Origin of the sequence: Hallerella succinigenes (genome assembly GCF_002797675.1) — a bacterium.
In the GTDB taxonomy this organism is placed as follows: domain Bacteria; phylum Fibrobacterota; class Fibrobacteria; order Fibrobacterales; family Fibrobacteraceae; genus Hallerella; species Hallerella succinigenes.
In genome coordinates, this window is sequence record NZ_PGEX01000001.1 from 576,715 (window position 1) to 634,385 (window position 57,671).

Genomic DNA, 57,671 nt, shown 5'->3' on the forward strand with positions numbered 1-57,671 from the left:
TAATGCCGATTCTCGGCACGATCTTCATGGCGATTCAAGCCTTTTCACAAGCAGGCGCCAGTATTGCTTCGCAGTTCATGGGAGCAAGTGCCAACAGCCATGCGCGAACAACCATTTCCATGGTGATCATCGGAAGCGCCTTGCTCGGCATAGCAATGACAATGCTCGTATTCCCATCTTCCGGTTGGATCGTAAGCGCCATGGGTCTTTCGGGCAATACAGCAAAATTCGGAATGCAGTTCATGCAGGTTGTCTGCTTTGGATTTGTTTTCCGCGCTCTGCAAACGACCTTGACTGCGATGATCGCGACACACGGCCTCACGATCTGGAACCTGATCGGAAATTCCATCACCATCGCATTCAACATTCTTTTGAACATCATCTTTTTGAACGGCATGTTTGGACTTCCCAAAATGCACGTGGAAGGCGTCGCCCTGGCAACGGCTCTCTCCTGGGCATTTTCCAGCGCTGTTCTTTGGGCAGTTTTAAAATACAAGATTCACCACAAAACAAAACGCCTCGACATAAAGCGTTCCCGCGTATTGATCGGAGACTGGATTCGAATCGGGCTCCCGGCTGCCGCAGAACCGGTGAGCTTTCAATTGTTCCAAGTGTTTATTACCGCAATGGTCGTGCACCTTGGAACCATGGCTGTTACAGCAAGAGTCTTTAGCGCAAACTTTGCGATGTTCGCCATTATTTTGGGAGTGGGCCTTGGCAATGGAAACCAGATTCTTGTCGCCCATCTTGTTGGCGCACACGATTACAAAAAAGCGAACCGTCGAACTTACCAATCATTGATCGCAAGCTGTTCCGCAGGTTTTGTCATCGCTTTGATCGTCGCCCTTTTAGGATCGCATTTGCTGAGCCTTTACACCGATAATCCCGACGTCATCGCCCTCGGCTCTGCATGCCTTTGGTGCGATGTCGTACTGCAACCGTTCAAATCGGCAAACGTGATTTTAACAGGCTCTCTCCGTGCCGCAGGCGATTCCAAATTCCCAGCGATTTTTGGAAGCTTGATGATGTGGACGCTCGGAGCGGGAACCGCCCTCTTCCTCGCATTCGTTCTGGACCTTGGATTGATCGGTCTTTGGCTCGGCATGGCGAGCGATGAATTCTACCGTTCCTGCGCAAATCTGTGGCGCTGGAAGAGCGGACGTTGGAAAGCGGCGACGGTCGTTTAACCGGGCTGATTGGACTGTAATAGTTCTTCGACGCGAGCGACGATCTTGCTGCGGTTTCCGCTCCAATCCGGAGCGATGAGAGTTTCGTTCTGCGCTTCGCCACTAAAGCGTTCAATGGCGATTTGCATTCCCACGATTTGAATGAACCGCGCCACGGCATTGCAGTAACCTTCGAACGAAAGCAGTTCAAATTCCCCACGTGCAAATTCTTCCGCCATGCGCGTTCCGCGGACAATGTGCAACGGGTGAATTTTGACAGCGCTCACGCCCGAACTTTTAATCGTCTCTGCTGTCCGTTCAAAGTCTTCCATCGTTTCGCCGGGGAGTCCAAGAATCACGTGCGACGTCACAATCAATCCCGACGCATGGGCCCGTTTGACAGCATCCAAAAAATCCGCAACCGTATGACCGCGACCGACACGTTCTAACGTGACATCGCTCGCCGTCTGAAGCCCTAGTTCAAGAATCACTTTTTTTCGCGTATTTTCATAAGCGAGAAGTTCCATCACATCAAACGGAACACAGTCCGGACGCGTCCCGATCGCTACACCGATGACTTCTTCTGAAGCAAAAGCCGGCTCGTAAATTTCACGCAACCGATCGATAGGCGCATAGGTATTCGTGTACGGCTGAAAATAGGCGAGGATTCCCGCATCTTTATACTTGCAACGAATCCGCGGCAAGAATTCCGCAATCTGCTCCTGCACATCCACACCCGCCTTATCCCAGACCGGGCTAAAAGACTTATTGTTGCAGTAACTGCAACCGCCCTTTCCTCGAGAACCGTCCAAATTTGGACAGCTCATTCCCCCGTTCAACGGCAATTTGCGTACGCGCTTCCATTCGGGAAAAGTCTTGGCGAGAAATTCTTTATATGTCGTGTAGAAGGGCATAGCTTTAAGCGTTCTGTTGTGAAGGATAAGATAATTAAAAAAACTCCGCATAACAAAAAATACATTCACAAAAACCTTTATTACACTCAAAGACAACAGCACCCTTAATTCGGAACTCGATGATGTTCTAACCCATCACCGAACTTCCTTTTTGCATCTCACAATTTCGGGGTGTTTTTTGCTGTTTAATATTTAACAACAGAATCTTTTTGACAAACCTCTCTTTTGAATTTTGCCGATATAATTTGTGAGCAAAAGGAGAGATTGGATGAATAAAATTTTATTTGGAGCAGCTCTCGCTGTTTCCGTCATCAGCGCCTTTGCAGAGCCTGATCCCAACTTTCACATTTACATCGCCTTTGGACAGTCGAATATGGAAGGCCAAGCGACCGTAATCGAATCCAATAAAATTCCGAATGAAAACTTTCAGGTTCTCGCCTCCATGACTTGTCAAAACATGGGAAGAACACTCGGCGAATGGGCTGTCGCAATTCCACCGCTTTTTCACTGCTACACGGGCCTCTCTCCCGCAGACTACTTCGGCAAGACAATGGCAGACAGCCTTCCTGGCATTAAAATCGGCGTAATTCCCGTTGCTGTCGCCGGAACAAGCATCCAACTATTTGATAAAGACCAATACGCCTCTTACCTTCCCACGACCGAAAGTTGGCTTCAAAGCAAAGCGGCCGACTACGGCGGTAATCCCTACGGTCGCATAATCGACCTCGCCAAGGAAGCTCAAAAAGTCGGCATCATCAAGGGCATTCTCTTTCACCAGGGTGAAACCGACGGCTACAACGACAGCTGGGGCAATACGGTCAAAAAAGTCTATGAAGATATGCTAACGGATCTCGGACTTTCCGCAGATACGGTGCCGTTCATCGCAGGCGAAGTTCTGCAGGGAGGTCAATGCGCAGGCGCCAACAGCCAAATCAACGCTCTGCCGAATAAAATTGCAACGGCGCACGTCGTCAGCTCCGCAGGCTGCGCTGGAGGCTCCGACAACTTGCACTTTAGCAACGAAGGTTACCAACTTTTAGGCAAGCGCTATGCGGAAAAAATGCTTACCCTTTTGCCGAGCCGTGCCCCCGTTCTGTCATCTAGCTCTGCCGAATCCTCGAGTTCTGCGGAATCCAGTTCTTCAGAAGAAACACAAGCCATCCAGCCAAGATATTCCATTCCAAAAACAGAAGAAGTTCCATTCAATATCTATGATTTAAGCGGAAAAAAGATCGGGACCTTTACAGCACAAAGCAACGATTGGAAAGCCACCTGGAACTCCATCCGCGGTAAATATCCTGAAGGTCATTACTGTATTCAAAAATTTTCTCGTTAGATTTCTCTCTTCTTAAACACTCTCACATCACCTAAAAGCTCTCGCCCTTCGGGGCGGGAGTTTTTGATAAGTCGAATTCTTGGCCTGTACATTTCCGTGGCAAAGGCAAAGGGGCTCGGATTTCACGGTTCGGCCAAATTCCCCGCTGTTTCCACCGCGATGACAAACTTACGAAAACCTGATTCTTTTGTACCACAGCTTACAAAAAAGCCCTCGATTTCTCGAGGACTTTTCTTTTGAATAGGAATTCGAAACGATTTACATTTCTTCCAAGTGCTTACCATTCGTTTCACGCACAAACTTCGCAACGAAGAAGATACTGATCGCCGCAAAGAAGGTGTAAAGCAGGTAAGTCGGTCCGACGCCGATACCGTTATCGCCGGTAAGAATCGGGAACGACCAGGAAACGAGGAAGTTCGCAAACCACTGTGCAAGACCGCAAATCGAGATGGCGACAGCGCGAATACGGTTATTGAACATTTCGCCGAGCATCACCCACATCACCGGCCCCCATGTGACAGCAAAGAATGCCACATAGAAGTTTGCCGCAACGAAAGCGACCACAGCGCCACCGCCCAAGGAACCATCCGGGTTCGCATTCAGGAAGCAGAGTGCCAAGGTTCCCAATGTAATCATCATCCCAATACTACCGACCAACAGAAGCGGCTTACGGCCAACCTTATCGATCAAGAGGATCGCCACCACGGTCATCACCATGTTGATGCTACTGTTGATCAAGCTCGAAAGGAAGGCGTCGCTTTCACCAAAGCCAACGCTCTGCCAGAGCATCGAGCCGTAGTAAAAAATCACGTTGATACCGACGAGCTGCTGCAACACGGCAAGGCCAAGGCCCACCCAAACAATCGGAGCGACACGCTTCTTTCCGTTCGAGAGAGTTTCAAGAAGATCCGAAAGAGTGTGGCGCTTTTCATTGTTGAAGGACTTCTGAATCGCTTCCACGTGTTCATCCAAACGATCCAGCTTGATCTTGGCAAAGACAGCCTTTGCTTCTTCGATATTTCCCTGGGAAATCAAATATCTCGGCGATTCCGGAAGTCGGAGAGCCGCAATGCCGTACATGAGTGCCGGGATGATTTCAATCCAGAACATTAACTGCCAGGCCTTAAATCTTCCGAAAATCGGATTGTTCGCAGAGCCGGCCACCTGAACGATCAAGTAGTTCGAGAGCAGCGCTATGAAGATACCCACCACAATCGCCATCTGCTGCATAGAGCCTAGACGTCCACGGAGATGCGCCGGAGCGGTCTCCGCAATGTAGATCGGAGCGATAATACTCGCCATACCGACACCCACACCACCGATCACGCGCCACATGATAAAGTCCGTAACTCCAAACGGAATTCCCGAACCGATTGCGCTCACAAGGAAGAGGATTGCTGCGGCGAGCATACATTTGATACGTCCGAAAGCATCCGCCAAACGACCCGCGAAGTAGGCACCGATAGCCGCACCGATTAAAGACAATGCAACGGCAAGCCCCAACTGATGATCCGTCATAGCGAAATGGACTTTGAGAGCTCCGTTCGCACCGTTAATCACGGAGGAATCGAAGCCAAAAAGGAAACCGCCGAGTGCAGCGGCTAAGGTAATTTTGATGACATGGCCGAGGTCTAGTTTTTCTGTTGATAACTTATCCATGCAATCTCCTTGGTAATTGTGGATGGTTCCTTTTTTAACACTTCAATGAAATAGCTTCCAATTTTTGCAATTGCAATAATTTTTTTTATAAAATAAAGTTTTTTTTAGACTACTTAAGAAATAAAAAAAGACCTCGTCAAAGCGAGGCCTTTCATATTCCAAATTGGAAGGGTCCGATCACTTCTTTTTCTTCACGTTGACCGTGCCGAATTCGACATTCGTCTTCTTGCCGAGCAAGAGAGCACGCGTCTTGAGCGGGAGGCCGAAGCAGTGAATGAAACCGATAGCGTCCTTCTGGTCATACATTTCGACGTTGGAGAAGCTGCCGAGGCCAAGATCATACAAGCTGTACGGGCTCTTCATGCCAGCCGGGATCACATTGCCCTTGTAGAGCTTGAGACGCACGTCACCGGTAACCACCTTCTGGGTTTCGGCGATGAAGGCATCCATAGCCTGGCGGAGCGGAGTGAACCACTGACCATTGTAAACGAGGTTTGCATAGGTCATAGCCATCTTCTGCTTTTCGAACATCGTTTCCTTATCGAGAACAAGCTGTTCCAAGCATTCGTGTGCCTTGTAAAGGAGCGTGCCACCCGGAGTTTCGTACACGCCGCGGCTCTTGAGGCCGACGAGACGGTCTTCGACGATGTCGATCAGGCCGCAAGCGTTTTCGCCTGCGATCTTGTTCAACTTTTCGAGGAGTTCCACTGCACCCATCTTTTTACCATCGAGAGCGACCGGAGTGCCCTTGTCGAAGGAAATCGTGACGTAGGAAGCCTTGTTCGGAGCCTTTTCATAGGTCTTCGTGTGCTTCAACATGTCATACTTGTGTTCCTTATCCGGTTCTTCGAGAATGCCACCTTCGTGAGAGAGGTGCCAGAGGTTACCGTCTTCGGAATAGATCTTTGTCTTAGAAATGCCGGTGTGCGGAATCTTGTGAGCGTCGAGGTAGTCGATCATGCCTTCGCGGTCGTTGAATTCCCACTTCGGGTCCTTCCACGGAGCAATCACTTCGAGGGACGGGTCGAGAGCGGCATAGGTGAGTTCGAAACGAACCTGGTCGTTGCCCTTACCGGTTGCACCGTGAGCCACAGCATAAGCGCCTTCCATCTGAGCAATCTTCACCTGATACTTGGCGATGAGCGGACGGGCAAAGGACGTGCCGAGGAGATACGTGCCTTCGTACTTCGCACCAGCGCGAACAGTCGGCCAAACGTAATCTTCGAGGAATTCCTTGCGGAGGTCGAGCACGTAGCACTTGGAAGCGCCCGTTGCAAGAGCCTTCTTTTCAAGAGCGGCTTCGCTCGGGAAGTCACCCTGGCCGAGGTCTGCAGCGAAAGCAATCACTTCGCAGTCGTAGTTATCCTTGAGCCAAGGAATAATAACGGAAGTATCAAGTCCACCGCTGTAAGCGAGGACGACCTTTTTCTTGGAATTTTTAGCAGCTTTTGCCATTTTAGTGTCCTTTTGAAGAGGAAGTTAGTCGCTCATAAATATAGAACAATTTATCCCCACCTTGTTCTATAAATCCTTTCAATTTTTTCTTCTTTTTGCATAAAATCACTCCATACGCCAAACGACTTTCCGCACTTCTTGCCGAAGCAGCACGGCGTTTCCCCCGAAGCGGCGCTCCGCGAGACGCTTACCTTTCCAATTTCTACCGAATTAACCGAGCTGAGCTTCTCGATAATCAAAGCCAAAAGCTCGGCGGGAAACGGAAAGGATCGGCGGCATCTGAATACGCTTGGCCAAGGCAATCCCCTTGTAACGGCTCCACCAACGTTTCATATCGCTCAGAATTTCTTCCTTCGACTGGAACTTGCTACGGAAGAAAGCCTCATCCACGCCGAGTTCCTTACAGTATTCCGAGATACCCTTTTCAAGAAGAGCTTCCGAATCCGCAATGGAATTGCGTTGCCAGCGTTCCATCCAGAAAGCAAAAAGACGATCGTGATACGGATAGATGATCGGATCCCCCTTGCCCTCATCCACGTTCTGCGCATCGGAAAGTTCCGCACTTGCAGGAATGTCGATCGAAGCCTGTGGAATAACCACCTTCTGGGAATTGATTTCACGGGCAAGCTCATACACTTGCGTTTTCCAAAGATCGCCCAAGGCGCACATCACGCCCGACGTATCGCCGTAAAGCGTGCAGTAGCCGACCGTGACTTCACTCTTGTTGCCGTTGCAGGTAAAGCCCGCTCCCACGACACTTGCAACCGTCGCGAGGAAGGCGGCACTGCGCAAACGCGCCTGCAAATTTTCGTAATGGATTCCTTCCACAATCATCTGCGTGTCATTACGGACAAAAGAATCCTTCGCAAGGCTTGCTCGAAGAGCATCAGCCACTTCTTCAATCGGAGCGACCATGTACGGGCAGCCGAGATTATCGGCAAGGTCCTTCGCCGCATTCCGCGTCGTGTTCGAATTGAAGCGCGTCGGCATGTTCACCAAGAACACGTTTTCGCTGCCGATCGCTTCCGCATACAAAACCGCGCTTACCGCGCTATCAATACCGCCCGAAGCGCCAATCACAATCTTACGAATGCTAAAGCGCGTAAGGTTTTTACGAATCATATAAACGAGCGCCTGATGAACTTCAGCGATTCCCGTTTTACGCGGAGCTTCCTCTTCCGAAACCGAAAGTTTTCCATTTTCAAAGTTCACCAAAGTACCGTGTTCTTCAAAAATCGGAAGCGAGAAAATGCTCTCGCCCATCGCATTATAAACGCTCGAATCGCCTTCAAACGCATAAATATTCTTGCCGTTGTTCTGCGTACCGACTGCGTTCACATAAAGGAGTGGCACGTTCGCATTCTTCGCATGTGCGCCAAAGACGCGGTCACGCGCCTTGTCCTTGCCCTGCGTATACGGCGAACAAGAAATATTGATCATCAAATCGCCCGAAGAAATCTTCTTCTGCAAAATTTCAAACGGCTTGATCTTGTAAAGAGAATCCCAACCGTCTTCGCAAACCGTAATGGCAAGCTTTACACCGTTCACTTCGACCGGGCAGAGAATTTCCGAAACCGGTATTCCGTTCGTCTGAGCGAGCTTTCTCAAATCAGAGAAATAACGCGGTTCTTCAAATTCACGGTAACTCGGAAGCAGCGTCTTCGGCAAGAATTTCTTTTGTATGCCCTGGCAGTCGACGAGAGTCTTGAAATTTCCCTTCGAAGCGTAATAAGCCGCATTATAAAGAAGGGAACGGCCATTTTCACCGTTCTCTTCTTCCTTCGCCACGCTGCCAAAAAGAATGTCCACATTCTTCGAAAGTTCGCGGACAGATTCATTCACTTGAATGCAACGTTCGACAAAGGAATTTTCTTCCCAAAGGTCCGAAAGCAAATATCCCGGAACACACATTTCCGGGAATACAATTAAATCGGCAGAGGCTTGAACGCCTTCGCCAATGAATTTTTGCATCGTGGAAAAGTTCTTCTCCGGATTTCCGGGAACCACTTCCATCTGCGCCACATAAATTCTCATATTACATCCATCCGCGGTCCGATGTTCCCGAAATACCGCGCACCTTCAGGTCAAAGTCATCCGGGTTTGTCGCAGCCGCCAGTGCTACTTCATAAGTAATCTTATTGTTGCTGTACAGATCCAAGAGGGACTGGTCAAAGGTCTGGCTGTGATATTGCATGTGACCTTCGGCGATGGCCGTTTCGATCATGCTCGTCTTATCCTTATCAATCATGTATTCGCGGATTGCGGCCGTATTGATCATGATTTCTGCAGCAGGCACTCGACTTGTTCCGTCTGCGGTCGGCAAAAGGCGAAGGCTGATGATACCCGCCAAGCATTCACCCAAAAGCAAACGTACTTCATCGTGCTGATGCGGCGGATACATGGAAAGCACACGGGCGATTGTTTCGGTTGCGTTCGTCGTATGGATCGTAGCGAACACCATGTGACCGGTATCGGCAGCCGTCAAAGCGATTTGCATCGTTTCCAAGTCACGAATTTCACCGACCAGGAGAACATCCGGGTCCTGACGCAGAGCGGAACGCAATGCATTCGCATAAGAATTCGTATCCACACCAATTTCACGCTGGGAAATGATCGACTTGCGATCTTTATGCAAGTATTCGACAGGGTCTTCCACCGTAATGATGTTATCGGCCACCGTGTCGTTCAAATGGTCAATCATCGAAGCAAGGCAAGTCGACTTACCAGAACCAGTCGTACCCGTCACGAGTACAAGTCCACGCTTGCGTTCGGCGAGTTCCAAAATCACCGGCGGAAGTTGCAATTCTTCAAACTTCGGAATCGTAGCCTTAATGTGACGGATCACCATAGCGGAAGTTCCACGTTGACGGAAAACGTTCACACGGAAACGGCCCATGTCGCGGGCGCCCACGGCAAAGTCGCATTCCTTGTTGTTTTCAAATCGCGTCATCTGATCGCGATTCATCATGTCCATTAAAAAACTATCCATCGTCATCGCATCGATCGGCGTATCGACGAGTTTGACAAGTTCACCATTAATACGGTAAATCGGAGGTACTCCAACGCGAATATGCAAGTCGGAAGCCTTCTTCTGCGCCATCAAGCGCAAAAGCTGTTCAATTTTCAATGCACCCATGAAACACTCCGTGGTAACGGAATTAATTCAAATTTTTGTTGTCACGAATCTTTTCGATTTCAGCAAGACGCTGTTTCAATTCAGCGTTGTCCGAATCCTTACGGAGCAAATCCTTGTAGATCTTGATCGCTTCGTCGTAAACGCCCTGGCCAAAATAAATTTCAGCGAGCGTACGCGTACTAGTCGTCGGATCTTCCAAGAGAGCGTCGTCCGAATCCTTACCGAAAATGCTGTCGAAGGAAGAATTCACCGAGCCTTCCACAGCCGGAACGTCCTCGTCAAGCTTCAATTCGTCCAAAGAGAGTTCGTCATCCGAATCCTTGCCGAACAAATTATCGAACGAACTTTCGACTGAAGTTTCGAGAGTCTCTTCTGCTACAGGTTCTGCGGTCGGAGCTTCTGCATCAGCCGGAGATGCTGCCTTCGGAAGTTCCTCGTCTGCTGTGGAAGACTTTTCAAAGCCTCCTTCCAGCGGAAGATCGTCGTCATCCTTGCCGAACAAAGTATCGAACGAACTTTCGACTGAGGTTTCGAGGCTCTCTTCCGTCTTGGTTGCTGAAGCGGCTTCGAGAGTCGGAAGCGCTTCGTCCAAATTCAGAACGTCGCCTGTGGCCGGATTCTCTTCTGCAGCAGGTTCTGCGGTCGGAGCTTCTGCAACAGCCGGAGATTCTGCCTTCGGAAGTTCCACGTCTGCAGAGGAAGACTTTTCAAAGCCTCCTTCCAGCGGAAGATCGTCGTCATCCTTGCCGAACAAAGTATCGAACGAACTTTCGACTGAGGTTTCGAGGCTCTCTTCCGTCTTGGTTGCTGAAGCGGCTTCGAGAGTCGGAAGCGCTTCGTCTAAATTCAGAACGTCGCCTGTGGCCGGATTCTCTTCTGCTACAGGTTCTGCGGTCGGTGCTTCTGCATCAGCCGGAGATGCTGCCTTCGAAAGTTCCACGTCTGCTGAGGAAGACTTTTCAAAGCCTCCTTCCAGCGGAAGATCGTCGTCATCCTTGCCGAACAAAGTATCGAACGAACTTTCGACTGAGGTTTCGAGGCTCTCTTCCGTCTTGGTTGCTGGAGCCGCTTCGAGAGTCGGAAGCGCTTCGTCTAAATTCAGAACGTCGTCTGTTGCCGGATTCTCTTCTGCTACAGGTTCTGCGGTCGGAGCTGCTGCAACAGCCGGAGATGCTGCCTTCGAAAGTTCCACGTCTGCTGAGGAAGACTTTTCAAAGCCTCCTTCCAGCGGAAGATCGTCGTCATCCTTGCCGAACAAAGTATCGAACGAACTTTCGACTGAGGTTTCGAGGCTCTCTTCCGTCTTGGTTGCTGAAGCGGCTTCGAGAGTCGGAAGCGCTTCGTCCAAATTCAGAACGTCGCTTGTTGTCGGATTCTCTTCTGCAGCAGGTTCTGCGGTCGGAGCTGCTGCAACAGCCGGAGATGCTTCTGCAACAGGAGCAGCTGGCTTCGATGGCACAAATTCTTCCGGAAGTTCGTCTTCCCCGAAGATATCATCAAAGGCATCGGACAAAGACTGAGCCTTTTCTTCCACCGCCGGAGCTTCTTTCACAGCAGGTGCTGTAGGAGCCGATTCTTCCATTTCAGAAGCACCAAAAATACCGGTCAAAGCAGAATTGACATCGTTGCCGTCAATTTCGTCCATCGGGAACTGATCCTTGGTCGTATCGGTCGGGGCAAAGCCCGCTATCGCATCGTCCAAGCTGTGTTCCAAATCGTCAAAGGAAACTTCTGCATCCTTTTCTTCATCTGCAGGTATCAGGCTTGCGAGAGCGGAGAACGGATCATCTTCCGAAGTTTGCGATCCTTCTGCAGCGGTTTCATCGGCAGGAGCTTCTGCAACCGGAGATTCTTCCACGGCAACTGAGACTTCATCTTCAGCCTTCGGTGCAATCGTTTCCGAAGCCTTTTCAAACAAGGATTCACCGCCCAAATCCAGGGGTTCATCCTTCAAAATTTCATCCAAAGACGGTTGTTCTGCGGTAGCGGCCGTTGCAACGCCCGCAGCACCCAGAGTCATATCCTGCGCCATCGATGCCATATCGATCTGCGGAGCATATTCTTCCTTCCAGAATGGATCCAGCGGATCTAAATCATGCAACAACTGATAATAGTAGTTTCGGTTGCCTTTATCACCTTTTGTGGCAAAGACATCGCCCAAGCGACGCAACGCAGAAAGGCAATACGGATTACGCGACAACACAGCTTCGCAAGCTTCGACTACACCATCGAGATCCTGTTTTTCTTCCAAAATCTTCGAGAGGACCAAGTGGCCTTCAACGCTTTCCGGAAAATCCTGAAGACCGGACCTTACGCACTGCAAGGCACCGTCCAAGTCACCGCTCAAGCGCATCAAATCGGCAAGCCAGGCAAAAGCCTGAGACTGCTTCTTTTTGCCAATGGCCTTGCGAAGAGAATCTACTGTTGTTGCCATATTTACCTCAATTCTTTACAGTGCGATGGCTTCATCCATCAAAAGAACCGGAATGCCATTCTTGACCGGGTAAAGCTTTTTGCCATCTTGAGAAACGAGGGCTTCTTCCAAAGCTTCAGAAACAGCAGCTCCGCCCACATTCTTGAGAGTTCCCAAAGCGATTTCCGCATTCACCTTTGAAAGGATTTCTTCGGACGCTTCCACGAGGGGTTCACGTGTATCTGGAGTGCACAAAAGAGACAGCATTTCAGAATCCATAATTCACCTTTTTATTTTTTATCAAAATAAAAATAATTTCTTTTTTTTACGCAGAACGACTCAATAGAAGTAATTCAAGTCCACAACGGCATAATCGGAGTTGTTTTCGGTGCCAATCAAGAGCTTTGGACAGACTCCCAACGATTTGACCCATTCCTGGTCAAAGGATTCCCGGAAACCGTTCGAATCCGAAAGGACGAGCAATTCCTTGCAACCGGTCCGCTTGCAAATCGACGGCAAATCCCGCAATCCGCCAAGCAAATGTTCGCGATTTTCTTCCGTCACCTTTTCCGGAGCGTTCGAAACACAGCCGAGCAGGTTCAAACCCGGTTTCAAATGGTAGCGGTCAAACCAGCAGTCGATTGCATCGGTCGATCCGCCGAGCAAAATGGAACGTTTTGCCTTTCCCGAAAAGATCTGATAAAAATAATCCAGCCAAAAAAGCAGACGTCGCCAAAAAATACAGCCAAATACCACACCGATTGCAGGCGCCACAATCGATGCCTCGGTGCCTAAAAGTAAAACGGAAACGGCACTTCCCGCCGCAGCAGAAGGGAGCAAGAATTTGAGCAAACGAAACCCGTCGAGTTTCGAAGAAACGTAATCCCCCGCAAGCGCAAGCGGAAGCCAAGTAAACAGAGCAAGTACGCCAGCTACTTTACACGAGATCGGGGCTGCAAGCGAATACAGCAGGACACAAAGCCCAACGATTGCCACATCCACAAGCATCTTCCACCACTGCGGAACGAGTCTCGAGAACACGCCGATCAGCGCCGCAAAGAAAATGCCGAGCGCAATGATAAAAGTCGGCATGTGATAATTGTGATGCTTCTTGGCGAAAATGAGCATAGCCATGTAGAAGTCCACAAACGTACGGAAGCGACGCGTTTTACTGCTCTGTCCCTTAAAATGAAGAATGCTCGTCCCTGGATAATAGTAGTTACGGTATCCAGACTTTTTAATGCGCAAGCAAATGTCCAAGTCTTCGCCGTACATGAAATAATCTTCATCGAAACCGTTCAGCTGGTTAAAGATTTCTCGCTTCACGCCAAGGAAAGATCCACTGACAGCATCCACTTCCGTCTCGACATTCGGATCCAGATAGGTCATGTTGTACGAAGCAAAAATCTTACTCTTGGGGAAAAGAGCCGAAAGGCCGATTGTTTTACAGATTGCGGCAAAAGGCGAAGGGAACGACCTGCGACAAGCCCATTGCAACGTGCCGTCCCCATTCAAAATTTTACAGCCAACGGCACCTGCGTCCGCTTTAGAAGCCATGTAAGCAAGAGTTCTCTGAAAAGTTCCCTTCGAAACCACCGTATCCGGATTGATGAAGAAAAGGATTTCCTTTGTCGCCTGCTTGGCCGCTAAATTGCAGCCTTTGCCAAAGCCCAGATTTTCCTGACTGACAATCCAATGGACATTCGGGAACGCCTTTTTTTGTTCTTCGAGAATCGGAACAAACGAACCATTGTCCACGACAAAAATTTCGGAATCGATATTTTCGAGAGCATCTGAAACCGAAGCGACACAAGCCGGAATATAATCGCGGGAATTGTACGCTACAATGATGACAGAACAAGAAAACGGAGAACTCATCGACTTCCCCTAAAATCAGGAGCGCTTAAAACGCAGTTTCAAAACCAAGAAGAATGCTTCAGAAATAATGCCACCGCTCATCTTCGAAACGCCGCGAACACGGTCGGTAAAGACAATCGGAATTTCCTTGACGCGAAGGCCCTTTTTCCAAATCTTAAAAGTCGTTTCGATCTGGAAACAGTAGCCGTCACTCTTCATGCCCGAAAGATCCAAAGCTTCGAGAGCCGAACGTCTAAAGCACTTAAAACCGCCCGTCGCATCCTTTACCGGAATGCCCGTGACGATGCGGGTATAAACGTTTGCAAAGTAACTCAGCAAAAGACGTTTCCAGTCCCAGTTGACAACGCCGATCTTTTTTCCGTTGTAACGGCTGCCCAGCACAAGGTCCGCATCTTCAGCGGCATCGAGAAAACGCGGAAGGTCATTCGGATTGTGGCTAAAGTCCGCATCCATTTCAAAGACACGTTCAAAGCCGTTTTCCAAAGCCCACTTAAAACCGGTGACGTAAGCCGTACCAAGGCCCATCTTTCCCGGACGACGCAAAAGATGAATCTTTGCATTTTCCTTGGAAAGTCCTTCCACAATGTCACCTGTTCCATCGGGCGAGCCGTCGTCCACCACCAAAACTTCCAGGCAGGGATCCTGCCTCAAGACTTCGGGAATGATGAGCGTGATATTTTCTTTCTCGTTATACGTCGGAATGATGACAAGACTCTTCGGATAACTCATACGCGCTCCTCCAAATCCGTTTCAACGGCATCACGAACAGTTTCTGCTATCGGATAACGTTGCTCCTTGTTACGGCTCATGAGTTCCGCCAAGAAACCGATCGAGAACAGCTGAATTCCCATGAGCAGCGAGAAGCCACCCACCACGATCAGCGGACGCAAATGCAGCGCTCCTGTCTTCAACCATTCAAAACCGAAGTATCCAAAGACCGCACCACCGAACAGAAAAAAGAGCAGTCCAAAAAGGCCGAAAAAGTGAAGCGGCTTTGTCGCAAACTTGTTGAGGAAAAGAAGGGTCAACAAATCCAAGAAGCCCGACACCAAGCGAGAAACGCCATACTTAGAAGATCCATGCACACGGGCGCGATGCGTCACCGGCATTTCCGTCACACGGGCGCCCTGCCACTTTGCCATCACCGGAATAAAGCGATGGAAATCCCCGTAAAGATTGATGAAGCGGACGACCGAGGCGCGGTACAGTTTAATGCCGCAGTTGAAGTCGTGCAAACGCTTGCCGCATACCGCAGAAACCGTCAAATTGAAAAGCTTGGAAGGCCAAGTCTTGTGCCACGGATCGTGGCGACGCACCTTCCAACCCGACACCAGGTCATAGCCTTCGTCGAGAATCTTCATCATCTTCGGAATTTCACGCGGATCGTCTTGCAAATCTCCATCAAGCGTAGCGATCAATTCGCCACGAGCCTTGGAGAAACCGAGCGAAAGGGCATCTGCCTTTCCACAGTTGAACTGGAAACGGAACAGTCGAAGGAAATCATACTGTTTTGCAAGTTCCAGCAAAACATTCCAAGAACGATCTCGACTTCCATCATCGATGACAATCACTTCAAACGACTTGCCCGTCGGAGTGATGGCATCCACAATTTCTTTCATCAGTTCCGGAAGATTTTCTTCTTCTTCCTTGACTGGAATTACAAGACTCAAATCCATACGTGTTTCCTAAAACCAGATTAGTTAGCCACAGCGACCGTATCGTTTGCGGAAGAGTCCGACGAAGCCGAATCCGGGACAACCGTGAGGGTTTCCCGCATCAATTCCACAGAGCGACGGTTCCCTTCGAGGCGAGCCCTGCCCTGTTCGTCGTATGCCGGCACATTTTCGAGGCCCTTGTCGAGGTATTCCGCAGCACGTTGCTTGTCACGAACAAGTTCCAGGATATAAGCCGCGGCCCAGTAGCAGCGCCATTCTTCCGGGAACTGATAAATACCCCTGTCGAGGAATCGAAGAGCGAAGTTGACCTTTTCATCGATCGTCTTTTTCTTTGAAAGCGTGAGAGGTGTACCATCGCGGAGGAGAGCTTCCACTTCTTCACGGATCTGGAAAGCGATCTGCAAATAGAGAGATGTGTAGCTCGAAAGGAGACGGGACGTTTCGCCATTGATGTAAGCCGTACCATCCCCGAGACCGCGGAACTTGTAAACGCTGTCAACGAGCTTTGCCGTACGATCCAAGTCAAAGTCCCGATTGTTAGAACGACGGTCCGTCGTATCGCCCTGCATGAAGTTGTAGATCATGCCTTCCTGAACCATGTACTTTTCAAGGCCCATAAAGTTGGACATGCCGACAGTCGTCGAGAAGTGGAGCGGACGGTCGATATTGTTCATCGCAAGGTCCATCACGAGCTTGTACTGCGTGAGCATAATGCCCGCACGAGACTTCGACTGCCATTCCTTAAAGGCGCTGTAAACCTGGTACATGACCATGTACTGTTTGAGTTTCGCCGTATCGGCATCCGCCTTGAAGTTACCTGTCGAATCCTTCATGCTTTCGATACGCGCCTGAAGTGCCGGAATCACGCGATCAGCCTTAGCGACCCAAGTCTGCACATAATGATCCGGATTGCGTTCGTTCAAATCACCGATTGCCATCGACTTTTCGATGCCTTCCTTATCATAGCTGAGCTTCATGATCGGTTCATGATCGAGCATCTGCTTGATGTACCAATCCGTGTTACCAAGAGAAAGGTTCACAACGCGCACGTCCTTACGGATACCGGCGACTTCCTGCGCAAACCAGAGCGGGAAGGTGTCATTATCGCCATTCGTAAAGAGAATTGCATTCGGACGGCAGCTCATAAGAAGGTTGTAAGCGTAATCCCACGGCACCCAAAGACCAGAACGGTCGTGTTCGTGATAGTTCGAAACGCCCGGAATCACGGAGCAAATGAGCACAAACGCCACAGCGACCGGAGCTGCAAAAGCAGCCGCATTCGCCGCGAGCATATACACGAGAATGCCGACACCGACACCGAAGATAAGGCTCATAAAAATGTAAGCCGGCGTGTAGAAGTAGTCACGTTCGCGGACTTCAATGTGAACCGCTTCCGGGAACGGAGCACGACGGCCCATCTTCGCATAGGCGGCTTCGATTTTTTTCCAGGAAATCCAAATGTTCGAATTTTCGAGATTGTTCAGCTTCTGTTCTGCCTTGGAAATTTCCGAAGCATTTGCATTACGGTAGCGGAGCGTGTTCAGTGCGAGTTTTGCATGTTCCACTTTCTGACGCATATCGATCAGATCGTTCGGATCCGGAACGCTAGGAACAAGGATGCCCGCCTGAGCAAGATCCCGCACATTCGATTCCATCGCGGACTTCCAGTACTTGTAATCGCGGGAAGAATCCATACGCATACCGTCTGCAAAGTTGATGTAGAAGAGAAGACCGATCGAGCATATTCCGTAGAGCAGCGACATGTATATGCCGAGCTTCTTATTTCTGCGGTAAGAGAACACGCAGACGGCGACAATCGCACCGTTAAAGATCAAGAACCAGATGAGCTGAGCCGGGACATTATCGCCCATCGACGCCATCTGAGTCGGGAAGAAAAAGCCGAAGCGTTCGAGCGGAACGTTTTCAGACGGATCGAACGCATACGTTCCATTTCCAAAGGAAACTCCACCGACCTTAAACGGCAAATACTGGGCAATCTGATATCCTCCGTAACCCATGTTCGGGAACGAAAGAAGCTGGTGAGCAGCCTGACCGCGACGGTGGAAAGCGCGGGAAAGCATGCCTTCGGAACCATACTGTTTACGAGCGAGGAAGTCGTTAAAAGCTGTCCAGTTTTCGGATTCAAAAAGCTTGCCGAGCTGAAGGTTACCCTGATCATCCTTAAAGTTCAATTCCGGATCGTTTTCATCAATCACCGGATTCAATTCCGAACGGATCGGAATGTAAAGATGAGAGCTGTAACCGAGCATGGCGACCACCGCAAAAGCGAGGGAAAGACGCACGCTCTTGTTGAATTCGAGATGGCTCGTCTTCACAAAAGACAAAACAGCAAGGACGATCGCCGTCACCAAGGAGATGGCGATAAAGCCCGCCACATAGTAGATCACCGAGCAAAGCAGAACACCCGTCACCCAAACCGGGATACGCGGCAAAATCTTTTTCGGTTCCACGATTAGCATCAAAACGAACACAGCCGGAATCGTGAGGAGCGTGTAAAGGTGCGCACCCACGCCGAGGAATGCGATGTAGCAGATAAAGACGAGTATGCGATTTCCCCAGGCATCATCCCTGTGGTCCACCCACTTGAGAGCGAGGTAAGAAATGAGCATCACGATGAACATCGCAAAGCCGTAAACTTCCGCTTCGACAGCGCTGAACCAGAAGGTATCGCTGAAGGTCAAAAGCAAGCCGGCGCAGAGGCCAGCGGAAGCCAGCGAAAGTTTGCGAAGACCTGCAGAGACCTTGCTTGCAAGCTTGTCCGCAGAGAGAATCTTCGCCAAAAAGTCCCAAGCGAAAAGCGACGTGATGAAAACAGCAAGAGCGGAACTTACCACCGAGATGTAGTTCAAGCGCTTTGCGATTTCTTCCACAAATGGAAGAAGGACTATCATCACGCGGGAAAGCATCACAAAGAACGGAGTTCCAGGAGGATGCGGAATACCGAGGATGTTTGCACAGGCGACGAATTCACCGCAGTCCCAGAAGCTCACCGTTGGAGCCATCGTCGAAACGTAGACGATAAGCGCCACAATAAAAGCAACACCTGCGGTCAAGTACTTCAACAGATTTTCAGAGATATTCTTCACTGGTTCTCCTCCGCACGTTCGTTCTTGGCAAGCATACCCTTGTCACGTGCATACTGGTTCAATATACCGTTGATGAAACGAGACGAATCTTCCGTGCTAAACTTATTCGCAATCTGCACAGCTTCTTCGAAGACCACCTTCACCGGAACGTCCGGCTGGTACTGAAGTTCCGTGAGTGCGATGCTCAGAATAATCTTGTCGATAGTCGCCATGCGGTCGAGATCCCAACCTTGAGCCTTTCCCGCGATAATCGTGTCGAGTTCTGCACGGTGTTCCTGGATCAAGTCCACAAGAGACATTCCATAGCATTTCATTTCTGCCGGAAGTTCCTTCTTCAGAGCTTCCTTCATGCTCATCAAAACGCCTTCAACGCAATTGCCAACCGGCTGTTTCGTGATTTCCATGGAATAAAGAAGTTCCATGGCGAACACACGAGCCGATCTTCTATTTATAGACTTCATGCGAGTTCCTTGTAAAGATTCACCATTTCCACAGCACTTTCGGCACAGTCAGCGCCCTTGTTACCGCCCTTGAGACCGGAGCGGGACATCGCCTGATCGACCGTATCCGTCGTCAGAACGCCAAAGATCACCGGAATCTGTCCGTTCGCAGCGAGAGCCGCCGTTCCATTCGTCGCCGCATTCACCACACAGTCGAAATGCGGAGTTTCGCCACGGATCACGGCTCCAAGCACGATCACCGCGTCAAACTTCTTCGAATCCACAAAGCGCTTTGCTACGCCCGTGAGTTCAAAAGCTCCCGGCACATGAGCAACGGAAATATCCTTCGCATTCACACCCAGAGCTTCGAGCTTCGAAACAGCTCCGGAAAGAAGACCTGCGGTCACCGTCGTATTGAAATCGGCAACTGCGATTGCGATGCGCATGCCCTCACCGTTCAGGCTTGTCTTGTAAGTATGGACTTCTGTCATCATGGAATCGTTCCTTATTTATCCAAATTGTTCAAGATGTGACCCATCTTCTTTTTCTTCGTCTGCAAGTAAAAACGATCTTCCGGGGTCGGAGGAATTTCGATAGGGACGCGTTCCACGATTTCGAGGCCGTAGCCTTCGATACCCGTCACCTTGGCAGGATTGTTCGTAAGAAGACGCATCTGGCGAACGCCGAGATCTTTCAAGATCTGAGCGCCAATGCCGTATTCGCGCAAATCCGGTTTAAACCCAAGGCGCTGGTTCGCTTCGACCGTGTCGAGGCCCTGTTCCTGGAGTTCATAAGCACGGAGCTTATTACAAAGACCTATACCGCGGCCTTCCTGATTTCTCATGTAAAGGAAGACACCGCCGTGTTCACCGATAAAACGCATTGCGCTTTCGAGCTGAGCCCCGCAATCACAACGACGGGAGCCAAAGATATCGCCGGTCAAGCATTCGCTGTGTACACGCACATAGACCGGCTTCGAGAAGTCGAGTTCACCAGTCACCCAGGCGATATGTTCCGAGCCATCTGTCTTGCTACGGAAACCGATCGCGTGGAAATCGCCAAACTTGGTCGGCACATGCGGAGCGGCAACGCGTTGCACAAAGGATTCGGTGCGAAGGCGGTAAGCGATCAAGTCTCGGATCGAAATGATTTTCAGGTTGAACTTCTTCGCGACTTCCTGCAGTTGCGGCATGCGCGCCATGGTACCGTCTTCATTCATGATTTCGATGAGAGCGGCGGCGGGGCGAAGACCTGCAAGCTTTGCAAGGTCCACGGCAGCTTCCGTGTGACCGGCGCGGCGGAGAACGCCTTCTTCCTGCGCATACAGCGGAGAGATGTGACCCGGACGGCCAAAGTCACCCGGTTTCGAATTCGGATCGGAAAGAGCGAGGATTGTCGCAGCACGATCGTGAGCCGAGACGCCCGTGGTGCAGCCTTCAATCTTATCCACCATAATCGTGAACGGTGTGCCCAGAACGGAAGTGTTTTCCACAGTCTGACGGGAAAGTCCGAGTTCCTTGCAACGGGCCATCGGCAGCGGGCAACAGAGAACTCCGCGCCCTTCATGCAACATAAAGTTCACCTTTTCCGGGGTGATCTTTTCTGCCGCAATAATGAAATCGCCTTCGTTTTCACGATCTTCATCGTCCACGACAACGAGAAACTTGCCATTCTTAAAATCTTCGATGGCTTCTTCAATCGTGTTAAGCACGGTCTCTTTCCTCTAAATAATTTTCAATGTACTTGCCGAGCATATCCACTTCCACGTTCACCACGGTACCGACTTCCCATGTACGCAGATTCGTACGGGAAAGCGTATCCGGAATGATTGCCACGCGAAGCGACTTCTCATTCTTTTCTGCAACCGTCAAGCTGATTCCATTCAACGCAATCGAACCGCGGCGAATTACATAGCGTCTTAAATTCTCCGGCAATTCAAGTTCCACTTCTCCACCCGTTTCACGCGGGATTATCGAAAGGACTTTGACCGCTGTATCCACATGGCCCATCACAAAATGGCCTCCCATGTAAGAATCCGCACGGCAAGCGAGTTCCAGATTTACCAAATCTCCAGTTTTTGCACTCGAAAAAGAAGTGTTCGCCAAAGTTTGGTGCATCATGCAAAAAGTCGCCTCATCATCCGTACGGCTTTCGATTGAAAGACATACGCCGTTATTGGCAACGCTATCACCCAGTTTACACGCCTTAAAGAATCCCGGCGAGCGAATACGCATCGTAAGCGCATCACCACGATTCTCTAAAGAAACGATTTCACCAGTTGCTTGAACAATTCCCGTAAACATACGGCGCAAAAAATAGAAAAAACGCTTTTGAACAACCTAGTAGACCGCTCGTATTCCCCCATAAACCCGTTCAAACGGCAACAAAAAAGCCTCGCTCGAACGAGCGAGACCTTGGGTTTGGTTTGGGGTACAATCAAAATATGTTTTTCAAAAAAAATGTTCAAGCGATTCCAAGCCTCATTTTTGAGAATCTTTATCGAAAATTTTCACTTGTTCCCTGGGTCGGAACTTGTCTTCCCGAATTTTCATCATTTTATTTTCACACATGAATTCCAAGCGTCCTTCCATGCGTTCCATCCGATTCGTCTGATGGTTCATACGCATTTCCACCAAAGACGAACGGGATTCCGAAGAGAGCTCGCGGACGCGATCCACAATTTCATCCTCGGAGACAGAACGATTAGCAAGTTTGTAGTCTAAAGAAGAAACCCCTTCATCCTCGCTAGCAAATACTGCCGCACACATTACAAGGATATAAAGGAGCATCTTCTTCATGCCCAACATATTGCAAATATCGTGCCAAATGTCAAAAAATATGGTTTTTTAAAAGCGGAAAGTCGCTCCAAGCCTTATTTCGCCGAGGATATACGCATAGGCGTAGATTTCTGGATGGCCGCTCGGCAAATCCAAATATCGGAGAAAATATGTCCAAACGGAAAGATAGGTTCCAAAATGTTCACCATGCCAGTTCAAGCGCAAACGTGCCGATCCCTGCAAAATTTCACGGTTCCACGTCAAATTTACCCAACCTGCCTGCCCTTCGACTTCATCGACAAAAGTCATCCACTCATCTTCAAACGGATTGTACGACCAGAAAAAGTAACCCAAAAAATCCAAAGAGAACATCTTGTTGAAACGGAAACCCATCTGCATGCGGACTTCTGGACCGATTTTTACATTCCGTCCCAAGTAATAACGTTCCTGCACCGAATCGAGAACCGGTATCGAAGAATCTGCCCCATACTCCCAGAAACCGCCGAATCCCGTATCCGTAGAATGCCAAAAGTAGGCGCTGACCGAAGTATCGCGTTCAAAACGTCCCGAAAGCGAAAGGTTTGTCCAGAATCCATACTGCGGACGGTATTCCCAATAACCACCGATCTTCGCATGCGTCCGAATACGATCATTCAAATAGCCAAAAGCACTCACACCAGCCCGGTAATCCTCCAAAACGTAAAAATCCTTTTCCACAGCCAGGTTGACTCCGAACACAGCGCCATCCCTCTCGGAAATATTCACATCACCGCCCAGGCTCGCCACAAATCGATCCCCTTGGACCGTATATTCAAGACTCGGCGTAAAGGCCCAACGGCTCGTATCAAAAACGGTACCGTCTTCCCGCATAAACTGGACCGTGGAAAAACTCGCCATGAAAAAATGGGATAAGGTTCCTCTTCGAATTTCATATTCCGCACCGATTTGCAAATAAGCTTCGCCCGAATATTCATTCGCCCCGAGCGAATCCCCATATTCATCGTACTTAATTCCGATAAATTCTACACGCGAAAGGAAATTCAACCGATTCTTCGCCGAGTCTTCCGATGCAAAAGAAACCGCAGAATCCCTTGTGGAAGAATCCTTCATCTGCAGGGCTTCATAATAAGAATCCAAAATTTCGCGGATTTCGGCATTGTACTTTCCCTGGTAGCTATTCGCCTGTTCCAAAAGGGCGATCGTCTGCACGACATCGCCTGCGCTTTCCGCGTCCAAGGCCTTTTCAAAAAGGGAATCCTGCACCGCATGCGCAAACGCCCCGTTTGTAAAAAACAGGACGCACCCCAACAGGAGAAACCACCCCCCGCGCCGCATCAATAATTAATCAGGATCGCCATACTCAGGAAGAGGCGGCGGTGGCATCTCCCGCCCCGGGCCCATCATCCGGCGGTCGTCACGCATAGGACGTTTTTCTGGACCACCTTCAAAATTGCGGGGAGACTTCATTTCATTTTTCGGGAATTCAACCCTCATTCGAGGCGTTTCACCCCGATTTTTCGAGAGCGATTCCCGTACGAAAGCCTTCTCCCGAGAGGAACTTTCACGCAGTTTGGCGAGAATTTTTTCTCGCGCAGCACGGCGTTCTGCACGTTTCTGCTCCCAAGAGGCGTTTTTCGCATCCAAAGAGGATCGGTCCGAGGATACCGACTCTTCGACAGGGCTAGAAACCTGCGATTCGGGCATGGACTGGGCATACGCAGCGACTCCTAACGCTGTGACGAGCAGAACGGATATGCAGAAATTCTTCATGACCATACCTTACATCTCGCAATAATTATGCCAATTCAAATTGCCCTCAACCAGGTTCGTCCTAAAAAATAATCAAAAAATCAGTCTTCGGATTTATTTTTCCCCGAAGGCTTCTTGTAATCTTCTTTTTTGATATCGAGACGTTCCATGATTTCACGGAGCACCTTACGGTCAATGCCCAAGATGGTCGCGGCCAAAGTCAGGTTTCCGTTCGAATCACGCAGAGCTGCGTCGATCACGGCACGGTCCGAAATTTCACGGGCTTCCTTGAGCGTTCTCGGAGATTCCTTCACGCGTTCACGAAGCACATCGAGTTCAAGATCCTTCGGCTGAATGATACGACGATCCGCCTGAGCGAGCGCCTTTTGCACCTTGTTTTCAAGTTCACGGACGTTACCCGGCCAAGAATAGGCGAGCAAAACCTTTTCCGCCGCACGGGAGAAGTGGAACTTTCCAAGTCCGTATTCCGCAGCATAGCGCTTGGCAAAATCTTCGGCGAGCAAAAGAACGTCCTGACCGCGTTCACGCAGAGGAGGAATGTCGATCGACATCACCTGAATGCGGTAATAAAGATCTTCACGGAAACGATGTTCCTTCATCGCTTCTTCGAGGTTCACATGCGTGGCCGAAATAATGCGCACATTCACCGGAATTTCACGGTTATCGCCGACGCGTGTAATGTGATGTTCCTGCAGCACTCGCAAAAGCTTTACCTGCATGTTCAACGGAAGTTCACCGATTTCATCGAGGAAAAGCGTACCGCCTTCGGCTTCCTCAAAAACGCCCTTGCGCGTGTCGATTGCACCGGTAAAAGACCCCTTCACATGACCGAACAAAATGGATTCGATCAGGTTCTCTGGAATCGCTCCGCAGTTGATCGCCACAAAAGGTTTTTCCGCGCGCGGACTCTGGCTGTGCAGCCAGCGGGCAAGAACTTCTTTACCCGTACCCGTTTCACCGCGAATAATCACAGGCGCCGGGAGCGCCACAAACTTTTCTGCCTTGGAAATAATATCCGCCATCGCCTGGGACGCAAAAACGATCGAACCTTTACGGGTTACACCGCGAAGCACGTCCAAAGATTCCTTGTCGGTCTGGCGGTTGTATGCGGAGAAAGCAATCTTTTCGGAAACCGAGACGAACTTATCAAAGAGCTTCTTTTCGAAATCTCCGAACGGATCCTTGCGCGATTCGCGCTGCAAGTACAAAAAGCCCGAAACGATATCGGTCGTCGGAGTCTGGAAAGGAGCGACCATGATACTCGTGAGCTTGTTCTTCACAATCGACTTCGAAATATCGGCTATGTCGCCATCGGCCTGGTTCCAAAGAACCGCACGTTTTTCTTCACGTGCTCGGCGCACGGCGCTCGAAGAAATTGCAACCGACGTAGGATAGGCAAAACGGAATGGTTCATCTGCGAGCTCCGCCGGAATTTCAAGCACAGCTGCGTCCGCATCCAAAACCTGGCATGCGACTTTTGCAATCATCGGCAAAAGTTCTTGCGGAGTCGATTCGTCGAGTAATTGCGAAAGGGTATCCAGCAGCTCCGAGGATGCCTGCATCAATTCTTGGTTCATGCTTTCTCCTTTGACCGGTTATTGCGCATCCGTGGAAAGGCTCTCCATTTCCGTCATAATTCCCCGAACAGTGGCAACAGAATCCGGTTGCAAAGATTCTGCGTCATTTCCCAATTGATGGGCGCGAGAATTTTCAAGCATTAACTTTCCGACGTTTTCCACATCCGGGGAATAGGTCCTAAAAAAGAATATAAAAACGAGTAAAATGGTAACGAACAGGAAAACTGCACCACCGAGTAAAAACTTCCCAGCGGGATTTTTTGTTTCGGTACTTTTGGTTACAGTTTTTTCGAATTTTAAAGGTACAGAGAAGAATGCTTCTTCCGGAGACCGGTCAATTTCAGCCTCCCGTTCTCGAATGGAAAGGCGAATACCATCCTTCCAAAGCGCTTCCTTTTCTCGTTCCCCTGCAAAATAGTTCTGGGACAGCTCATTTTCGGCAATTTCAAGGCATTCGTCAAATTCTTCAAAATCTTCAAAACGTTGATCCGGGTTCCGACGAAGCATTCCGTGCCACAGATTTTGGAAGGCGCGGAGTTCTTCCGCAGCCAGTTTCCCGCGACCGTACAAGAGCATGGATGCGTCATAAGAATCCACATGGAAGACCGCCTGTTCAATGGAACTGAAAGTATCTCCTGCGAACAAAGGCTCCCCGGCAATCCAATAATACAGGAGCGCTCCGAGACTAAATATCTCGCTCTTGACCGTTGGCGCAGAGCCTTCAAAACGTTCCGGAGCGGAAAATTTCGGAGTGCCTAAGCCCTGAATTCCAAAGTCGATCAGCACCGGATTTCCATCGGCATCGACCATCACATTATCCGGTCCTAAATCCCCGTGCAAGACTCCCGCTTCCGACATCGTCGAAAGGGTCGCGCAGAGAGTCCGAATCATGTGAATCGCTCTTTTCGGAGGAATCGGGGCGAGCTCCGCACTGGACGTTCCACGGATATATTCCGAAACAAAATAAGGCTTCCCCTGCCATTTCCCGGCACCATAAAGGCGGGAAGTTCCTTCAAAAGCGTGAGAAATATAAAGCTCGACTTTTTCGGGATCGACCTTTCGTTCTTCCAAATACCACTTAAAGGCAACCGGCGTTTGCCCGTCTAGCAAAGCGCGATAGACAGTCGCTTCCCCACCGGTTCGAACCTTTCGAAAACCGGTCAAACGCCTTTCCATTTCGATCATGGATTTTTCCCTTCTGCCTCAAGGACATTCGACTTCAAGCTGTCTTCCGCAATCTTTGTCCAACGCTTTAAATGACTGTTTTTAGGAAACTGAATCGACCCCATGGACCAAATATCCCAGGCCTCTTCGATTTTTCCCTGTTCCCAATAAAGGTTTCCCAAATTGGAATAGGCCGGGGCAAAATTCGGATTTTTCGAAAGGATATCGGTAAATATTTTTTGTGCGGCTTCTTCGTCGCCCATCCCTTGCAGTACAAGCCCTTTTAGGTTCAAGCTAAAGTCGTTCGTGCTGTCGAGTTCAATCGATTCGTCCAGCATACCGAGAACTTTCGCCTGCGAATTTTCCATCACTTTGGCACGCGCCAAATAGAAGAGTGCCGTGGAATGCATCGCGCGGGCGACGGTGCTGTCTATCTTTTGCAGAATGCGGAATTCGGTCTGGGTCTTGATCCACAGATCGATTGACGGTTGGCCGATTTTTTCGGAGGCTTCCGCTTTTCCAAAGTAGGCGAGAGCGATTCCGTAGCGGGCATCCCTGTCGGCGGGATCTGCGTCGAGAACCTGGGAAAACTTTTGAATGGCCCGGTCGTAATCACCCATGCGCAGTGCTTCATTACCCTGTTTCTGTTCGGAATTACACGACACGCATAAAAACATGCAGAGTGTAAACCAAACCCAAGAAACTTTTTTAAAGCAACGAAACATCATAGCTCTTATATAATCCCATTTTTTAAAATAGTATATTTGTTTTCAAAACTTTTTCCAATGGAGTGAAAAATGTCCAAGGTTTTGATTATCGGCGCCGGTGGCGTTTCCAATGTAGTGGTCCGCAAGTGCGCCCAGAACTCGGAAGTCTATTCTGAAATTCTCCTCGCCAGCCGTACCAAGTCGAAGTGCGACGCCATCGCACAGGATATCAAGAACATTCCGGTCCATACCGCTTCCGTTGACGCAGACAAGCCAGCCGAAGTCGCCGCTTTGATTCGCGATTTCAAACCGGAACTCGTTATCAACGTGGCCCTTCCATACCAGGATCTCGCCATTATGGATGCTTGCCTCGCCGAAGGCGTGAACTACCTCGATGCGGCGAACTACGAACCGAAGGACAAGGCTCACTTCGAATACTCTTGGCAGTGGGCATACCACGACCGCTTCAAGAAGGCTGGCATTATGGCTCTCCTCGGATCGGGTTTTGATCCGGGCGTCACGAACGTCTATACCGCCTACGCCAAGAAACACTACTTTGACACAATCGACACCCTCGACATCGTCGACTGCAACGCGGGCAACCACGGCCAGGCCTTTGCAACGAACTTCAACCCGGAAATCAACATCCGCGAAGTCACGCAGAAGGGCAAATTCTACAAGGACGGCGAATACTTCGAAATTCCGCCGATGTCCGAGCACAAAAGCGTTGACTATCCGCAGGTCGGTCCGCGCGAAAGCTACCTCCTTTGGCACGAAGAAATCGAATCTCTCGTCAAGAACATTCCAATCAAGCAGGCTCGTTTCTGGATGACCTTCGGTCAGGAATACTTGACTCACCTCCGCGTTCTCGAAGACGTCGGCATGACCCGCATTGACCCAGTGGACTTCAAGGGTCAAAAGATCATCCCGCTCGAATTCCTCAAAGCTCTTCTTCCGGAACCAGGACAGCTCGGGCAGAATTACACCGGCAAGACCTGCATCGGTTGCCAGCTCACCGGAACCAAAGACGGCAAGCCGCAGACTTACTTCGTTTACAACGTCTGCGATCACGCCGAATGCTTCAAGGAAGTCAAGGCTCAGGCTGTGAGCTACACCACGGGCGTGCCAGTGATGCTCGGCGGCGCCATGATGCTCACCGGCAAGTGGAAGGGCGAAGGCGTCTTCAACATGGAACAGTTCGACCCGGATCCGTTTATGGCGGAAATCGGAAAGTGGGGCCTTCCGTGGAACGAAGTCTTTGGACAGAAGCTCGTCTAATCCACCCAATATTCAAACAGAAAACGATTGCGAAATGCGGTCGCTTTCTGTTTTCTGCGCAAAAAAACTTTTATTCCAACTTGGAAGATTCCATTTGTTTTCACAATCTTTCCCAAGACTTCTTTTTCAAACCTTTCCCTTTTTAAAAATTTGCATCATATATTATCTATGAGGAAAGTCTAGGATTGGTATGGTCCATATTTTTGAAGACAATGAAAAGCACTTGTTCGAAGCGTTATCCAACAGCTCCGACTCGGCATATTTTTTTGCAAGCGACATGAAGGCAAATATTGCCGTATGGTCAAAATCTGCGCAAAAATATTTGGGGCTTGAAAAAGAGTGCATCGAAAACATTCGTGAATTTTGGGAAAACCGCATTCACCCTGATGATAAGGAATTGTTCCACGGCTATTTCGATTCTGTTTTGTCCAGTCATGGGAATCATCACGATATTGAATACCGGATTCTCACTGCGACAGGCAAATACGAATGGTTACATTGCAGCAGCTACATCTACTACGATGAAAAGGGGAATCCGGATCACGCCGCGGGCTTTATACGCCCTCTCGGTTACCGAAACAAGATCGACCCCGTGTCGAATTTGAGAACCGTCCACGAGTTCCGCGATAATTTACAGAATCGTTTGCAGAAAAACGACCGTGGCGCGATCCTGATGTTCGACTTGATCAACTTCAAAAGGATCATCGACGATTACAGCTATTCTTTTGGCGACCGTTTTCTTTACACGATGGGAACGCTTCTCAAGCAAGCCCTCACCAAGGAAGATTCCATTTTCCGAATGCAGGGTTCAAACTTTGCCGTCATCATCAAGTCGTGCAAAAAGTCCGACATCCAAGCGGCGTTTGAAGCGATCCGTCAAGTTTTGAGCCATGTCACAGTAGACAACATCGAAATCAATCAGGATTTTGTCTGCTCAGCGACCATCTTCCCTTCCAACGGTGTCGATGTGGACCGCTTGCAGCAAAACCTTTTCTACGGCGTCGAATACGCCAAGGAGAACAACAGCCGAGAACTCGTCTATTACACGGACGACCTTTACCTGCAAAACATTCGCCAGGCACAGTTGCGCGAAGCAATCAAAAAGAGCATCCGCAACCACTTTGAAGGTTTTGAACTTTTCTACCAGCCCATCGTCCACTCGGAAGAAAAAATCTGCGAGTCCGCCGAAGCGCTTCTCCGTTTCCACACGCCGGAACTCGGCATGGTCAGTCCCATGGATTTTATTCCTATCTTGGAAACCTCAAAAGACATCATCTCCGTGGGAGCGTGGGTCATTGAAAAGGCGATGGAAACCGTTAAAGAATGGCAAACGATCAATCCGGATTTCAAACAAATTCACGTCAATGTTTCCACGATTCAATTCCACGTCCCCGGATTCAAGAAATTCGTTTTTGACACGCTCAAAAAATACAGTCTGCCCGGTTCCGCGCTTGTCCTTGAACTCACGGAATCCTGCCGTGTGAAATCGACGGAGGAATTCGCTGAGCTTTTTGAAGAATTCAAGCGCCACGGCGTGATGACAGCCTTAGATGATTTCGGAACAGGCTACGCTTCGCTGATCGTTCTTTGCGATATTCCTGTGGACATCCTAAAACTGGACCTTCAGCTGACACAGAACTTTGTGAAGCATCCACAGCACCGCGCCATTTTAAAACTCGTCGCAGACCTTTGCAAGAACGGAAAAATTCGTTTGTGCGCAGAAGGCGTCGAAACCGAAGAATCGCTTTCCTTGATGAAGAACGCCGGGGCGGATCTCATCCAAGGCTATTTCTTTTCGAAGCCTCTCCCCGAAGCGGAATTCCGAAAGAAATACATCGAAATGACTTAAAACACAAAACGCCACCCGAATGGGTGGCGTTTTGTGCGAGGAGAGAGAGGGATTCGAACCCTCGGACCCCTAGAAGGAGTCTACGGTTTTCGAGACCGTCTCGATCGACCAACTCCGACATCTCTCCGTTGGTGTCACCAAATTTATAAAAAAATTTCAAAAAACCGAGGGGCTTTCAAAAAAAGGTTCGAATTTCTATATTGCATCCCTAATATGCAAGATGAAAACAATTCTGAACTGACTATCGCTGAAAATGGTGTAACCGAAACATCCGATTTCGCAGAAAAAGCGTTAAAATTCAGCGATTTGGGACTTTCTCCTGAAGTTCTCGAAGGAGTCAAAAATGCCGGCTACGAAACTCCCTCGCCCATCCAGGAAAAGGCTATCCCCATTTTTCTTTCGGGGAAAAATCTCCTCGGCACAGCTCAAACGGGTACAGGTAAGACTGCAGCCTTTACGCTGCCGCTTCTCTCCCACCTGCAATTCAAGAAGGGCGAAACCTCCATGCTCGTCCTTTCCCCGACCCGCGAACTGGCAGTCCAGGTTGCCGAAGCGGTTCAGCATTTTGCAGTCGCCCTGCCGTATGTCCATGTTGTTCCGGTTTACGGCGGACAAGATATCGGCATTCAATTTCGCGCCTTGAAGCGTACCCCGCAGATCGTGGTGGCAACGCCGGGTCGATTGATCGACCATCTGAAGCGTGGAACGATCAGCCTTGAAAATGTCCAGGCGGTCGTCTTGGACGAAGCCGATGAAATGCTCGACATGGGCTTCATGGACGAAGTCGAAGAGATTCTTTCCAAAATTCCGCAAAGTGCACAGCGCGGTCTCTTCAGCGCCACGATGCCGTCGAACGTTCGAAAGATCATCGACCGTTACCTCGGCGAATACGAAGAAGCTTGCATCGAAGCGAAAACCGCTACGGTCGATAAGGTCCGTCAGCGTTACCTGACCGTTCGCTCCGAACAGAAGATGGAAGCCCTCACCCGCGTTCTCGAAGGGGAAACCTATGACGGTGTGATTATCTTCGTGCGCACAAAACAGCTCGCCTCCGACGTTTCCGAACGTTTGGAAGCCCGGGGCTTTAACGCAGCTCCTTTAAGCGGCGACCTCGCCCAGACTCTCCGTGAACGCACCGTGAACCGCTTGAAGGAAGGCAAGATCGACATTCTCGTCGCCACGGACGTCGCAGCCCGCGGACTCGATGTGGACCGCATATCTCACGTCATCAACTACGACGTGCCTTACGACACCGAATCTTACGTGCACCGCATTGGCCGTACTGCTCGTGCAGGCCGCGAAGGGAACGCCATCCTCTTCATCACTCCGCGCGAACGTCGCATGCTGAAGATGATCGAAAAGGCAACCCGCAAAAAGATCGACCCGATGGAAATTCCGACGGGCGAACAGATCAGCGAACGCCGCGTTTCCATGTTCAAGCAAAAGGTTCTCGACACCCTCGCCGAAGGCGCTCTCGAAGAATTCCGCAACCTGGTGGAAGCCCTTGTCGAAGAAAAGGGGATTCCGGCTCTTGAAATCGCAGCCGCTGTAACAAAGCTCGCCCAGGCTGGTCAGCCGCTCTTCCCCACGGATCTTCCGGACATCAAATCGGTTCCACTCCGCGAAGAACGTCGCAAAGCAAGCGAAGACAAGTTCGGCAACGGTCCTAAGGACCACGCTCCACGCGTCGAAAAGGACAACGGTGTCGAAGAAGGTTACGAACGTTACTACTTGGGCGTCGGACGTCGTGATCACGTTTCCCCGCGAGACATCGTCGGCGCCATCGCCGGCGAATCCGGAATTTCTTCGGGTGAAATCGGACGCATTAAACTTTTCGACCGTTTCAGTACCGTGGAACTGCCGGAAGGTCTCGCCCCGGAACTCAGGATGATCCTCGAAGAAATGACCATCCGCGGCAATCCTTCGAAGTTCCGTCTCATGACCGACGACAAGCCTTTGCCGACCGAACGCGAATCCTTTGGAGACAGAAAGCGCAACCGCGATTTCGTGAGCCGCAGAGACCGCAACCGCGGTGACCGCCGCAAGGGCAAAAAGGACTTCCGCGAACGTCCATTCCGCGAACGCGACGACAAGCCTTTCCGTAAGACGCGTCGTTTTGGTCGACACTAAAAAATTCAAATAGAAAAGCGGTCTGCATTTTAGACCGCTTTTTTATACCTTCAAGACTGAAAAGCGTTTCTTTAGAACAGCTTTCGTGCGCGCTGTTCGAGGAACAGATTCACAAGCGCGATAGCCGCCATGCTTTCCACAATCACCGGAGCGCGCAAAGCGACGCAAGGATCGTGACGTCCACGGGCAGCAAGCGTCCCGTTTTGATGATCGCGGCCAGCCGTCTCCTGTTCCTGGGCAATCGTCGCGGTCGGCTTAAAAGCAATACGGCAATGGATTGTTTCGCCGTTCGTGATACCGCCGAGAATACCGCCCGCGTGATTCGTCAGGGTGCGGTACTTGCCGTCTTCAAAACGGATAACGTCGTTGTTTTCCGAGCCGTGCAATTCTGCGGCATGGAAACCTTCACCAATTTCAAAGCCCTTCACGGCAGAAATGCTAAGAAGCGCCCCGCCGAGAACCGCCTGAGCCTTATCAAACACAGGTTCCCCGACTGCAACCGGAGGTTTGCGAATATCCAAAGCCAAAACCGCTCCGATCGAATCCTTCGCAAACTTTGCTTCTGCCACGGCCTTCGCCATTTTTTCGCTCGCTTCCGGATCTGGGCAGCGAACCGGGGACGCCTCCACGGCTTCGAGGGTCACCTTCGACGCATCCACGTTCGAGGTCACGGTTCCCACCGATTCGACCCAACTCAAAATTTCCGTTCCACAGGCGAGTTTCAAAATTTTACTTGCCACAGCACCGGCAGCTACACGGGCAAGCGTTTCACGCGCTGAAGCACGACCGCCGCCACGGTAATCGCGGAATCCGTACTTCAAATCGTAAGTCAGGTCCGCATGTCCCGGTCTGTACCAGTTCATCATCTCGGTATAATCCTTGGAATGCTGATTTTCATTCCAAACAGCGAGGCAAATCGGTGTTCCTGTCGTCTTTCCTTCGAAAACACCTGAAAGAATGTGCACTTTGTCCGCTTCTTTTCGCGGCGTCACCAGGGTATTTTGCCCCGGACGGCGACGATCCATCGCCTGCTGGATGTCTTCTTCCGAAAGGGGAAGTCCTGCAGGGCAACCGTCAATGACGGCGCCAACCGCTTCACCATGGGATTCGCCCCAGGTGGAAACCGAAAATAATTTACCGTAAATGCTAGACATATATGGCGAAATATAACAATATAAGGCCCTTCAACGTTTTTTTCTCTATTTTCATCCCTTTTTGTTCTTTACCCTTTCAAATTTTTCCATTTGTTTACTATGTTTTACTCAGTGTGGTTACTTATAGAGACACGATGAAAAAAGTAATTCTCATTGTTTGCGCCTTGTTGGCTATCCAGGTTTGGGCACAGTCTTCGACTGGCTTTGCTGGCATTAACTTTGGACTCAACAGAGAAAGCGTTATCGAAGAAATCATGAAGCTGGGATACGACCCGCTGGGTTCCGCTGATGGAGCAGACCGCGTTGTAATCCCTGTGTACATGATGGACGAACTGCCGGTGCAGGTCGATTTCCTCTTCAACAAGAACGATCACTTCTACGCCTTTGAAGTTCGCACTGGCCGTATGGAAGTCGACCGTCTCCCCAAAGTTTTCGAAGCTCTCGAATACATGTCCGACCGGTTTGTCGATCGTTACGGCAAAAAGGTTCGTACGACGGAACTTCAGGAAGCCGACATCAAGCCCAGCGTTCATAACCTGTACAAGCAGTGGACAAACCACAAGAGCTTGAATATTTACACGGCGATTATCTATAAAGACGGTCGCTATTATACGGTCGGTTCGGTCACCAACCGCAAGCTCGCCAAGGAACAGTCCAAAAGCAAGTCGAAGAAACACGATTTCTCGGACATGATGCCGAACTAAAATTTTCACAGTTTTGAATTCAAGGCGAATCACTGAAGATTCGCCTTTTTTCGTCTTTCTTCCAGAATGGAATCTTCCTTCATCGCCGCGGCAGCTTCTTCCGCAGTCCACGGATGCCGTGGCAAAGTCTGCGAAAAACCCGCGATATCAACCATTTCATCCAAAGGGATTTCGTCGTAATACGGTAACATGCCTCGAACGGAATCTCCAAAATTCATCATGTACCAGAACGTCGGAGCCTCGTCATGGGCCGTCGTTCCAATGTACCGCGGATGCCACATATCGCCCGAAAGGTTCATACGCCTTCCGTCATCACCGTGACACGGGCGGCAATTCCGCATAAAAAGCTTTTCACCCCGGACAAGATCTGCCCCTCTAATCATTCCGTTCGAATCGAGCAGATTGTAAACCAGGTGCGCCATTCGTTTATCTACAATCGTCAGCGTATCCGCCGCCGATCCCGGTTCCGGAACCTCGGGTGCGCCACCCAGACACAAGTCCACGCCTAGCGCGACTCCATAAAGGATCGGGGCCGTATAAAGGAACTTCTTCCAGGTTTTTCTTTTCATATTCCCAAAATAGATTTTATATTGCTCTCCGCATGATGGATTTTCAAAACATAATATGGGAAGGGCGCTGGGCTCTCGATTCCGAAAAGGCAAGGACCTGTGCCCCCGCCGCCAATTTTTCTTTTTCTTTTGAAGGCCAATCTCTCGATCTCGAAATGGAGGGAGAAGCCCGTTTCAAAGTCGAAATTGACGGAAACGAACTTCCGGAGCTTTTGACGCGCGAACGCAAGCTCTACCACGTCGCCGAAGGTCTCTCTTCAGGCGTTCATACAGCTCGCATTTGGAAGAAGACCGAATCGGAATACGGAAGTGTTGCGCTTTACAGCACATCCCCGGCGCCGACCGTTTCCCAATCCCAAAGCACGAGCGCTCACTCCCAAAGCGGCATTTCGCAAATCGAATTCATCGGAGATTCTTACACGGTAGGCTTTGGAAATGCAGCTCGCGATCCGATTACGGGAACCCCTTTTACGACGACGGACGCTTCCCAGAGCTACGGCGTTTTGACCGCCCAAAAACTCGGAGCGTCCTTTGCAATCAATGCTTACAGCGGACGCGGCCTTGTACAAAACTACATGCGCATGGCGCCGAACTGGACGATTCCCAAACTGTACGCATACACACTCGGTGGCGAAGCGCCCTTGGGAAGTTCTCCCTTATGGAACTTTAAACAGTTCGATCCACAGGTCGTTTGTCTGTTCGTCGGCATCAACGATTGGCAGGGAGAAGGCCCGCATCCCGAGGCAAAAGCCTTTGATAGCGCCTATGCGGATTTTTTGGACAAGCTTCGCGAGCACTATACGCGACCGCAGTTCGTGCTGATTTCGACCGAAGTCTACCCGGTGAACTATTTGCCGGAAAGGGTGGAAACCGTTCTTACCCAAGAACTTAGCCGTGGAAACCGGGACGTTTCACACCTATTTTTAGAGACTCCGCACAATGCCGGGCTCGATTTTCATCCAAACTTACAGCGTCATCAGCAGATGGCAGAATCTTTGTATCTAAAAATTAAGGATATTTCGATTCAGAAAAAATCTATTTAATGTATTTTAAATATAACTTATGAAAGTTATTTGGCTAAAATTAATGTCCATTTTCCGCTTGAACTTGATGATTGCATTCTTGCTTTCCGTCACAGTGATTGCACTTTTTTGGAATAAATATGGGATGGACGACATTTACACCATCCAGCCAGCCACCTATCCATACATTGTAGGCCAGACAGACTCGGTAGACGGCGGAGCTTCCGTTTTGGAACTCACCCGCACGGACTCTTCCATCGTCATGGATTACGAACTGCGAGAAGGTTATCCCTACCCTTACGTCAACATGCAGATTTATCTGGGTGACGGCAAGAGCCACGGCAAGGACCTTTCCCATTACGACAGCATTTACATTTGGGTGAAACCGCGTGGCGAAGGCTCAGTGCGTCTTTACCTGCGCGCCTGGGACGATTCCATTTCGAAACCCGGAGACCAGTCGACTCTGAAATTCAATGAGCTCGAATTCTTCCCGCTCGAAGAAACCTACCCCGCTGTTTTCGTTCCGATTGAATTCCGCGTTGCCGGTTGGTGGGTTTCTCAGCACAACGTGAACGCTCACCACGCCCGCGTCGATCTTTCGAATATCCCGTTAATTGAAATCCAGACGGGAACCGCCGCGCCTCTCGGTTACGGCACTCTCGAAATCATGGGCATCACATTTAAGGGGAAACTCATTTCTGCCGAAAAGTTGATGTTCGTTCTTATCGCTCTCTGGTTCTTCTCCTTCCTCTTCTACCTGATTCTTCGCCTGCGTGATTACAGCATTCAGCGCAACACGGAACGAAAACGTCGCGAAGAACTGGAACACAACCTGGTCGTCCTTGAAGTCGAAAAGTCCGACTACGAAAAAGCTTCGAAGGAAGACGCCCTTACAGGTTGCTTGAACCGCGCCGGTTTCACGAGCGTTCTGACTCGCGAACAGGAACGTTTGAACAACGGCGGAGGCGCCCTCTCGTTCATCATGCTCGACATTGACTTCTTCAAGAAGATCAACGACACTTGGGGCCACAGCGTTGGCGATGAAGTGCTCGTGAACCTTTCTAAGCTCATCCGTAGCCGCATCCGTACAACCGATGCCCTTGTGCGTTGGGGTGGTGAAGAATTCGTGATTCTCTGCAGCGACACGCCACTGCAGAACGCCCAGTTCCTCGCCGAAAAGCTCCGTGTGAACGTGGAAAATACTCAGCTGATTTCCCAACAGCAGATCACCTGCTCGTTCGGCGTTGCCGAAATGCTCCCGCATGAAGATCCGAAGATCGTTTTCGAACATTTGGACAAGGCTCTCTACAGTTCGAAGCGCGGAGGTAGAAACAGCGTAACGGCCGCAATCAAAAAGATTTGACTATGAAAAAATTTCTACTTCTCTTGACATTGGCATTCCTTTTCGGCTGCGCCAAGAAGATTCCCGAATTCATTCCGCTGTCCGTGAACTGGTACGGCTTTGAAGGCGATGTCCAGGCGGTCAATCCGTCTTACAAGCCAGCCGAAATCGATTCGACTTTGGAAGAAGCCTGCCTGATTTCGATGACCCGTACCCTAATGGAAGACAAGGTTATCCAGGAAAAGTCCAAGAACGGAAAGGAATTCAACGTTCAATATCTAGGCGTCGCTGCAAAAGAAGGTTCCGCTCTTGAATTCCGCGGGCAGTGCGCCAATCCCGAAGACAACACGGATTTCGAAAAGGCGATTCTTTTCTTTGTGCCGGAAAAGAACTGCAATTTGACAGCCCGTTGCGAAAAGGGCGGCAAGATTCAAAATCTCAAAATCTTCTAGTAAAAAAACAATTCTGCATTCTCCCGTGCGTTCTGCTCGGGATTTTTTTGTTTAGATTGAAACTATGCAGTTGAGGTCTATTTTCCACTTTAATTCGGAGCGTATTCTCCTGTTGCTCGGAGACGCGCTTCTGATTGCTCTTGCCGTAGCGCTTTCGTACGCGGTGGCGTTTATTGGCGAATCATCCCTGCTGCTTTCCATCGAAGGTTTTTACAGCGTTCTCTTGTACTGGCTTGGGACGCTTCTCGTCTTTGCTTACGGAGGCCTTTACGCCAAGCCGACGACGGATTTTTCCCGGAAAAAATTCAAATGGCTCGCCATGATGAACACGTATGTCGTCGGAGCCGTTTTTTTGACGGAATACGTCCTCGATCCTGAAATTTGGCTCTTCGCCCTCGTCTTTATGCTCGCCTCTTTCATTGTGCGCACGATCACATCCACCTGTTGTGTTCTCCAAGGGAACAAGACGGATTTGACAATGATCGCCGTAATCCCGTTCGTCATCGGGGCAATCGTCACTTTGACCCTGACCCCAAAAATTTTGCCATTTGCACCGCTTCCGGACTCCGCTTTGACGATTTCCGGGCTTGCCACCTTCCTTTACTTCCTCTACAGCACAGCTCTGCTCTCCTTGGGACGCTTTATTCTTGCTAAGTTATCTGCCCTAAAAGAAACGGTTCCGTTGTAAATCTTTACAACGTTCATCCAACTCCAAAGCCTTGAATCGTCCGTTTTTCCAATTATTTTGAGAGCATGAACCCAATTTTTGATTACACAGATTACCGAGCCTGGTTACGCGACGCTTTCGAAAATTACAAGAAGGAGCGATGCGCTGTATCCTGGCGGTATATGGCTTCAAAAATCGGGGGCGATCCGGGTAACCTTTTACGCGTTGCCCAGGGAAAAATCCAACTTTCCATCAAATATATTCAGCCGACCGCCGAATTCTTCGGATTGAACGAAAAGGAATCCGCCTACTGGACCGAACTCGTTCTTTTCGGAAGAGCGAAAAGCGACAAGGAAGCTCTCGACCATTACGAAAAAATGCTCTCCATCAAAGGCGTTTCCATTAAGCGCCTCGATGCGAAAGAACTCGAATTTTACAGACATTGGTATTCGAATGCAATCCGTTCGCTTCTCGGCATAGACGCTTTCCGCGACACCGAGGAAAGTTACAAGCGCCTCGCAGAATCCTGCACCCCAGCGATTTCTGTACGCGAAGCGAAGGATGCCGTTAAACTGTTAAAAGACCTGAAGATGATCAAGCTCGATGCTGAAGGATTCTGGTATGTCACCGAAACCTTCGTAAGCACCGGTGGGAACTGGCGTTCCGAAGCGGTCCGTCGTTTTCAGGAAGATACCATCGCACTCGCAGGCCAGTCTCTTTCGAGACACAAGCCTCCCCTGCGTGATATCAGCACGGCAACGATGACGTTCAACCGCAATATGATTGGACTTGTCCGCGAACGCATTCAAGAATTTCGCAGAGAACTTTTACGTCTGTCCAACGAAGGGACGGACGACGATGCAGTGTACCAGCTGAACGTTCAGCTGTTCCCCATTGCATTGCTCGATAAAAAGGGTGGTGAAGGATGAGAGCGAGTAAGTGGTTTTTAACAGCAGCGATTCCACTGCTCGGGCTTTGGGGCTGCGACAGTTCGCAAGCCAAAGGTCCCGGTAGCGAAACGACAAACGGTATCGTTGCCACGGTGATTTCCGATGGCATGGTTGCCTCCTATGCAGGCGTTACCCTGCACAAAGCGGACTTTATTTCGAACGATACCACGGGAACGGTCGTTGTTCCGAATTATGAAACGGATAGCCTCGGCGGCTTTACCCTCGAAGATTTGGATACGGGCAAATACCGTCTATCCATTGCGTTAGGCGGAAAACTCCATTCCGAAGAAATTTCCTATAGCGGGAACACGTTGGACCTGGGAGAAATTACCCTCGAAGCTCCGGGAACCGTTTCGGGAACCTTTGCCGATGGAAACGGTGAAACTCTTACCTCTTGGATCGGCGTCTACGGTCTTGATATTCTCGTGCGCACCGATTCCGAGGGCAACTTTACACTGTCGGGACTTCCTGCCGGCGAACTCAAGATTTTTGCCCTTTCCGAAGACCGGAAATCCGTTGTCGCCGATACGAACCTGACCGTGAAAACGTCCAAGACATGCTCCTGGATTCACACGGACCTTGCGGACAGAAGCTCTTCCAGTGCCGAAGATCCCGGAAGCTCTTCCAGCCCAGAAGAGTCCAAGTCTTCTAGCTCCGCTGAATCGTCCAGTTCAAGCGAACTTTCCAGTTCCTCTTCGAAGGAATTCGTTTCGATGGTTTTCGAAGATTTCGAGGACTCCGTCTCCTTCGCGGCTAAAAACTGGTACTTCTCGGCGGACACCGCAGCCCAGATCAATTACCCGACCCTATTGAGCAATTACTGGGATGCCGTCGTCGATAATTCCGACCGAAATGGTCATGTTTTCAGCGGATACTTTTCGACAGAGCCCGGCGGCTACGTGATCTTTGGAACCCGGATTTCCACGGAAGGCATCGATATGAGCGACTTGGATTCCGTAACCTTTTACGCCAAAGGTTCGGGAAACCTCCGTTTTGCCTTGGAGCGATGGGAAAGCACTTCCTCCGACAATCTCAAAGCCTGGACCAAAGACCTGCCTTTAACGAGTTCTTGGACGCGTTTTAGCGTGTCTCCGACCGACTTCCAGCTCCCAGAAGACGATACCCTTTCCACAGGTTGGGAAAGCGTCAAAAAGACCGTTACGCGTGTCCATTTCTTCGCGACAAGCGGCCAAGAAATTTCCCTTGACGATATCACCGTTTACGGGCTCACATTTTGATTACACTCCCTTTTCCCGAAGCCAATAATTAATATCTTTGGGAGTATGCAAAATCTTCAAAAAGAAGCGGATCTCGCCCGCGATTATCTCGAGAAAATCGCTACGCTCGCCGAAAAGAAATTCGACGAGCATCTCCCCCCTGAAACCGATATTCCTTGCAACTTGCACAAGGCAATGCGCTATTCCGTATTCGCCGGTGGCAAGCGTCTGCGTCCAGGCCTTGCCTGCGCCGCATTCGAACTTTTCGGCGGCAAGGGAGATAGCATTTGGTATGCAACCAGCGCTCTTGAATTTTTGCACACCTTCTCGCTGATTCACGACGATCTGCCGTGTATCGACAACGACGATTTGCGCCGAGGCAAGCCGACCGCCCACAAGCAGTTCGGTGAAGCGACTGCCGTCATGAGCGGCGATGCCCTTTGCGTCCTCGCCTTTGAACTGATTGCAAAGACCGGCAACCCGCAAGCCATGGAAAGCCTAGCCCACAAGCTCGGCACCTATGGCATGATCGGAGGAGAAATGACGGACATCGACAGCGAAGGAAAAGACGTTTCTCTCGAAGTCGTGGACTACATCCACTATCACAAGACCGCAGCTCTGATTGAAGCGTCCCTTGTGATTGGCGCTCAGCTCGCCGGGGCATCCGAATCCGACATTCAAAAGGTTGAAGCCTATGGCCGTTCAATCGGTCTCGCCTTCCAGATCGTTGACGATATCCTCGACATCGTTTCCACTACGGAAGAACTCGGCAAGGACGCCGGTTCCGACATCGCAAGCGGAAAGGCAACCTATCCGGCTCTTGTGGGCCTCGACAATTCCCGCAAGAAGGCTCAGGAACTTTACGAAGAATCCTTGAAGCAGCTCGAAGGTCTCCATGGAGATACTTCCGTTCTCAAGGCTATTGCCGCATTCATTATCACACGAGTTAAGTAATGCAACTGAAGGACGTTAAATCGCCAAAAGACATCAAAGGCTGCTCGATTACCGAACTGAATGATCTGGCGACGCAAATTCGCGAAAAGATCATCACTCAGGTCGCTACCCACGGTGGACATTTGGCATCGAGTCTCGGTGTCGTCGAATTGACGCTCGCCTTGCACTACGTATTCAACGCCCCAGAAGACATTCTGGTTTGGGATGTCGGCCATCAGGCTTACGTGCACAAGTTGCTCACGGGCCGTTTTGATCGCTTTGAAACTCTCCGTCAGCAGGGCGGACTTTCGGGCTTCCCGAAACGTTCCGAAAGCCCTTATGACGCGTTTGGCGTTGGACACGCATCCACATCGATTTCTGCCGCACTTGGCTTTGCCGTCGCCCGCGATAAACAGCACCAGCATAACAGCGTGGTCGCCGTGATAGGCGATGGCTCCATGACCGGCGGTATGGCTTTCGAAGCCCTGAACAACGCAGGACTTTCCAAGCAGAACATGACAATCATCTTGAACGACAACAAGATGAGTATCGCTCCGAACGTCGGCGGTTTCCCGAAGTACTTGAATCGCATCATTTCCGATCCGATGTACAACAAGGTCCGTTCCGATATCGACCGCGTCATGGCAAAGATTCCGGGCATCATCGGTCGTCACTTCCGCACTCTTATCCAAAGCGTGGAAAAGGCTGTGAAGAATGCGATCCGCCCGGGCCAGTTCTTTGAAGACTTGGGCATTCGCTACTTCGGACCGATTGACGGTCACGATTTGGGCGAACTCATTTCGATTCTCGAACGCGTAAAATCCATTCCGGGTCCATGCCTCATTCAGGTGATGACGGAAAAGGGCCGCGGCATGTCGTTCGCCGAAACGAACCCGAGCCAATGGCACGCTTCCGTTCCGTTTGATCCGAAGAGCGGCAAGCCTCTTTCTCCAAAGAGCCCGACCCCTTCTCTGACAAGCATCTTCGGCAAGACAATTCTTGAACTTGCAAAGAAGAACGAAAAGATCGTGGGTATTACAGGCGCCATGCCGAGTGGCTGCGGTCTCGATATTATGCAAAAGGAACTTCCTGATCGCGTGATCGACGTAGGCATTGCCGAAGAACACGCGGTGACCTTCGCTGCCGGCCTTGCCTGCGGCGGACTCGTCCCGGTTGTCGCCATCTATTCTTCTTTCCTCCAACGCGCCTACGACCAGATCATCCACGACGTCGCTCTGCAGAACTTGCATGTCGTCTTTGTCCTTGACCGCGCTGGCCTCGTCGGTGCCGACGGTCCTACCCACCACGGCTCCCTCGACCTTACCTATTTGCGTTCGATCCCGGGCCTTACCATTATGGCTCCGTCGGACGAAAATGAACTTCGCAATATGGTGACCGCTGCAATCGATATGCAGGGTCCGGTTGCGATCCGCTTCCCCCGCGGTTCGGCGCTTGCGTCTGAACTCAAGGCAGAAGTAGAACCCGTCGAATACGGGAAATTCCAAATCAAGCAACAAGGTAAAGACATTCTGCTTTTGGGCGTTGGCTTTATGCTGCATGAGCTTGAAAAGACGGCGAAGATTCTTGCCGAACACGGTTTCAACCCCACGCTCGTGGACGCAAAATTTGTGAAACCGCTCGACAAGGAAGGCTACCGCAACCTGTTCCAATCGCACCACACAATTGTCACGTTGGAAAACAACTCCATCGTCGGCGGATTCGGTTCTGAAATCGCAGAACTTCTCGCCGATATGGATTTCCACGACAAGAAACTGATTCGCTTCGGTTTACCGGATGCATTTGTGGAACACGGTAAAATTCCGGACTTGTATCGTATGCTTGGCATTGACGGCACGTCCATTGCAAACAAACTACTGAAAGACCTATGACAGAAGAAAACAACAAATTCCCCAAGCGCGTAGTCAAACAGACCTTCGAAGGCAAGTTCGGCATGAGCGATAATCCAGCCGACCACGGTTTTGGCCGCCGTCCGGAAACTCCGGATCCAGATGCACAGGAAACCCGCAGTGAACGCCGCGAATACGGTCGTTTTCAGGATCGCAAATCTTTTGGCGACCGAGAACGCAGACCGTTTAGCGACCGCGGACGTACCCGAAAGCCGTTTAACGGTGAACGCAACGAACGACGCTCTTTCGATGACCGCGACGACCGCAGATCCTTCAGCCGCGACGGCGAACGCCGTTCCTACGGGGATCGTGGCGAACGTCGTTCCTTCGGCGACCGCGACGACCGCAGATCCTTCAGCCGCGACGGCGAACGCCGTTCCTACGGGGATCGTGGTGAACGTCGTTCCTTCGGCGACCGCAACAGCCGCAGATCCTTCAGCCGCGACGGCGAACGCCGTCCGTTCGACGATAAAGCCAACCGTCCAATTTTCCGTCAGAAGCCGGAACGCAAGCTCTATGACGACGATGAAGTCGTCCGCGACGAAGAAGCCGTTCTTTCTTTTGCCGATGCTCCGGACATCACTCCGGAATCCGCAGGCACAAACCCGGCATGGTTCCGCCGCCTTCTCGCCCTCACCACAGAAAAAGGTCGTGAACGCGAAGGAAAGTTCCTCGCTGAAGGTGTCCGCGTCGTGGAAGAAATTCTCACGAACCACATTGACGTCATCATCGGAGTTTATGTCGCCGGCACAAAGAATCTCGACGAAAACGGAGCTCCGGTTTTGAACTCCCTCGGTGAAGAGACCTTCACCCCGCTCGAAAATCTCCAGCCGTCTGTCGACAAGGCTCGCGAACTCAAGGTGGACATTCACGTCATCAGCGAAGATCAGATCAAGCGTCTTTCTTCGACCACGACGACGCAGGGCATTCTCGCCGTTTGCCGTTCCGCAAGTACAAAGCCGAATTATGAAAAGAGCCGCAGCATCGTCACTCTCGTCGATGCCGTGCAGGATCCGGGGAACCTCGGTGCAATTTTCCGCACGAGCCTCGGTTTCAATTCCTCGGGCGTAATCGTCGGTAAGGGTTCCGTGAACCCGTTCAACCCGAAGGTCGTCCGCGGCTCCTCGGGCACGTTCCTCCGCGTTCCATTTGAAAAGGACCGCGACTTGATCGACGCTATCAACGAACTGCACAAGTTCGGCTACACGATCATCGCTACGGATTTACACGGTCGTCAGAGCCTCTCTGAAATCGAACCGCGCAAGCTCCGCAAGGTCGCATTCCTCGTCGGCAACGAAGGCGCAGGTACGGACCAGCATTTGATCGACATTTCCGATGAAACCGTGAAGATCCCGATGTCCAGCGATCTCGAATCCCTGAACGTCTCCGTCGCACACGGCATTCTCTCTTACGAAATGGCAAAGATTCAGAAGGACCTCTAATGAAATTCTCCGATTGTCTTGAAGCTCGAATCCAGGAATGCGGCAACCCGATTTGCCTCGGTATGGATCCTAAGCTTTCCTTGATGCCTGTGGAACGCAAGCATGGTGAAGTCCAGTCCGAAGAAGAAAAAATCAAATTCTTCTACATGGACATTTTGGAAGAATGCTCCAAGCGTAACGTGAAACCGGCCGTGGTAAAGCCGAACAGTGCCTATTACGAACGTATCAGCATTCAGGGCATGCAGATTCTGCACGATCTGATCGCCGCTTACAAGGGCGAAGGCATTCCTGTAGTGCTGGACGCCAAACGCGGCGACATTGGAAAAACCAGTGCCGCTTATGCGGACGCCGCCTTCAACGTTTACGGTGCAGACGCCGTGACTGTTAGCCCTTGGATGGGTAAGGATTCCGTCGGTCCCTTCCTTGAACACCCGGCAAACGGCGGCGTTTACGCCCTTCTCCGCACAAGCAACAAGGGTGCAGCGGACTTTCAGGATCTTCCTGTCGAAGGCAGCACTGCATTCTTCTCGGTGGCAAAAAAGCTGATCGAATGGGACAATGGAAATCTCGGAGCCGTCGTCGGCGCAACGCACCCGGAAGAACTGGAACGCATCACGGCATTCTTTGCCGCTGCAAACCATGAAATTCCGTTCCTTATTCCGGGCGTTTCCATTCCGGGCGTTCCGGGTGGACAGGGCGGCGATGCCAAGACCGTTTTGCAAGCTATCGCAAACGGTGGCGGCAAGCGCAAGTTCCATGTTCTCAACAGTTCGAGCGGCTTGAATTTCGCCTGGCAACGCACAGGCAAAGAAGCCGAATACGCTTCTGCTTGCGTCGATGCTATCGAATCTTTGGCCGAAGCGATCCGTTAACGCTCAGATTAAATACATTATTTGAGTATGCGTCATCTTGTGTGTATTCTTCTTTCTTGTGCAATTGTCGCTCTCGCATTCCATTATGCAGAGCCGTTGCCCAAGCTACCCCAAAAAGAAGAATTCCTGCCCAAGGCGGAATATGCGAAAGCTCTCGCCATGGGTCACAATGTGACCGCATCGGGTCTTTTCTGGATTAGCGGTATCATCGATCTCGGTGAAAGTTACCTGTACGGGACATCCTACGCATGGCTTTCCCATGTGGGCAACCTTTCTACCGAGCTGGATTCGCTTTTCCGCACGCCGTATAATGTCGTCGGCAGTATCACGAACAACGACGAACCGGACACAACCGACTTTATCGTGATGCGCCGAGCCGTGCGCGTGTACCCGGATGACTGGCGTTTGGCGGTTTACTTCGCCCTGCGTCTTGCAAACAGTCCCACGCACAATTATGCGGAAGCGGCAAAAATCATGAAGCACTTCTCGACTTCAAAAGACACGACCATTCCGCCACACATCAAATCGATTTACCGCAACTTCGAGCTGAACACCATGCAGACCGAAATGGCGCTTGAAATGCTCATCAACGACGCACTCAATCCGCAATTCAAAGACTTGATCAAGGGCTTTACCCCAAAGACTTTGCGCGCCCTGCATCGGAAGGGAGAACCGGATACAAACATCGTCAATGAAGTTTCCTTTATCATGAAGAAGCTCAGTGAACATGCGATCGATCCGAATTACGCCTACCAACGTTTGCTCTCCTTCAAAAAGGAAGAACCCGCCGACTCCGCTTCTGCAAAAGAACCTGACACGACCACAGCGAACGACACTGCGACTATCGCAAACTAACTTTCAGAAATTCAGAAAAAGATTTAACGCCCCGCAGCCTGCGAGGCTCTTTCTTTATTGCGGGAAAGTCCCATCAGTTCAAAGGCGTTCGCACTGCGTATAAAGTAATCTTTAGCGACGTCAGAACGTTTTTCATTTAGACCGCGGTAATAAAGGATCGTTGCCGACATAAAGGGGCGACCCGCATTTATCGAACTTTGCAAGGCGACATTGTAAAGCGAATCCGCTTTTGATTCTTGCAACAGGTTTGCCATTCGGGCCGCGGTAAAGGCGAGCTTGCCAGGAGCATCTCCGTCCAAAGCATCATCCGCATCTTCTAAATACTTTTGGGCATTCGCACGGTCACCTTTGCCAGCAAAGGCGATTCCTGCGACACAGAGAATGTTTCCACGAAGTGCGTCCGGAATCTCTTTCAAGAATTCCACGGACATCGAATATTTAAGTTCAATGACCTTGTCGTAATTCTCCTGTTCCAGGAAGATTTCCATCCAGGCGAGATAGTAAGCGGCAAGAGTATTCGTATCCAGTTCCGCCTTGTGAACCTGCAAAAGAAGACCCTGGGCGAACTCCAAGTCCAGGCTCTGCGCCCGCAACGTCGCCATCGAAATCAAGATGCGCCCTTCCGAAGAAATATCCGATTCTTTACGGCTCGAAAGCAAAGCGCGTTCGTACAAACCATAAGCCTTGGCGAACTTCCCCGCTCGCACTGCTTTGTCTGCGCGGAACGAAAGGTCCTTGGATTCTGACGAGGCAAAAGCGCACACGGCAACAAGCAAACTTGACATCAACATACGACGGATTACCATGTATCCTCCGCCACAAACGGAACAGAGTCACGGTTCGGCATCGAACGGCGAATAATCCACATGTTCGAAATGCCTTCCATCAAGTCATCCGCGTTTTGCAAAGTTTCTTCGCCACGGGCGACGATTCCATTCATGCTCCCCACGACCCTGCCGAGGGAATCCATCGTTCCGTTCAAACGGCCAAAGACGCCGTCTAACGAAAGGAATACGTTGTCAAGCTTCTGCGGCGTGTCTTCCATTTCAACACTCATCGCCGAAAGCTTTGTCGTGAGCGAATCCGTGCGGTAAAGGATTCTCGGCAAAGTTCCCGACAAAATATCCAGCAGCTGGATGCCTTCGTAAGAGAAGTAATCCAAGCGGTCCAACTGGCGGTTCAGCTTTTCGTAAATCGTTCTCGATCCGAGAAGGGCTCCGATGGTCGTATTCGTATCCATCGTCAAAGCGACTAGCGTATCGGCCTGATTGATCAGCACGGTCACATGTTCGAGCACCTCATTCAGCGTTTCGATCACCGTTTCAATATCCTGTGATTTGCCTGCGGTAATCGTTTCGCCGTCTTCCAGCATGCGGCCTTCACCTTTGCGAACATCCACGTTCACCACACGTTCCGAAATCACGTTCTGGTCACGAATGGCGAAGATCGTAGCGCGGTCCGTAATCCACGGTTGGAATTCTTTTCGAATCGTAAATTCCATGCGCACCATTCCCGACGTTTCGATTTTCATGTCGGAAACATGTCCAATGCTCACGCCGCTGATTTGCACATCCGTTCCGGGATGCAAACCGTGGGCTTTCTCAAAATTACTGTAGAGCTTGTATTCTTCGATACCGATAACCCCTGCAGTCATCATTCGGGCATACAATACAAACAAGAAGACCATTACGGAGAATGTGATGAAAACGCCGACCAAGAGGCCAGACAAATCCATCCAATTAATTTTCCGAACCGGTTTAAGCAACCAGCAATCTCCTTATCCAAAACGTCCACCTTAGGACTTAAAAAAAATACGCTTTTTTCGCTACGAAAAGGAGGAATCCAACTGAAAATCTCGCAAATTGCGGAACATTTCATGCGCCATCGGCGTATCGGAATCCAGCCATTCTTCAAATTTCATGCGCTTGCTCAAACGTTTATTTTCTAAAAAACAAAGATCTGCGCCAAGCTCTCTCGATATCAAAAGGTCATGTGTCACAAGAATCATCGACGTTTTGAACAACGCCTGCATGTTGTCGATCAACGGCAAAAGCGTATTGCGGTTGTAATTGTCAAGACCTGCGGTCGGTTCATCCATCAGCAGAAGACGCGGGTCCATCGCCCAGGCACGCGCAATCGCAACACGTTTCGCCACGCCAGAACTCAACATGTGCGGATATTTTTCCTGTTCATCACGTACACGCATCAAGTCCAAAGCCATGTTCACACGGCGTTCAATTTCCATTGCAGTACCACGGTGATGGTAATACAGGGGAACAAAAATGTTTTCTCGAACCGTCAAGTTCGAAATCAAAGCGCCATTCTGGAAAATCAACTCCACACCGCGGTGCGCCACTTCCAAAGCCGTATGCTGAGAAATTGGCAAGTGTTCTCCAAAATAATAGAAATCGCCCGAATTCGGTTTATCAAGCCCTGCGATCAAGCGAAGCAACAAGCTTTTTCCCTTTCCCGATGCGCCCGCAATGCAAAGTGTTTCTCCACGGCCAAGCACCAAATCCAAACCGTCCAATGTGTCCGCAGAATCTTCCGAATAACGAAAGTGCAAATTTTCAATGCGGAGAGCTTCCCCTTGCGTCAAATCCATTAGATGATCCTCGACATTTGATTGGTATAGTCAAAGATGTAAAAGAGCGAGAACAGCACATCGATCACAATCACAAACAGAAAGGAATAAATGACCGAACGGGAGGTCGCTTTCGGCACCTGGCGAATGTCACGGCGAATATTCAAACCATGATAGCAAGCATTGATAAAAATGATGATCGCAAAAGCGACCGGCTTTAAAATCGCCATCACAAAGTCGGTCGCCGTCAACGAAAGCAGAATGGACTCCGAAATATAATGCCACGAAAGATTCAGATTCAACGACTCTCGCGAAGCGAGCACGAGTATTTTCGCGACCGCAAAACCACCACAGATACCGCACGCCGAGAACAAGATATTCGCAAGGAGCATCGCAACGATACCGCCAAAAAGCGCAGGCATCACCAGGTAACGCACCGGATTCACCCCGAGAGTTGCCAAGGCGTCCACTTCCGAATTGATCGCCATCGTCCCGATCATCGTCGTGAGAGCGGAACCGCTACGCCCCGAAATGAGGAACGCCGTCAGAATCGGGCCGATTTCACGCACCATCACCACGACCAGCAAACCGCCGAACGCATCCGAAAAGCCCACACGCGGCATGACGGTCATCGCTTCGACTATCGTCACCGTTCCCGTCAAAACGGAAACGATAAACAGAACGGGAAAAACTTCGACCACCGTAAAATAAATTTGGCGAATAATATTTCGCAGGTCACCGCGCAGATTTTGCCCTTCCGCAAAAAAGGAGTACAGGGCGCTGAAAAAAAGAAGAAGCTGTTTTCCAAAAACCGTCGACAGAAAACGACGTCCGATTTTATCGAACACCGATCCGAGCAAAGTCCAGTCGTCTAGTGTACGATGAACTTTCATTACGCCTCGACCGCTACAGTAGAAAGGATTTCCTGCCAGAGTTCGCCTAGGCCGATTTTGCGGAGCGTGCTCAAGCGAAGCGGACGGACCTGATTTTCAAAAAGCTGATTCAAAGCATTACGCGTTTTCGAAAGTTCCGACTGGTTCGCCTTATCGCATTTACTCATCACTGGCAAAACCGGACAACCCAGGGCACGAATGCCTTCGATGGTTTCCACATCAATCGGCTGCGGACCGAGCTTCGAATCGATCAAATAGACGATACCCTTCAGCTCCTTGGAATGTTCCACATAAGCGCGAATGCCATTCTGCATTTCAGAGACTTTGTCGAACTTGACGCCGGCAAAGCCGACGCCCGGAAGGTCCACCAGGTAAAACGCCTGGTTGAATTTGAAAAAATTGATTTCCTTCGTCTTGCCCGGTTTGGAACTGATTTTCACCAGTTTCCTTCGACCGGTCAACGCATTCAACAAGGAAGATTTACCCACATTGGAGCGACCGAGAAAAGCCACCTGCGGAAGTCCATCCGTCGGCAGTTGCGAAACATTCGTCGCAGCGGTGGTAAATTCAGCCTCCATCGTCGGGCGAAATGCGTTCTTTTCGTTCGGTTTCATATTCCAGTCCTTGATTCAAATGCGCGAAGTACGGTAACTTCATCAATATACTCCAATTCGCTGCCCATGGGAATACCCCTGGCGAGGCTAGAGCGCTTTACAGGCACTCCGGCAAGGAGCTTATCGATGAGAAGTATCGTCGAATCCGCTTCCGGGCTCGATCCGAGAGCAAAAATTACCTCTTCGATCTTTTCCGTTTGAATTCTTTGGATCAGTTGCGGAATATGCAACGTTTCGGGGCCTACACCGTCGAGCGGGGAAAGAACTCCCCCGAGTACAAAGTACAGACCGTGATAAATCCCCGCATTTTCAAACGGGAGAATATCTGAAAATTTTTCCACCACGCAGATGGATCTAGAGCCTTCGCGAGCCTTGCAAATCGGGCAAGGGTCTTCTTCTGCAAAAGAATGGCATTGGCTGCAACGCTTGACTTTGTCACAGGCTTCGACAATTGTATTCGAAAGTGCTTCCGCACGTTCCCGCGGACGGGTGAGCACAAAGTAAGCAAGTCTCCGAGCGGTCTTTTTCCCGATTCCCGGAAGCGATGCAAATTCCTGCACCAATTTTTCAAGGCTTGGCGGCTCAACCATGATTCCATCCGTAGGCCGCGTTCAAGCTCGCCGTCAAATCCTTGTTCGAAAGGGAGAGACGCTTCATCAGCGTACCGATACGCTCTTCTCGGTCATTTTCTACCGCTTCCGCAAGCGCAAGGAGCGTTCCGAGCTTTCCCGAGCCGTGCAACAGTGCACTCGTGATTTCCTTATCGACGTCCAAGTCTTCAAGGATCGTCGGCATCGGAGCCTTCACAAGAGCATCCATGCGGCTGACAATGCCCGTGATAAATGCTTGAGCAGGCAGGCATCCGTCCGGATCCAAAACGTCAGCCAAGGCTTCCAAGAAACGGGCTCTTTGCGAAACATTCTGGAAAAGAGGTTTTCCTTGAGTCGAACCGCCCATTTCCGGTTGCGCATAAAGTAAGAGCATCAACCAGTCCTGGATGTGCGGAACGCTGAGCCAAGCGATGGCATCTTGAATCGATTCCACCGGACGGCGACGGAATGTCTTTTGCGAATTCGCATATTGCACCAAGGCTTTCGCCACGGCAGGATGTTCAAGGAAAGTCTTTTCGATATCTGCAAGCGAAGGATCCCCTCGCAAGAACTGCAACAGGCGAAGAATCGTCGCAAGCGAGCCGTCCATTCTTTTACCGCGAACGATTTCCGGCTTCGCAAAGAAAAAGCCTTGAAAAAGATCGTAGCCGTCTTCAAGACGGGCTGTAAAATCTTCTTCCGTTTCCACTTTTTCTGCAAGCAGAACCATGCCGCGTTCCTTGAAGTACGGAACCGCAGCCTTCAAAGCTTCCGCCGAGTTCTCGATCAAGTCGAGCTTCACATACTTGACGTATGGGAAGAACGGTTCGAGACGCTTCAAATTTTCTGCATCAAAAATGACGTCGTCGAGGGCAAATTCATAGCCCCGTTCGTGGTATTTTTTGACGACCGACACAACGGTATCGTCCGCATCCACCGATTCGAGGATTTCCAAAACAAAACGATCGGAATCCAGCGGACTAAAAATATTGTCCAGCAGCATTTCCCGGCTGCAATTGATGAACGCCTTGTGGTTCCCCACGAGGCGCGAAAGTCCGAAGTTATTCAACACGTTTTCCAGAACCTGGGCCGTTTCACGAACTCCATTCCGAATCAACGCCGTTTTATTATCCGGCGAATCTCGGAACAGAAGTTCATAGGCGAAAATGCCCTGATGGGAATCCAGAATCGGTTGACGGGCCAAATACGCAGGAGATTCTACGGGGCTCATCCAATTCCTTATTAAATGCGAGCGGACTTGATGCTAAAGAGGAGAATGCTACGGCAACCGATGTCCCAAAGCTTGTCCATCACTGCATTTGCATCTTCTTCCGGCACCATCGCCTTCACTGCATACCAGTCACGGCCGTGAAGCTTCGAGATAGTCGGAGCATCCAGGCCCGGAGTCATGTCGCAAGCCTTATTGAGAAGTTCCGCCGGACAGTCATACTCGATCATCATGTACGTCTTGGCAACGAGCTTGCCTTCAATACGGCGAATGAGAGTGTGGACTTCTTCAAGGTCCTGCTTTTGCGGATGGCAGAACAGAGCGGCATTGCTGTGGAACAGAGGTTCGCCCACAATGCGGAGACCGGCCTGCTTCAACGTCGTACCGGTTTCCACCACATCGACGATTGCGTCAGACACGCCAAGGCTCACAGAAATTTCAACCGCGCCTTCCAGCACGACGAAATTCATATCCTTCTTGTAATAGTTGCTGACGATATTCGGGAAGCTCGTTGCGATCGTCGCATTCTTCAGATCGTCGAGAGACTGCACCGGGCTTTCATTCGGCACGGCGGCGCACATCTTGCTTGCGCCATACGGCAAATCAAGAACCTTTACCGCCGGACTCTTCGCTTCTGCATTGAAATCGATACCGGTAATACCCGCATCGATAATGCCGCGTCCAACGTACATCGGAATATCGCTCGGACGGAGGAAGAAGAATTCAATTCCATTCTTCGAGTCGAGCTGCGTCAAAGTCTTGTACGGTTTCGAAGCCTTGTAACCGCAATCCTTCAGGAGTTCCTGGGTCGGTTCAAAGAGCATGCCTTTATTGGGAAGAGCAACCTTAATCATAATTTAGCGTACACCTCTTCGAGCTTGATGCCCTTTTCTGCCATCATCACGGCGACATAGTAAAGGACCTGAGAAAGTTCCAAGCACTGAGCGTCATGGGATTCAAAACGGGCAGCCATCCAAGATTCCGCCGCTTCTTCCACAAGCTTCTTGCCAATGCCATGGGGACCCTTCTTAAAAAGTTCAGTGGTTCCCTTGCCTTCCGGCATTTCTTTTTTTCGCTGGCAGGCGAGTGCATAGATTTCTTCAAAAGTCATATAAGCCTCGATTATGGATTTTGCTCAAATTTAACAAATATTATGGAACGCAACAAATGAAAACCTCAAAGCACCCGAAATCCTGCGTAAAAAGCACGTCTAGCCCGAGTTGCCGAACGTCACGAATTTTACTCAATTTTGTTCGCTATTTGCGGATTCTACAGCAAAAGCGTTCTATGACCTAGAGGTTATTCAAATGATTACATTCCTCATCGGCGTAGCCATCCTGATCGGGGGCTATTTTACCTATGGAAAATTCGTGGAGCGCGTTTTCGGTCCAGATGACCGAAAAACTCCTGCTATCGCTCACCCGGACGGCGTGGACCGAATCGTTCTTCCCCACTGGAAAAACGTACTCGTCCAACTGCTCAATATTGCAGGTATCGGACCTGTCATCGGCGTCATTCTCGGCATTAAATTCGGCGCCATTGTCTTTTTGCTGATGCCCCTCGGCAACGTTCTCGGCGGTGCTGTGCACGATTATTTTTCGGGTATGGTCAGCATGCGAAATGACGGCATGAACGTGCCGGCCCTTTCCCACAAGTTTCTAGGGAGAGGCCCTTCGAAAGTCGTGATGATCTTGATCGCAGTCGCCCTGATCTTTGTCGGCGCAGTCTTTACGAACACGCCGGCAGGCCTTATCAACACACCGGTTCTCGTCGGCGAAGGCAACACGTCCCCGACGATTTTCTGGGGCGCAGTCATCTCCATTTTCGTCTATTACTTTATCAGTACTTTCTTCCCGATTGACAAAATTATCGGCCGAATCTACCCGATTTTTGGCGGTCTTCTGATTCTCGCTTCCATCGCGATTCTCATCGGAATCCTCCCGGAAATCGGTACTTTGGATGAATTCTGCCTTTCCGATTTCTGGAGTAACTTCCACAAGCATCCGACCGGTCAGCCGATCATCCCGATGCTCTTTGTGACCATTGCCTGCGGTATCATCAGCGGATTCCACAGTACCCAAAGCCCGATTGTCGCACGTACGGAAAAGTCCGAACACGTCGGTCGTCAAACCTTCTACGGCATGATGATTGTCGAAGGCTTGATCGGTATGATTTGGGCTGCAGGCGGTATGTATATTTACCACAAGATGCCGGAACTCATCTCCGGTGCCTCGGGCGTGCGCGTTTTGAGCGAACTTGTGACCACCGTTCTTCCGTTTGCCCCGATTTCGATCCTCGTGGTCATCGGTGTGATTATTCTCGCGGTGACAAGCGGCGACACCTCTCTCCGCAGCCTGCGCTTGACCATTGCAGAGCTTTTAAACTTTGACCAATCGAGCCCTAAAAACCGTCTGATTTTAACAGTCCCTATCTTCGCCATTTGTGCACTGCTCATCTTGTGGAGCAATTTCAACAAAGACGGCTTTAACATTCTTTGGAATTACTTCAGCTGGTCTAACCAGGTGATGGCGGTTTGCAGCCTTTGCGTTTCGACCGTCTATCTCCGCGCCAAGAAGAAAAACTTCTGGGTTGCTTTGATTCCGTGCATGTTCATGACCTTCATCGTCTGTGCCTACATTTTCTGGGTAAGCCCGGAAAACCTCGCCGGCGCTCCGGTCGGCTTTGGCCTGCCGTATAAGGTGGCGATCATGTTCGCCTTGCAAGATGCCATCATTCTCGGATTCTTGCTTTGCGCCCGCGGCAAGGCTTTAGCCGATATGGGCAACGCATTCCAGCCGGACTTCTGGGATTCCAGCCGAGAATTCCAAAAAAAATAATTCCTTTTTGAGTGCAAATAACCAAAAACGTCGCTTTTATGCGGCGTTTTTTTTCTTAAACCCGTCATCTATCCGTGCATTAAGCACTTCATCGCCTTAGGAGCCTCCCCCCCATTCTTTGAAATTCCCTTTTTTGTTAATTTTGGAACACAAGATGATTAATGTAAACAAAGAACAACAAAGGATGATTACCGAATGAGTCGATTCCTTTCGAAATTCACGCTGTTTGGAGTAGGAGTGCTCGCCGCAATTCCGGCTTGGGCAACTTCTTACACACGTGACGAAGCCGTCAAAATAGCGCTCGAAAAATCCTCCACCATCAAAACCGCCGAAGAAGAATTGATCTCGGCGAATTCTCAGGTGGACGCCGGATACGGCAACGCGCTCCCGTCGATTGACCTTGACGCAACCGTTACCCGTATCTTTGGCTTGGATGACGTAAAAAAGAGCCACGATCTTTCCAACGCCGCATCCCAAATGGACGCCGGAACGGACGAACCTTATGCAGCAGACGTTCTCGCTCCCGCCATGGACAACTTGATTTACGGCATGAAGAGCCAAGGTTACCGTTGGCAATCCAGCGTGGGCTTGACTGCAACCCAAGTGATTTACGCCCAAGGTAAGGTTGGAACCGGCATTGAAATCGCCAAGACTTACAAAAACTTGAAAGAAGTGAGCCTCGAAAACGCCAAGGCAAACGTGCGTTACGACGTCGAAAACGCCTTTGACCAGCTCATCTTCCTCGACTCCTCCATCGCGATTCTCGAAACGAGCATTGACCAAACGCAAAAGCACATCGACTTCGTCAACAAGTCCGTCGAAAGCGGCCTCGCTTCGGAACTCGACCAGATTCGCGCCCAGCTCGAACTCGACAAGCTCAAATCGACCCTCGAAAAGACAAAGAAGAACCGCGTTCTCGCCCGCAACAATCTCTTGAACACCATGGGCCTTGAATGGGATTCCGATGCTCAGTTCGAAGGAGAGCTCCGCTTCCCTTCGGACAATCTCCCATATCCGGATACCGCCATGGCAAATGTGAAGAAACGTCGCAAGGAACTCGCCCTTCTCGATGCCCAGCAGAAGATGGCCGAAAAGAACATCGAAATTGAAGAAGGCGGATTTAAGCCGACGCTCGTTCTCGTGGGTGGGCTCAAGTATTCGAACAACAAGAACAAGTTCCACGAATGGGACGCTCCGGACTGGGACGACAACATCAACAAGTACGTCGCCCTGAACCTGACGATGAACCTCTTCAACGGTATGAAGACAAAGGAATCCGTCGTCCAGGCAAAGTCCAGCATGCGTAGCGTCCAGATTCAAAAGGAATCCACCGAACGCGCTTTCCGCGTGCAAATTGAATCCTGTGCAAACACGCTCGAAGACGCGAACAACCAGATCGAAATTCAAAAAAATCAAGTCAATTTGGCCCAGCGCAATTTTGATTTGACTGAAGCTTCGTACAAGGTGGGAAGATCCACCCAGCTCGACTTCCTCGACGCATCGCTCAAACTCCGCTCTGCAAAGAACGACTACCTTCAGGCGATTGTCGACTGGAACAAGGCTTATAACGCACTCCTTCAGGCCACCGGTGAATATTAATAAGTAGAGGAATCCATGAACAAGACATTCAAAACCCTCCTGACCATTGCAACGGCATCCATGCTCTTGGCTGCCTGCGACCAGAAAGAAACAAAGACGGAACCGGTCGCCAAGAAAGCGTCCACCATCGAAGAAATCCAAAAGGAAAAGGGTAAGCCGGCTCGTATCGCCAAGGCCTCTACTCAAACGATTACCGACGTCCGCAAATTCAGCGGTTCGATCGAAGGCATGCAGCAGAACAGCGCCATCTGCAAGATGGGCGATCCGCTCGCTAAGATCCACGTACAAGTTGGCAGTACCGTGAAGAAGGACCAGGTCCTTGCTGAATACCTCTTCACCGGCGACAACACCCAGTACCAGCAGGCCGCAGAACAGGTGAAGCTCCTCGAAGCCGCCACCCAGCGTATGCGTGACGTCTTTGACAAGGGCGGCATCAGCCAGCAGGACATGGATGCCCAGGAAACGAATCTGAAAATAGCCAAGATGAACTTGGAAACCGCTCGCCGCGCCTCCCTGATTCTCGCTCCTGAAGCAGGTGTCGTCACCGAACTCAAGTTCAAAGAAGGCCAGACTCCGGGAGTCGGTGGCGTACTCGCCACGATCGCGAAGCTCGACAATGTAATCTTAAAGCTCAACGTCACAAGCCAGGATATCGGCTACTTCAAGAAGGGCGCTGCCGCTACTGTAACCATTGCCGGTGAAAAGATGAAGGGTAAAGTTTCCCTGATTCCTCTCGCCGCCAATCCGACAACTCGATTCTTCCCGGTAGAAGTGACCTTCAACAACAAGGGTAAGAAGCTCCTTCCGG

The 57,671-nt window shown here is 50.4% G+C and carries 52 protein-coding genes and 1 tRNA gene (2 of these 53 only partly in view); 20 read left to right on the forward strand and 33 right to left on the reverse strand.

The window, feature by feature from the left end:
• A protein-coding gene (locus tag BGX16_RS02460) for an MATE family efflux transporter (RefSeq protein ID WP_100424633.1) crosses the window boundary here: on the forward strand, positions 1 to 1,187 show its 3' portion. Its footprint begins 145 nt before the window's first position; 1,187 of the gene's 1,332 nt are visible here — the last part of the coding sequence; its start codon lies beyond the left edge, outside the window; it ends in the stop codon at positions 1,185 to 1,187.
• Here the strand turns inward: BGX16_RS02460 and mnmL are convergent.
• Positions 1,184 to 2,080, reverse strand: coding sequence for a tRNA modification radical SAM protein MnmL/YtqA (gene mnmL / locus BGX16_RS02465; protein WP_100424634.1), 897 nt, complete (start codon positions 2,078 to 2,080; stop codon positions 1,184 to 1,186). The genes BGX16_RS02460 and mnmL overlap by 4 nt on opposite strands.
• Positions 2,081 to 2,348: 268 nt before the next feature.
• On the opposite strand from mnmL, the gene BGX16_RS02470 reads away from it, so the two are divergent.
• Positions 2,349 to 3,416 carry a sialate O-acetylesterase gene (locus tag BGX16_RS02470; protein WP_100424635.1) on the forward strand — a complete coding sequence of 356 codons (1,068 nt, stop codon included), beginning with the start codon at positions 2,349 to 2,351 and terminating at the stop codon, positions 3,414 to 3,416.
• A 258-nt stretch (positions 3,417 to 3,674) separates the two neighbouring features.
• Here the strand turns inward: BGX16_RS02470 and BGX16_RS02475 are convergent, their stop codons facing one another.
• From BGX16_RS02475 to BGX16_RS02570, 20 genes are all read right to left on the reverse strand, one after another.
• Entirely contained in the window at positions 3,675 to 5,075 is a 1,401-nt protein-coding gene (locus BGX16_RS02475) for a sugar porter family MFS transporter (protein ID WP_100424636.1), read from the reverse strand.
• Between the two features lie 177 nt (positions 5,076 to 5,252).
• A complete protein-coding gene (locus BGX16_RS02480) occupies positions 5,253 to 6,530 on the reverse strand; it encodes an argininosuccinate synthase (protein ID WP_100424637.1) in 1,278 nt (425 codons plus the stop codon).
• A gap of 210 nt (positions 6,531 to 6,740) precedes the next feature.
• Positions 6,741 to 8,564: an NAD(+) synthase gene (gene nadE, locus BGX16_RS02485; protein WP_100424638.1), complete on the reverse strand. Its 1,824-nt coding sequence runs from the start codon at positions 8,562 to 8,564 to the stop codon at positions 6,741 to 6,743.
• Between the two features lies 1 nt (position 8,565).
• Positions 8,566 to 9,666, reverse strand: coding sequence for a type IV pilus twitching motility protein PilT (locus tag BGX16_RS02490; RefSeq protein ID WP_100424639.1), 1,101 nt, complete (start codon positions 9,664 to 9,666; stop codon positions 8,566 to 8,568).
• A 22-nt stretch (positions 9,667 to 9,688) separates the two neighbouring features.
• Positions 9,689 to 12,100, reverse strand: a complete 2,412-nt coding sequence (locus BGX16_RS02495; RefSeq protein ID WP_100424640.1) for a hypothetical protein — start codon at positions 12,098 to 12,100, stop codon at positions 9,689 to 9,691.
• A gap of 15 nt (positions 12,101 to 12,115) precedes the next feature.
• Positions 12,116 to 12,346 (reverse strand): Trm112 family protein, encoded by a 231-nt coding sequence (locus tag BGX16_RS02500; protein ID WP_241899410.1) that lies wholly within the window; start codon positions 12,344 to 12,346, stop codon positions 12,116 to 12,118.
• A gap of 72 nt (positions 12,347 to 12,418) precedes the next feature.
• Positions 12,419 to 13,957, reverse strand: coding sequence for a glycosyltransferase (locus BGX16_RS02505; protein WP_100424642.1), 1,539 nt, complete (start codon positions 13,955 to 13,957; stop codon positions 12,419 to 12,421).
• A 15-nt stretch (positions 13,958 to 13,972) separates the two neighbouring features.
• A complete protein-coding gene (locus BGX16_RS02510) occupies positions 13,973 to 14,686 on the reverse strand; it encodes a polyprenol monophosphomannose synthase (protein ID WP_100424643.1) in 714 nt (237 codons plus the stop codon).
• Complete coding sequence (locus tag BGX16_RS02515) at positions 14,683 to 15,633, reverse strand: glycosyltransferase family 2 protein (RefSeq protein ID WP_100424644.1); 951 nt, start codon at positions 15,631 to 15,633, stop codon at positions 14,683 to 14,685. Before BGX16_RS02515 ends, BGX16_RS02510 begins: the two co-directional genes overlap by 4 nt.
• Positions 15,634 to 15,653: 20 nt before the next feature.
• Complete coding sequence (locus BGX16_RS02520) at positions 15,654 to 18,740, reverse strand: glycosyltransferase family 117 protein (RefSeq protein ID WP_241899411.1); 3,087 nt, start codon at positions 18,738 to 18,740, stop codon at positions 15,654 to 15,656.
• Positions 18,737 to 19,201 (reverse strand): transcription antitermination factor NusB, encoded by a 465-nt coding sequence (gene nusB / locus BGX16_RS02525; protein WP_100424645.1) that lies wholly within the window; start codon positions 19,199 to 19,201, stop codon positions 18,737 to 18,739. The genes BGX16_RS02520 and nusB overlap by 4 nt, the downstream gene beginning before the upstream one ends.
• Positions 19,198 to 19,674 carry a 6,7-dimethyl-8-ribityllumazine synthase gene (ribH, locus tag BGX16_RS02530; RefSeq protein WP_241899412.1) on the reverse strand — a complete coding sequence of 159 codons (477 nt, stop codon included), beginning with the start codon at positions 19,672 to 19,674 and terminating at the stop codon, positions 19,198 to 19,200. The genes nusB and ribH overlap by 4 nt, the downstream gene beginning before the upstream one ends.
• Before the next feature lie 11 nt (positions 19,675 to 19,685).
• Positions 19,686 to 20,891 (reverse strand): bifunctional 3,4-dihydroxy-2-butanone-4-phosphate synthase/GTP cyclohydrolase II, encoded by a 1,206-nt coding sequence (locus tag BGX16_RS02535; protein ID WP_100424646.1) that lies wholly within the window; start codon positions 20,889 to 20,891, stop codon positions 19,686 to 19,688.
• Positions 20,884 to 21,483, reverse strand: coding sequence for a riboflavin synthase (locus BGX16_RS02540; protein ID WP_100424647.1), 600 nt, complete (start codon positions 21,481 to 21,483; stop codon positions 20,884 to 20,886). Before BGX16_RS02540 ends, BGX16_RS02535 begins: the two co-directional genes overlap by 8 nt.
• 177 nt (positions 21,484 to 21,660) lie before the next feature.
• Positions 21,661 to 21,978: a hypothetical protein gene (locus BGX16_RS02545; RefSeq protein WP_146139407.1), complete on the reverse strand. Its 318-nt coding sequence runs from the start codon at positions 21,976 to 21,978 to the stop codon at positions 21,661 to 21,663.
• A 48-nt stretch (positions 21,979 to 22,026) separates the two neighbouring features.
• A complete protein-coding gene (locus tag BGX16_RS02550; RefSeq protein ID WP_100424649.1) occupies positions 22,027 to 23,220 on the reverse strand; it encodes a hypothetical protein in 1,194 nt (397 codons plus the stop codon).
• Positions 23,221 to 23,298: 78 nt separating this feature from the next.
• A complete protein-coding gene (locus BGX16_RS02555) occupies positions 23,299 to 23,733 on the reverse strand; it encodes a hypothetical protein (RefSeq protein WP_100424650.1) in 435 nt (144 codons plus the stop codon).
• 74 nt (positions 23,734 to 23,807) lie between these two features.
• Positions 23,808 to 25,304: a sigma-54 interaction domain-containing protein gene (locus BGX16_RS02560; protein WP_100424651.1), complete on the reverse strand. Its 1,497-nt coding sequence runs from the start codon at positions 25,302 to 25,304 to the stop codon at positions 23,808 to 23,810.
• A gap of 18 nt (positions 25,305 to 25,322) precedes the next feature.
• A complete protein-coding gene (locus tag BGX16_RS02565; protein WP_100424652.1) occupies positions 25,323 to 26,489 on the reverse strand; it encodes a serine/threonine protein kinase in 1,167 nt (388 codons plus the stop codon).
• Positions 26,486 to 27,196 (reverse strand): tetratricopeptide repeat protein, encoded by a 711-nt coding sequence (locus BGX16_RS02570; protein ID WP_100424653.1) that lies wholly within the window; start codon positions 27,194 to 27,196, stop codon positions 26,486 to 26,488. Before BGX16_RS02570 ends, BGX16_RS02565 begins: the two co-directional genes overlap by 4 nt.
• 69 nt (positions 27,197 to 27,265) lie before the next feature.
• Here BGX16_RS02570 and BGX16_RS02575 point away from each other — a divergent pair, with 69 nt between their 5' ends.
• Both BGX16_RS02575 and BGX16_RS02580 read left to right on the forward strand, forming a co-directional pair.
• Complete coding sequence (locus tag BGX16_RS02575; protein WP_100424654.1) at positions 27,266 to 28,453, forward strand: saccharopine dehydrogenase family protein; 1,188 nt, start codon at positions 27,266 to 27,268, stop codon at positions 28,451 to 28,453.
• Positions 28,454 to 28,643: 190 nt separating this feature from the next.
• Positions 28,644 to 30,302, forward strand: coding sequence for a GGDEF and EAL domain-containing protein (locus tag BGX16_RS02580; RefSeq protein WP_100424655.1), 1,659 nt, complete (start codon positions 28,644 to 28,646; stop codon positions 30,300 to 30,302).
• Between the two features lie 38 nt (positions 30,303 to 30,340).
• Here the strand turns inward: BGX16_RS02580 and BGX16_RS02585 are convergent.
• Positions 30,341 to 30,429: transfer RNA gene (locus BGX16_RS02585), tRNA-Ser, on the reverse strand.
• A gap of 86 nt (positions 30,430 to 30,515) precedes the next feature.
• Here BGX16_RS02585 and BGX16_RS02590 point away from each other — a divergent pair.
• The gene (locus BGX16_RS02590; RefSeq protein ID WP_100424656.1) at positions 30,516 to 32,432 is read left to right on the forward strand and encodes a DEAD/DEAH box helicase; all 1,917 of its coding nucleotides are present in this window, start codon (positions 30,516 to 30,518) and stop codon (positions 32,430 to 32,432) included.
• A gap of 71 nt (positions 32,433 to 32,503) precedes the next feature.
• Here the strand turns inward: BGX16_RS02590 and aroC are convergent, their stop codons facing one another.
• Positions 32,504 to 33,586, reverse strand: a complete 1,083-nt coding sequence (gene aroC / locus BGX16_RS02595) for a chorismate synthase (RefSeq protein WP_100424657.1) — start codon at positions 33,584 to 33,586, stop codon at positions 32,504 to 32,506.
• 134 nt (positions 33,587 to 33,720) lie between these two features.
• Between aroC and BGX16_RS02600 the strand changes: the two genes are divergently transcribed.
• Positions 33,721 to 34,290, forward strand: a complete 570-nt coding sequence (locus BGX16_RS02600; protein ID WP_100424658.1) for a hypothetical protein — start codon at positions 33,721 to 33,723, stop codon at positions 34,288 to 34,290.
• A 29-nt stretch (positions 34,291 to 34,319) separates the two neighbouring features.
• Here the strand turns inward: BGX16_RS02600 and BGX16_RS02605 are convergent, their stop codons facing one another.
• Positions 34,320 to 34,859 carry a c-type cytochrome gene (locus tag BGX16_RS02605; protein ID WP_100424659.1) on the reverse strand — a complete coding sequence of 180 codons (540 nt, stop codon included), beginning with the start codon at positions 34,857 to 34,859 and terminating at the stop codon, positions 34,320 to 34,322.
• A gap of 32 nt (positions 34,860 to 34,891) precedes the next feature.
• On the opposite strand from BGX16_RS02605, the gene BGX16_RS02610 reads away from it, so the two are divergent.
• The 11 genes from BGX16_RS02610 (at position 34,892) to BGX16_RS02660 (ending at position 46,518) form a co-directional block, all read left to right on the forward strand.
• Entirely contained in the window at positions 34,892 to 35,902 is a 1,011-nt protein-coding gene (locus BGX16_RS02610; protein ID WP_100424660.1) for an SGNH/GDSL hydrolase family protein, read from the forward strand.
• 19 nt (positions 35,903 to 35,921) lie between these two features.
• Positions 35,922 to 37,244: a GGDEF domain-containing protein gene (locus tag BGX16_RS02615; RefSeq protein WP_100424661.1), complete on the forward strand. Its 1,323-nt coding sequence runs from the start codon at positions 35,922 to 35,924 to the stop codon at positions 37,242 to 37,244.
• Between the two features lie 2 nt (positions 37,245 to 37,246).
• The gene (locus BGX16_RS02620) at positions 37,247 to 37,675 is read left to right on the forward strand and encodes a hypothetical protein (RefSeq protein ID WP_100424662.1); all 429 of its coding nucleotides are present in this window, start codon (positions 37,247 to 37,249) and stop codon (positions 37,673 to 37,675) included.
• 64 nt (positions 37,676 to 37,739) lie between these two features.
• Complete coding sequence (locus tag BGX16_RS02625; protein WP_100424663.1) at positions 37,740 to 38,363, forward strand: hypothetical protein; 624 nt, start codon at positions 37,740 to 37,742, stop codon at positions 38,361 to 38,363.
• Positions 38,364 to 38,428: 65 nt separating this feature from the next.
• Complete coding sequence (locus BGX16_RS02630) at positions 38,429 to 39,271, forward strand: TIGR02147 family protein (RefSeq protein ID WP_100424664.1); 843 nt, start codon at positions 38,429 to 38,431, stop codon at positions 39,269 to 39,271.
• Positions 39,268 to 40,530, forward strand: a complete 1,263-nt coding sequence (locus tag BGX16_RS02635; protein ID WP_100424665.1) for a hypothetical protein — start codon at positions 39,268 to 39,270, stop codon at positions 40,528 to 40,530. Before BGX16_RS02630 ends, BGX16_RS02635 begins: the two co-directional genes overlap by 4 nt.
• Positions 40,531 to 40,575: 45 nt before the next feature.
• On the forward strand, positions 40,576 to 41,463 hold the full coding sequence (locus BGX16_RS02640; RefSeq protein ID WP_100424666.1) for a polyprenyl synthetase family protein: 888 nt from the start codon (positions 40,576 to 40,578) through the stop codon (positions 41,461 to 41,463).
• The gene (dxs, locus tag BGX16_RS02645; RefSeq protein ID WP_100424667.1) at positions 41,463 to 43,331 is read left to right on the forward strand and encodes a 1-deoxy-D-xylulose-5-phosphate synthase; all 1,869 of its coding nucleotides are present in this window, start codon (positions 41,463 to 41,465) and stop codon (positions 43,329 to 43,331) included. Before BGX16_RS02640 ends, dxs begins: the two co-directional genes overlap by 1 nt.
• Positions 43,328 to 44,791 carry a TrmH family RNA methyltransferase gene (locus BGX16_RS02650; RefSeq protein WP_100424668.1) on the forward strand — a complete coding sequence of 488 codons (1,464 nt, stop codon included), beginning with the start codon at positions 43,328 to 43,330 and terminating at the stop codon, positions 44,789 to 44,791. Before dxs ends, BGX16_RS02650 begins: the two co-directional genes overlap by 4 nt.
• Positions 44,791 to 45,663 carry an orotidine-5'-phosphate decarboxylase gene (pyrF, locus tag BGX16_RS02655; RefSeq protein ID WP_100424669.1) on the forward strand — a complete coding sequence of 291 codons (873 nt, stop codon included), beginning with the start codon at positions 44,791 to 44,793 and terminating at the stop codon, positions 45,661 to 45,663. Before BGX16_RS02650 ends, pyrF begins: the two co-directional genes overlap by 1 nt.
• Positions 45,664 to 45,690: 27 nt before the next feature.
• On the forward strand, positions 45,691 to 46,518 hold the full coding sequence (locus BGX16_RS02660) for a hypothetical protein (protein WP_100424670.1): 828 nt from the start codon (positions 45,691 to 45,693) through the stop codon (positions 46,516 to 46,518).
• Between the two features lie 23 nt (positions 46,519 to 46,541).
• On the opposite strand, the gene BGX16_RS02665 is transcribed toward BGX16_RS02660, so the two are convergent.
• The 9 genes from BGX16_RS02665 to hisE form a co-directional block, all read right to left on the reverse strand.
• The gene (locus tag BGX16_RS02665) at positions 46,542 to 47,324 is read right to left on the reverse strand and encodes a hypothetical protein (RefSeq protein ID WP_100424671.1); all 783 of its coding nucleotides are present in this window, start codon (positions 47,322 to 47,324) and stop codon (positions 46,542 to 46,544) included.
• A complete protein-coding gene (locus tag BGX16_RS02670; protein ID WP_100424672.1) occupies positions 47,318 to 48,253 on the reverse strand; it encodes an MlaD family protein in 936 nt (311 codons plus the stop codon). Before BGX16_RS02670 ends, BGX16_RS02665 begins: the two co-directional genes overlap by 7 nt.
• A 90-nt stretch (positions 48,254 to 48,343) precedes the next feature.
• The gene (locus BGX16_RS02675) at positions 48,344 to 49,123 is read right to left on the reverse strand and encodes an ABC transporter ATP-binding protein (RefSeq protein ID WP_100424673.1); all 780 of its coding nucleotides are present in this window, start codon (positions 49,121 to 49,123) and stop codon (positions 48,344 to 48,346) included.
• Complete coding sequence (locus BGX16_RS02680) at positions 49,123 to 49,995, reverse strand: MlaE family ABC transporter permease (protein ID WP_100424674.1); 873 nt, start codon at positions 49,993 to 49,995, stop codon at positions 49,123 to 49,125. The genes BGX16_RS02675 and BGX16_RS02680 overlap by 1 nt, the downstream gene beginning before the upstream one ends.
• Positions 49,995 to 50,609, reverse strand: coding sequence for a ribosome biogenesis GTP-binding protein YihA/YsxC (yihA, locus tag BGX16_RS02685; protein WP_100424675.1), 615 nt, complete (start codon positions 50,607 to 50,609; stop codon positions 49,995 to 49,997). The genes BGX16_RS02680 and yihA overlap by 1 nt, the downstream gene beginning before the upstream one ends.
• A complete protein-coding gene (gene recR, locus BGX16_RS02690; RefSeq protein ID WP_241899413.1) occupies positions 50,606 to 51,199 on the reverse strand; it encodes a recombination mediator RecR in 594 nt (197 codons plus the stop codon). The genes yihA and recR overlap by 4 nt, the downstream gene beginning before the upstream one ends.
• Positions 51,192 to 52,430, reverse strand: coding sequence for an EAL and HDOD domain-containing protein (locus tag BGX16_RS02695; RefSeq protein ID WP_100424677.1), 1,239 nt, complete (start codon positions 52,428 to 52,430; stop codon positions 51,192 to 51,194). The genes recR and BGX16_RS02695 overlap by 8 nt, the downstream gene beginning before the upstream one ends.
• Positions 52,431 to 52,441: 11 nt before the next feature.
• Positions 52,442 to 53,281, reverse strand: a complete 840-nt coding sequence (gene hisG / locus BGX16_RS02700; RefSeq protein WP_100424678.1) for an ATP phosphoribosyltransferase — start codon at positions 53,279 to 53,281, stop codon at positions 52,442 to 52,444.
• Entirely contained in the window at positions 53,278 to 53,538 is a 261-nt protein-coding gene (hisE, locus tag BGX16_RS02705) for a phosphoribosyl-ATP diphosphatase (RefSeq protein ID WP_100424679.1), read from the reverse strand. The genes hisG and hisE overlap by 4 nt, the downstream gene beginning before the upstream one ends.
• A gap of 196 nt (positions 53,539 to 53,734) precedes the next feature.
• On the opposite strand from hisE, the gene BGX16_RS02710 reads away from it, so the two are divergent.
• The 3 genes from BGX16_RS02710 to BGX16_RS02720 form a co-directional block, all read left to right on the forward strand.
• Complete coding sequence (locus BGX16_RS02710; RefSeq protein WP_100424680.1) at positions 53,735 to 55,264, forward strand: carbon starvation CstA family protein; 1,530 nt, start codon at positions 53,735 to 53,737, stop codon at positions 55,262 to 55,264.
• Between the two features lie 195 nt (positions 55,265 to 55,459).
• Positions 55,460 to 56,863 carry a TolC family protein gene (locus tag BGX16_RS02715; protein ID WP_100424681.1) on the forward strand — a complete coding sequence of 468 codons (1,404 nt, stop codon included), beginning with the start codon at positions 55,460 to 55,462 and terminating at the stop codon, positions 56,861 to 56,863.
• A 15-nt stretch (positions 56,864 to 56,878) separates the two neighbouring features.
• On the forward strand, positions 56,879 to 57,671 hold the 5' portion of the coding sequence (locus BGX16_RS02720) for an efflux RND transporter periplasmic adaptor subunit (RefSeq protein WP_100424682.1). Its footprint extends 260 nt past the window's final position; only the first 793 of its 1,053 coding nucleotides appear in the window; the start codon lies at positions 56,879 to 56,881; the stop codon falls past the right edge of the window.

Coding starts and splice junctions, on each gene's coding strand:
- BGX16_RS02620 (WP_100424662.1), top strand. CDS start 37,247: ATGAAAAAATTTCTACTTCTCTTGACATTGGCATTCCTTTTCGGCTGC.
- BGX16_RS02495 (WP_100424640.1), bottom strand. CDS start 12,100: ATGGCAACAACAGTAGATTCTCTTCGCAAGGCCATTGGCAAAAAGAAG.
- pyrF (WP_100424669.1), top strand. CDS start 44,791: ATGAAATTCTCCGATTGTCTTGAAGCTCGAATCCAGGAATGCGGCAAC.
- BGX16_RS02625 (WP_100424663.1), top strand. CDS start 37,740: ATGCAGTTGAGGTCTATTTTCCACTTTAATTCGGAGCGTATTCTCCTG.
- BGX16_RS02600 (WP_100424658.1), top strand. CDS start 33,721: ATGAAAAAAGTAATTCTCATTGTTTGCGCCTTGTTGGCTATCCAGGTT.
- BGX16_RS02635 (WP_100424665.1), top strand. CDS start 39,268: ATGAGAGCGAGTAAGTGGTTTTTAACAGCAGCGATTCCACTGCTCGGG.
- BGX16_RS02605 (WP_100424659.1), bottom strand. CDS start 34,859: ATGAAAAGAAAAACCTGGAAGAAGTTCCTTTATACGGCCCCGATCCTT.
- BGX16_RS02680 (WP_100424674.1), bottom strand. CDS start 49,995: ATGAAAGTTCATCGTACACTAGACGACTGGACTTTGCTCGGATCGGTG.
- hisG (WP_100424678.1), bottom strand. CDS start 53,281: ATGATTAAGGTTGCTCTTCCCAATAAAGGCATGCTCTTTGAACCGACC.
- BGX16_RS02580 (WP_100424655.1), top strand. CDS start 28,644: ATGGTCCATATTTTTGAAGACAATGAAAAGCACTTGTTCGAAGCGTTA.
- aroC (WP_100424657.1), bottom strand. CDS start 33,586: ATGTCTAGCATTTACGGTAAATTATTTTCGGTTTCCACCTGGGGCGAA.
- BGX16_RS02670 (WP_100424672.1), bottom strand. CDS start 48,253: ATGGATTTGTCTGGCCTCTTGGTCGGCGTTTTCATCACATTCTCCGTA.
- BGX16_RS02610 (WP_100424660.1), top strand. CDS start 34,892: ATGATGGATTTTCAAAACATAATATGGGAAGGGCGCTGGGCTCTCGAT.
- BGX16_RS02505 (WP_100424642.1), bottom strand. CDS start 13,957: ATGAGTTCTCCGTTTTCTTGTTCTGTCATCATTGTAGCGTACAATTCC.
- dxs (WP_100424667.1), top strand. CDS start 41,463: ATGCAACTGAAGGACGTTAAATCGCCAAAAGACATCAAAGGCTGCTCG.
- hisE (WP_100424679.1), bottom strand. CDS start 53,538: ATGACTTTTGAAGAAATCTATGCACTCGCCTGCCAGCGAAAAAAAGAA.
- BGX16_RS02615 (WP_100424661.1), top strand. CDS start 35,922: ATGAAAGTTATTTGGCTAAAATTAATGTCCATTTTCCGCTTGAACTTG.
- BGX16_RS02590 (WP_100424656.1), top strand. CDS start 30,516: ATGCAAGATGAAAACAATTCTGAACTGACTATCGCTGAAAATGGTGTA.
- BGX16_RS02545 (WP_146139407.1), bottom strand. CDS start 21,978: ATGAAGAAGATGCTCCTTTATATCCTTGTAATGTGTGCGGCAGTATTT.
- ribH (WP_241899412.1), bottom strand. CDS start 19,674: ATGATGACAGAAGTCCATACTTACAAGACAAGCCTGAACGGTGAGGGC.
- BGX16_RS02470 (WP_100424635.1), top strand. CDS start 2,349: ATGAATAAAATTTTATTTGGAGCAGCTCTCGCTGTTTCCGTCATCAGC.
- BGX16_RS02650 (WP_100424668.1), top strand. CDS start 43,328: ATGACAGAAGAAAACAACAAATTCCCCAAGCGCGTAGTCAAACAGACC.
- BGX16_RS02480 (WP_100424637.1), bottom strand. CDS start 6,530: ATGGCAAAAGCTGCTAAAAATTCCAAGAAAAAGGTCGTCCTCGCTTAC.
- BGX16_RS02515 (WP_100424644.1), bottom strand. CDS start 15,633: ATGGATTTGAGTCTTGTAATTCCAGTCAAGGAAGAAGAAGAAAATCTT.
- BGX16_RS02640 (WP_100424666.1), top strand. CDS start 40,576: ATGCAAAATCTTCAAAAAGAAGCGGATCTCGCCCGCGATTATCTCGAG.
- BGX16_RS02500 (WP_241899410.1), bottom strand. CDS start 12,346: ATGCTGTCTCTTTTGTGCACTCCAGATACACGTGAACCCCTCGTGGAA.
- nadE (WP_100424638.1), bottom strand. CDS start 8,564: ATGAGAATTTATGTGGCGCAGATGGAAGTGGTTCCCGGAAATCCGGAG.
- BGX16_RS02570 (WP_100424653.1), bottom strand. CDS start 27,196: ATGATGTTTCGTTGCTTTAAAAAAGTTTCTTGGGTTTGGTTTACACTC.
- BGX16_RS02490 (WP_100424639.1), bottom strand. CDS start 9,666: ATGGGTGCATTGAAAATTGAACAGCTTTTGCGCTTGATGGCGCAGAAG.
- yihA (WP_100424675.1), bottom strand. CDS start 50,609: ATGAAACCGAACGAAAAGAACGCATTTCGCCCGACGATGGAGGCTGAA.
- BGX16_RS02565 (WP_100424652.1), bottom strand. CDS start 26,489: ATGATCGAAATGGAAAGGCGTTTGACCGGTTTTCGAAAGGTTCGAACC.
- nusB (WP_100424645.1), bottom strand. CDS start 19,201: ATGAAGTCTATAAATAGAAGATCGGCTCGTGTGTTCGCCATGGAACTT.
- BGX16_RS02555 (WP_100424650.1), bottom strand. CDS start 23,733: ATGGTCATGAAGAATTTCTGCATATCCGTTCTGCTCGTCACAGCGTTA.
- mnmL (WP_100424634.1), bottom strand. CDS start 2,080: ATGCCCTTCTACACGACATATAAAGAATTTCTCGCCAAGACTTTTCCC.
- BGX16_RS02715 (WP_100424681.1), top strand. CDS start 55,460: ATGAGTCGATTCCTTTCGAAATTCACGCTGTTTGGAGTAGGAGTGCTC.
- BGX16_RS02665 (WP_100424671.1), bottom strand. CDS start 47,324: ATGGTAATCCGTCGTATGTTGATGTCAAGTTTGCTTGTTGCCGTGTGC.
- recR (WP_241899413.1), bottom strand. CDS start 51,199: ATGGTTGAGCCGCCAAGCCTTGAAAAATTGGTGCAGGAATTTGCATCG.
- BGX16_RS02475 (WP_100424636.1), bottom strand. CDS start 5,075: ATGGATAAGTTATCAACAGAAAAACTAGACCTCGGCCATGTCATCAAA.
- BGX16_RS02660 (WP_100424670.1), top strand. CDS start 45,691: ATGCGTCATCTTGTGTGTATTCTTCTTTCTTGTGCAATTGTCGCTCTC.
- BGX16_RS02560 (WP_100424651.1), bottom strand. CDS start 25,304: ATGAACCAAGAATTGATGCAGGCATCCTCGGAGCTGCTGGATACCCTT.
- BGX16_RS02675 (WP_100424673.1), bottom strand. CDS start 49,123: ATGGATTTGACGCAAGGGGAAGCTCTCCGCATTGAAAATTTGCACTTT.
- BGX16_RS02630 (WP_100424664.1), top strand. CDS start 38,429: ATGAACCCAATTTTTGATTACACAGATTACCGAGCCTGGTTACGCGAC.
- BGX16_RS02540 (WP_100424647.1), bottom strand. CDS start 21,483: ATGTTTACGGGAATTGTTCAAGCAACTGGTGAAATCGTTTCTTTAGAG.
- BGX16_RS02710 (WP_100424680.1), top strand. CDS start 53,735: ATGATTACATTCCTCATCGGCGTAGCCATCCTGATCGGGGGCTATTTT.
- BGX16_RS02695 (WP_100424677.1), bottom strand. CDS start 52,430: ATGAGCCCCGTAGAATCTCCTGCGTATTTGGCCCGTCAACCGATTCTG.
- BGX16_RS02510 (WP_100424643.1), bottom strand. CDS start 14,686: ATGAGTTATCCGAAGAGTCTTGTCATCATTCCGACGTATAACGAGAAA.
- BGX16_RS02575 (WP_100424654.1), top strand. CDS start 27,266: ATGTCCAAGGTTTTGATTATCGGCGCCGGTGGCGTTTCCAATGTAGTG.